Source organism: Rhizobium hidalgonense, from assembly GCF_002914525.1.
Classification (GTDB): Bacteria; Pseudomonadota; Alphaproteobacteria; order Rhizobiales; family Rhizobiaceae; genus Rhizobium; species Rhizobium hidalgonense.
The window spans coordinates 57,313-113,733 of sequence record NZ_LODW01000050.1 but is presented as its reverse complement, the minus strand read 5'-3'; the positions used below and the strand labels follow the sequence as shown (position 1 = coordinate 113,733).

Annotated in this window: 55 protein-coding genes and 4 pseudogenes (2 of these 59 cut by a window edge); 40 read left to right on the top strand and 19 right to left on the bottom strand. The window is 59.1% G+C overall.

Features of this window, described 5'->3' with window-relative positions; translation table 11 throughout:
• Positions 1-50: the 5' portion of a hypothetical protein gene (locus ATY29_RS13405; protein WP_097536609.1), read on the bottom strand. Its footprint begins 223 nt before the window's first position; the window shows 50 of its 273 coding nt (coding positions 1-50); it begins with the start codon at positions 48-50; its stop codon lies beyond the left edge, outside the window.
• Between the two features lie 102 nt (positions 51-152).
• Entirely contained in the window at positions 153-524 is a 372-nt protein-coding gene (locus ATY29_RS13400) for a hypothetical protein (RefSeq protein WP_097536608.1), read from the bottom strand.
• Positions 525-780: 256 nt separating this feature from the next.
• On the opposite strand from ATY29_RS13400, the gene ATY29_RS13395 reads away from it, so the two are divergent.
• Both ATY29_RS13395 and ATY29_RS13390 read left to right on the top strand, forming a co-directional pair.
• Positions 781-1,056: a hypothetical protein gene (locus ATY29_RS13395; protein WP_097536636.1), complete on the top strand. Its 276-nt coding sequence runs from the start codon at positions 781-783 to the stop codon at positions 1,054-1,056.
• A 2-nt stretch (positions 1,057-1,058) separates the two neighbouring features.
• Complete coding sequence (locus tag ATY29_RS13390) at positions 1,059-1,367, top strand: hypothetical protein (RefSeq protein ID WP_244597400.1); 309 nt, start codon at positions 1,059-1,061, stop codon at positions 1,365-1,367.
• Positions 1,368-1,415: 48 nt separating this feature from the next.
• On the opposite strand, the pseudogene ATY29_RS13385 reads toward ATY29_RS13390, so the two are convergent.
• A pseudogene (locus tag ATY29_RS13385) lies at positions 1,416-2,800 on the bottom strand (sensor histidine kinase).
• 486 nt (positions 2,801-3,286) lie between these two features.
• A complete protein-coding gene (locus ATY29_RS13375; protein ID WP_097536607.1) occupies positions 3,287-3,547 on the bottom strand; it encodes a hypothetical protein in 261 nt (86 codons plus the stop codon).
• A 201-nt stretch (positions 3,548-3,748) separates the two neighbouring features.
• On the opposite strand from ATY29_RS13375, the gene ATY29_RS13370 reads away from it, so the two are divergent.
• The 3 genes from ATY29_RS13370 (at position 3,749) to ATY29_RS13360 (ending at position 6,593) form a co-directional block, all read left to right on the top strand.
• A complete protein-coding gene (locus ATY29_RS13370) occupies positions 3,749-3,949 on the top strand; it encodes a hypothetical protein (protein ID WP_097536606.1) in 201 nt (66 codons plus the stop codon).
• Complete coding sequence (locus tag ATY29_RS13365) at positions 3,946-4,431, top strand: DUF2243 domain-containing protein (protein WP_097536605.1); 486 nt, start codon at positions 3,946-3,948, stop codon at positions 4,429-4,431. Before ATY29_RS13370 ends, ATY29_RS13365 begins: the two co-directional genes overlap by 4 nt.
• Before the next feature lie 263 nt (positions 4,432-4,694).
• The gene (locus ATY29_RS13360) at positions 4,695-6,593 is read left to right on the top strand and encodes an APC family permease (RefSeq protein ID WP_097536633.1); all 1,899 of its coding nucleotides are present in this window, start codon (positions 4,695-4,697) and stop codon (positions 6,591-6,593) included.
• 189 nt (positions 6,594-6,782) lie between these two features.
• Here the strand turns inward: ATY29_RS13360 and ATY29_RS36875 are convergent, their stop codons facing one another.
• The 3 genes from ATY29_RS36875 to ATY29_RS13345 form a co-directional block, all read right to left on the bottom strand.
• Positions 6,783-7,256 carry a hypothetical protein gene (locus tag ATY29_RS36875; RefSeq protein WP_165779430.1) on the bottom strand — a complete coding sequence of 158 codons (474 nt, stop codon included), beginning with the start codon at positions 7,254-7,256 and terminating at the stop codon, positions 6,783-6,785.
• Positions 7,257-7,351: 95 nt separating this feature from the next.
• Complete coding sequence (locus tag ATY29_RS13350) at positions 7,352-8,377, bottom strand: Gfo/Idh/MocA family protein (RefSeq protein WP_097536603.1); 1,026 nt, start codon at positions 8,375-8,377, stop codon at positions 7,352-7,354.
• Positions 8,377-9,363, bottom strand: coding sequence for an MDR/zinc-dependent alcohol dehydrogenase-like family protein (locus ATY29_RS13345; RefSeq protein WP_097536602.1), 987 nt, complete (start codon positions 9,361-9,363; stop codon positions 8,377-8,379). The genes ATY29_RS13350 and ATY29_RS13345 overlap by 1 nt, the downstream gene beginning before the upstream one ends.
• Before the next feature lie 178 nt (positions 9,364-9,541).
• On the opposite strand from ATY29_RS13345, the gene ATY29_RS13340 reads away from it, so the two are divergent.
• From ATY29_RS13340 to ATY29_RS13275, 14 genes are all read left to right on the top strand, one after another.
• Positions 9,542-10,645: an NAD-dependent epimerase/dehydratase family protein gene (locus ATY29_RS13340; protein ID WP_165779429.1), complete on the top strand. Its 1,104-nt coding sequence runs from the start codon at positions 9,542-9,544 to the stop codon at positions 10,643-10,645.
• Positions 10,642-12,681: an NAD-dependent epimerase/dehydratase family protein gene (locus tag ATY29_RS13335; RefSeq protein ID WP_097536601.1), complete on the top strand. Its 2,040-nt coding sequence runs from the start codon at positions 10,642-10,644 to the stop codon at positions 12,679-12,681. Before ATY29_RS13340 ends, ATY29_RS13335 begins: the two co-directional genes overlap by 4 nt.
• A complete protein-coding gene (locus tag ATY29_RS13330) occupies positions 12,678-13,787 on the top strand; it encodes a glycosyltransferase family 4 protein (protein ID WP_280176725.1) in 1,110 nt (369 codons plus the stop codon). Before ATY29_RS13335 ends, ATY29_RS13330 begins: the two co-directional genes overlap by 4 nt.
• A 2-nt stretch (positions 13,788-13,789) precedes the next feature.
• On the top strand, positions 13,790-14,920 hold the full coding sequence (locus ATY29_RS13325; protein WP_097536599.1) for a CgeB family protein: 1,131 nt from the start codon (positions 13,790-13,792) through the stop codon (positions 14,918-14,920).
• Positions 14,917-16,008: a CgeB family protein gene (locus tag ATY29_RS13320; RefSeq protein WP_097536598.1), complete on the top strand. Its 1,092-nt coding sequence runs from the start codon at positions 14,917-14,919 to the stop codon at positions 16,006-16,008. The genes ATY29_RS13325 and ATY29_RS13320 overlap by 4 nt, the downstream gene beginning before the upstream one ends.
• On the top strand, positions 16,005-17,105 hold the full coding sequence (locus ATY29_RS13315; protein WP_097536597.1) for a CgeB family protein: 1,101 nt from the start codon (positions 16,005-16,007) through the stop codon (positions 17,103-17,105). The genes ATY29_RS13320 and ATY29_RS13315 overlap by 4 nt, the downstream gene beginning before the upstream one ends.
• A gap of 11 nt (positions 17,106-17,116) precedes the next feature.
• On the top strand, positions 17,117-18,163 hold the full coding sequence (locus tag ATY29_RS13310) for a UDP-glucuronic acid decarboxylase family protein (protein ID WP_097536596.1): 1,047 nt from the start codon (positions 17,117-17,119) through the stop codon (positions 18,161-18,163).
• Between the two features lie 18 nt (positions 18,164-18,181).
• On the top strand, positions 18,182-18,916 hold the full coding sequence (locus ATY29_RS13305; RefSeq protein ID WP_097536631.1) for a TIGR04290 family methyltransferase: 735 nt from the start codon (positions 18,182-18,184) through the stop codon (positions 18,914-18,916).
• Positions 18,917-19,195: 279 nt separating this feature from the next.
• Positions 19,196-20,395 carry a helix-turn-helix domain-containing protein gene (locus ATY29_RS13300; RefSeq protein ID WP_097536595.1) on the top strand — a complete coding sequence of 400 codons (1,200 nt, stop codon included), beginning with the start codon at positions 19,196-19,198 and terminating at the stop codon, positions 20,393-20,395.
• Positions 20,396-20,454: 59 nt separating this feature from the next.
• The gene (locus ATY29_RS13295) at positions 20,455-20,856 is read left to right on the top strand and encodes a response regulator (protein WP_097536630.1); all 402 of its coding nucleotides are present in this window, start codon (positions 20,455-20,457) and stop codon (positions 20,854-20,856) included.
• A 32-nt stretch (positions 20,857-20,888) separates the two neighbouring features.
• Positions 20,889-21,278 (top strand): response regulator, encoded by a 390-nt coding sequence (locus tag ATY29_RS13290; RefSeq protein WP_244597399.1) that lies wholly within the window; start codon positions 20,889-20,891, stop codon positions 21,276-21,278.
• A 180-nt stretch (positions 21,279-21,458) separates the two neighbouring features.
• A complete protein-coding gene (locus ATY29_RS13285) occupies positions 21,459-22,481 on the top strand; it encodes a chemotaxis protein CheB (protein WP_097536593.1) in 1,023 nt (340 codons plus the stop codon).
• 64 nt (positions 22,482-22,545) lie between these two features.
• Positions 22,546-26,517 (top strand): CheR family methyltransferase, encoded by a 3,972-nt coding sequence (locus ATY29_RS13280; protein ID WP_097536629.1) that lies wholly within the window; start codon positions 22,546-22,548, stop codon positions 26,515-26,517.
• Positions 26,510-26,893: a response regulator gene (locus ATY29_RS13275; RefSeq protein WP_097536592.1), complete on the top strand. Its 384-nt coding sequence runs from the start codon at positions 26,510-26,512 to the stop codon at positions 26,891-26,893. The genes ATY29_RS13280 and ATY29_RS13275 overlap by 8 nt, the downstream gene beginning before the upstream one ends.
• A gap of 49 nt (positions 26,894-26,942) precedes the next feature.
• Here the strand turns inward: ATY29_RS13275 and ATY29_RS13270 are convergent, their stop codons facing one another.
• Complete coding sequence (locus tag ATY29_RS13270; RefSeq protein WP_097536591.1) at positions 26,943-27,176, bottom strand: hypothetical protein; 234 nt, start codon at positions 27,174-27,176, stop codon at positions 26,943-26,945.
• Positions 27,177-27,326: 150 nt separating this feature from the next.
• Between ATY29_RS13270 and ATY29_RS13265 the strand changes: the two genes are divergently transcribed.
• Positions 27,327-27,587 (top strand): DUF2934 domain-containing protein, encoded by a 261-nt coding sequence (locus ATY29_RS13265; protein WP_097536590.1) that lies wholly within the window; start codon positions 27,327-27,329, stop codon positions 27,585-27,587.
• A 64-nt stretch (positions 27,588-27,651) separates the two neighbouring features.
• Here the strand turns inward: ATY29_RS13265 and ATY29_RS13260 are convergent, their stop codons facing one another.
• Complete coding sequence (locus ATY29_RS13260; protein ID WP_097536589.1) at positions 27,652-28,239, bottom strand: ATP-dependent Clp protease proteolytic subunit; 588 nt, start codon at positions 28,237-28,239, stop codon at positions 27,652-27,654.
• A gap of 886 nt (positions 28,240-29,125) precedes the next feature.
• Between ATY29_RS13260 and ATY29_RS13250 the strand changes: the two genes are divergently transcribed.
• The 9 genes from ATY29_RS13250 to ATY29_RS13210 all read left to right on the top strand — a co-directional run bounded on the left by ATY29_RS13250 (position 29,126) and on the right by ATY29_RS13210 (position 38,968).
• Entirely contained in the window at positions 29,126-29,386 is a 261-nt protein-coding gene (locus tag ATY29_RS13250; protein WP_097536587.1) for a DUF982 domain-containing protein, read from the top strand.
• 445 nt (positions 29,387-29,831) lie between these two features.
• Positions 29,832-30,338, top strand: a complete 507-nt coding sequence (locus ATY29_RS13245; protein WP_097536586.1) for a YciE/YciF ferroxidase family protein — start codon at positions 29,832-29,834, stop codon at positions 30,336-30,338.
• Between the two features lie 378 nt (positions 30,339-30,716).
• Positions 30,717-33,116, top strand: coding sequence for an FdhF/YdeP family oxidoreductase (locus tag ATY29_RS13240; RefSeq protein WP_097536585.1), 2,400 nt, complete (start codon positions 30,717-30,719; stop codon positions 33,114-33,116).
• 243 nt (positions 33,117-33,359) lie between these two features.
• Positions 33,360-33,896, top strand: a complete 537-nt coding sequence (locus ATY29_RS13235) for a c-type cytochrome (RefSeq protein WP_097536584.1) — start codon at positions 33,360-33,362, stop codon at positions 33,894-33,896.
• A 17-nt stretch (positions 33,897-33,913) separates the two neighbouring features.
• Positions 33,914-34,885: a cytochrome c oxidase subunit II gene (gene coxB / locus ATY29_RS13230; RefSeq protein ID WP_097536628.1), complete on the top strand. Its 972-nt coding sequence runs from the start codon at positions 33,914-33,916 to the stop codon at positions 34,883-34,885.
• Complete coding sequence (gene ctaD / locus ATY29_RS13225) at positions 34,885-36,795, top strand: cytochrome c oxidase subunit I (protein ID WP_097536583.1); 1,911 nt, start codon at positions 34,885-34,887, stop codon at positions 36,793-36,795. The genes coxB and ctaD overlap by 1 nt, the downstream gene beginning before the upstream one ends.
• Positions 36,792-37,394, top strand: a complete 603-nt coding sequence (locus ATY29_RS13220; RefSeq protein WP_097536582.1) for a cytochrome c oxidase subunit 3 — start codon at positions 36,792-36,794, stop codon at positions 37,392-37,394. The genes ctaD and ATY29_RS13220 overlap by 4 nt, the downstream gene beginning before the upstream one ends.
• Before the next feature lie 292 nt (positions 37,395-37,686).
• Positions 37,687-38,568, top strand: a complete 882-nt coding sequence (locus tag ATY29_RS13215) for a cytochrome c oxidase assembly protein (RefSeq protein WP_097536581.1) — start codon at positions 37,687-37,689, stop codon at positions 38,566-38,568.
• 46 nt (positions 38,569-38,614) lie between these two features.
• Positions 38,615-38,968, top strand: coding sequence for a c-type cytochrome (locus ATY29_RS13210; protein ID WP_173883883.1), 354 nt, complete (start codon positions 38,615-38,617; stop codon positions 38,966-38,968).
• Positions 38,969-38,973: 5 nt separating this feature from the next.
• Here the strand turns inward: ATY29_RS13210 and ATY29_RS13205 are convergent, their stop codons facing one another.
• Positions 38,974-39,888 carry a c-type cytochrome gene (locus ATY29_RS13205; RefSeq protein WP_097536579.1) on the bottom strand — a complete coding sequence of 305 codons (915 nt, stop codon included), beginning with the start codon at positions 39,886-39,888 and terminating at the stop codon, positions 38,974-38,976.
• A 164-nt stretch (positions 39,889-40,052) separates the two neighbouring features.
• The gene (locus ATY29_RS13200) at positions 40,053-40,580 is read right to left on the bottom strand and encodes a DUF4142 domain-containing protein (RefSeq protein ID WP_097536578.1); all 528 of its coding nucleotides are present in this window, start codon (positions 40,578-40,580) and stop codon (positions 40,053-40,055) included.
• A 1,014-nt stretch (positions 40,581-41,594) separates the two neighbouring features.
• Between ATY29_RS13200 and ATY29_RS13195 the strand changes: the two genes are divergently transcribed.
• On the top strand, positions 41,595-41,876 hold the full coding sequence (locus tag ATY29_RS13195; protein ID WP_097536577.1) for a hypothetical protein: 282 nt from the start codon (positions 41,595-41,597) through the stop codon (positions 41,874-41,876).
• A 459-nt stretch (positions 41,877-42,335) separates the two neighbouring features.
• On the opposite strand, the gene ATY29_RS13190 is transcribed toward ATY29_RS13195, so the two are convergent.
• On the bottom strand, positions 42,336-42,926 hold the full coding sequence (locus ATY29_RS13190) for an SOS response-associated peptidase (protein WP_097536627.1): 591 nt from the start codon (positions 42,924-42,926) through the stop codon (positions 42,336-42,338).
• A 339-nt stretch (positions 42,927-43,265) separates the two neighbouring features.
• On the opposite strand from ATY29_RS13190, the pseudogene ATY29_RS13185 reads away from it, so the two are divergent.
• Positions 43,266-43,712 (top strand): annotated as a pseudogene (locus ATY29_RS13185) (SOS response-associated peptidase family protein).
• On the opposite strand, the gene dinB reads toward ATY29_RS13185, so the two are convergent.
• From dinB to ATY29_RS38340, 6 genes and pseudogenes are all read right to left on the bottom strand, one after another.
• A complete protein-coding gene (gene dinB, locus ATY29_RS13180; RefSeq protein ID WP_097536576.1) occupies positions 43,709-44,797 on the bottom strand; it encodes a DNA polymerase IV in 1,089 nt (362 codons plus the stop codon). The pseudogene ATY29_RS13185 and the gene dinB overlap by 4 nt on opposite strands.
• A gap of 140 nt (positions 44,798-44,937) precedes the next feature.
• Positions 44,938-45,216 (bottom strand): hypothetical protein, encoded by a 279-nt coding sequence (locus ATY29_RS13175; protein ID WP_097536575.1) that lies wholly within the window; start codon positions 45,214-45,216, stop codon positions 44,938-44,940.
• Positions 45,217-45,225: 9 nt separating this feature from the next.
• Positions 45,226-45,525, bottom strand: a complete 300-nt coding sequence (locus ATY29_RS13170) for a DUF982 domain-containing protein (protein WP_025418480.1) — start codon at positions 45,523-45,525, stop codon at positions 45,226-45,228.
• Between the two features lie 73 nt (positions 45,526-45,598).
• Positions 45,599-46,072: an Hsp20 family protein gene (locus ATY29_RS13165; RefSeq protein ID WP_097536574.1), complete on the bottom strand. Its 474-nt coding sequence runs from the start codon at positions 46,070-46,072 to the stop codon at positions 45,599-45,601.
• A 154-nt stretch (positions 46,073-46,226) separates the two neighbouring features.
• Positions 46,227-46,394, bottom strand: a pseudogene (locus ATY29_RS38520) (non-homologous end-joining DNA ligase); the annotation flags it as partial.
• A gap of 79 nt (positions 46,395-46,473) precedes the next feature.
• Positions 46,474-46,685 (bottom strand): annotated as a pseudogene (locus ATY29_RS38340) (XRE family transcriptional regulator).
• A gap of 400 nt (positions 46,686-47,085) precedes the next feature.
• Here ATY29_RS38340 and ATY29_RS13150 point away from each other — a divergent pair.
• The 3 genes from ATY29_RS13150 to ATY29_RS13140 all read left to right on the top strand — a co-directional run bounded on the left by ATY29_RS13150 (position 47,086) and on the right by ATY29_RS13140 (position 49,047).
• On the top strand, positions 47,086-47,922 hold the full coding sequence (locus ATY29_RS13150; RefSeq protein WP_097536572.1) for an alpha/beta fold hydrolase: 837 nt from the start codon (positions 47,086-47,088) through the stop codon (positions 47,920-47,922).
• 101 nt (positions 47,923-48,023) lie between these two features.
• Positions 48,024-48,227 (top strand): hypothetical protein, encoded by a 204-nt coding sequence (locus tag ATY29_RS13145; RefSeq protein WP_097536571.1) that lies wholly within the window; start codon positions 48,024-48,026, stop codon positions 48,225-48,227.
• A 91-nt stretch (positions 48,228-48,318) separates the two neighbouring features.
• Positions 48,319-49,047, top strand: a complete 729-nt coding sequence (locus ATY29_RS13140; RefSeq protein ID WP_097536626.1) for a gamma-glutamylcyclotransferase — start codon at positions 48,319-48,321, stop codon at positions 49,045-49,047.
• Between the two features lie 50 nt (positions 49,048-49,097).
• On the opposite strand, the gene ATY29_RS13135 is transcribed toward ATY29_RS13140, so the two are convergent.
• Entirely contained in the window at positions 49,098-49,997 is a 900-nt protein-coding gene (locus tag ATY29_RS13135; protein WP_097536570.1) for a LysR family transcriptional regulator, read from the bottom strand.
• Positions 49,998-50,111: 114 nt separating this feature from the next.
• On the opposite strand from ATY29_RS13135, the gene ATY29_RS13130 reads away from it, so the two are divergent.
• The 6 genes from ATY29_RS13130 to ATY29_RS13105 all read left to right on the top strand — a co-directional run.
• The gene (locus tag ATY29_RS13130) at positions 50,112-51,044 is read left to right on the top strand and encodes a VOC family protein (protein ID WP_097536569.1); all 933 of its coding nucleotides are present in this window, start codon (positions 50,112-50,114) and stop codon (positions 51,042-51,044) included.
• Between the two features lie 310 nt (positions 51,045-51,354).
• Entirely contained in the window at positions 51,355-52,044 is a 690-nt protein-coding gene (locus ATY29_RS13125) for a hydrolase (RefSeq protein ID WP_097536568.1), read from the top strand.
• Positions 52,045-52,108: 64 nt separating this feature from the next.
• Entirely contained in the window at positions 52,109-52,393 is a 285-nt protein-coding gene (locus ATY29_RS13120; protein WP_097536567.1) for a XapX domain-containing protein, read from the top strand.
• Positions 52,393-54,375 carry an amidohydrolase gene (locus ATY29_RS13115; protein ID WP_097536566.1) on the top strand — a complete coding sequence of 661 codons (1,983 nt, stop codon included), beginning with the start codon at positions 52,393-52,395 and terminating at the stop codon, positions 54,373-54,375. Before ATY29_RS13120 ends, ATY29_RS13115 begins: the two co-directional genes overlap by 1 nt.
• A gap of 161 nt (positions 54,376-54,536) precedes the next feature.
• Positions 54,537-54,980 (top strand): DoxX family protein, encoded by a 444-nt coding sequence (locus ATY29_RS13110; protein WP_097536565.1) that lies wholly within the window; start codon positions 54,537-54,539, stop codon positions 54,978-54,980.
• Positions 54,977-56,421, top strand: partial view of an MFS transporter gene (locus ATY29_RS13105; RefSeq protein ID WP_097536564.1) — the 5' portion only. The gene runs 154 nt beyond the window's last position; the window shows 1,445 of its 1,599 coding nt (coding positions 1-1,445); the start codon lies at positions 54,977-54,979; the stop codon falls past the right edge of the window. Before ATY29_RS13110 ends, ATY29_RS13105 begins: the two co-directional genes overlap by 4 nt.

Here is a 56,421-nt window from a genome sequence, read left to right as displayed (position 1 = left end):
AGGTCGGCTGAATCAAGTGCTTTCAGATGAATGGACTGAGCATCGAACATGGCTTCTCACCTGGTCCTGAGGCTTCAATCATGCCCTATGATATTGTGACTCATTGTCGGCAGACACAACTCCGCCACCGCAACTGTACGAAAGCGAACATCTCAATGGTAAAAGGGCCGCTCTTGGCCAAAAAGCGCAAAGACTATTGCATTGATATCGGCAGGGCGTCCGCTGAGGACAAAGCCGCCGGGGAGGCCTGCGGACCGCTGGTCACGCGCAAAGATAAAGGGGATCTTTCGTGCCTCCAGCCATTCGTTCATCCAGAGCATCGCGTCGTCGGAGATAGCGATATCGATGATCACCGCATCGACGATTAGCCCTTCACTCAAACGATCGATCGCATCTGCGGCGACGATCGGACCGGTGACTGATGCCTGGTTCGCAATCAAGGCGCCCCTGGCGTTGTCCGAAAGAAAGTCGGCCTCACCGATGATAAGGATCGTCTTACCAGCGAGCGGGCCAAGCGGTTTCATGCGGGCGCCTAATTCTGTTGGGGGTGATCATGCCTTCATGGCAATTGCTGGGCGATCGCGCCTATTCGCGGACCATCCCAAGCCCGCTCGCATGCGACTTCATTTCGCACCTTCCACCCGAACCTGATTGGGACCGATTTAGTTCCGCCCGCACCAAAATCATGGCGCCCTTGACCTATCCGTACGCTTTCGCACTGGTGATTGAAAACGAAAATTTTAAGATTAGGATCCGATCATGTACGCGGAGGGAATGGCAATGATCCACCATTCTGGAATCACAAAACCGGCGCTGCATCCTGAGGACGTGGCGATGTTGAAGGCTGTGCTAGAAGGATGGTGTAAGGAAAAATCATGTGAGATCGCCAGTCCGGCGGCAATGCACGTTGCCACAGAACTGGTATCCTGGTTCGAATGCGGCATCAGGGAGAAACACAGGCTGACTGGTCTGATGCGGCATATGCACCTGGATTTGAAAGGCATGATAATGTCACCGAATGCGGCGCTGCCCACTGACCCGCGGCACGGACGGTAACGGTGACCGTGACGATCGGTAGGAGTCGCAGCCTTCCTTCGATCGCCGCAGATTTGCGGGACCTTAGCTTCGCAGATCGACAGACTGTTCTACTCCAGATCGTCGACGAACTTCAGGAGATCTGCGAAGGCGCACGGAGCGGCGTTTTGTTGCACCCGGCCCTCGAATTTCTGCTCCGTACCGTCGGCTCTTCGATAGGGTCAATCGCCGGAGCCGACGACGAATGCTGGGAGGGCATAATAAGGGAACTCCTTCGGCTCCGTGCGACGATGCTGGGGCTTAAAACCGGCACGGCCCGTGCCCTCCATTAATCGGGCTCCCTCAACAGTGTGACTTGTGTCGTCCAACCGGACGCCCTGTCAGGAGTTTCGTGGCAGGCGGATCAGAAATCCCGTACCCGGCCGTTGATCCACGATTTGCAATTCGGCCTTCAGTTGCTGCACAAGCGCACGGACGATCCTCATTCCGAGGCTCCTCCCGTCGCTCTCATAGGGCCACAATTCCCCCGGGAGACCCTTTCCTCGATCGGAGATCTCAAGGCAGATCTCGTCGTCGCCGGTCCGTGCAGTGACGGTAACCGCTCCGGAGATATCCGGATAAGCGTGCTTGAAGGCGTTCGTCACCAGCTCGTTTACAAGCAGCGCAATTTGAATCGCGCGGTCGGCATCCATGACGCATGCATCTGCGTCAACTGATACCGTGTGGCGGGCGGTCGATTGCTGCAGGCGTTGGCAAAGGCTAGACAAGAAATCGGCAAGATTCACCGTTTCGATGTGCGGTTGCCGCCACAACTGATCGTGTATCTCGGCGATGGTCCCAACACGTGCTTCGGCATCACGAAGCGCCTGCCCGACCTCCGGCTGTTTGGCTGAGCGGGCCTGCATCGCCAGCATGGCCGCGACGAGCGCGAGACTGTTTTTGACCCGATGCTCATTTCGCGCAGGATGATTTGTTGATGCTCGTCAGCAAAATGACGCTCGGTATCATCCCGGAGAACTTTGAGATAACCGGCGCGGGGATGATGAGCTCGCAGCGGCATGGTCAACCCGCTGCCCCAAAATGTCGAGCCGTCTTTGCGTAAGTGGAAGCGCTCGTTTTCCGCGCGACCGCGCTCCAGCGCTCTCTCCATCTCGCGTTCCAACGCGCCCTCTCCTTCGACACGATCCTCGGGTACGAACAGGATTCGGGCGTCGCGACCGAGAATTTCGGCTTCCTCGTAGCCGAAGATCCGGCAGGCTCCGGTGTTCCAGCTGATGATGCGTCCATCGCGATCGAAAGCGAAAATTGCATAATCGATCGCACTTTGAAGTATGAGCTGGAGTCGTTCCTGACTGGCTCGCAGCGCTTCATCGTCATGAAGCGCTTCTGTTCGGTCGCGGACGATTTTCGTCAGGCCGTAGACTTCGCCGGCATCATCGCGAAGCGGCATCATCAGCCCCGATGCCCAAAACAGACTGCCACCTTTGCGGACATGCCACCGGTTGTCGTCGGCGCGCCCAGCAGTCAAGGCAAGCCTGATCTCCTTTAGCGCTGCCCCTGCGAGTTGATCCTCGAAAGAAAAGAGGATCCCACTGTTTTGACCGATCATTTCAGAGGCGGGATATCCGAACAGGTTTTCCGCACCAGCGCTCCACGTCACCACCGTGCCATCGGGGTCCATCGCGAAAATCGCGTAATCCTGGGCGCTCTCGACCATGTGCCGATAGATTTCCGTCTCTTTTCCCAGAACAGAGGACTGATCCATACCTGCGCGCTCCCCGAAACAGCTGCCCGTCCTATATTAGCACCTTCGAAAGCTCTCCGCCCCGTACGCTTGCGTACAGACAGCAGCCGGTGCGAAGCGCGGGTTCGGTCAGACAGGAAATCGCGATTGCATAGCCTGAGCAGAAATGTGGCTGGGACCGCAAGCCTGTCTTACGCACAATCCCGGTGCATAAGGCGGAGTTGCCACGCCTTGTAGGGCTTCAACATTTGCCCAGGGAAGCGCCTTTCGATGGCGCTTTCGACGAGGACAATTTTTACGAAATCCTCGTTGGCGGGCGAGCACGAAGCCAAAGTCGAACCCCGGATTTCGAGCTCGGCCATCAGTTCGAAAAGCTCATCATCGGACATCCCCTGGAGAGCCGCGGCAAACTTGCGTTCCGAAACGACTGCAGAATTCTTCAATTTCTACCTCCTGCCGGCGGCGGCACTGCGCCCTCTAAACCGGATGGGACCAGGCACTCGTTGGTTACTTCCCCGGCAGGTCCTTCTCGGTTGTTGGGGCAGCCGGCAGCCTGCTCTGCGATCCCTCCCTGTCCGATGCGCGGAGAGGTGCCGTCGGTGCGCTGGCGACATAAAGCCCCAAACCCAATGCTCCAATGGCGACGACGGAGGCACCGGCGATCGCCGCGATCGAGCGCCGACCATCCTGTTTGATCATTCCAAATGCGAGCGCAATTCCTAAAAGAGCTGCTCCGCCCGCTACTACAAAAAACCAGAGGTAATTCATCGTCGTGCTCCCGATACGGGGCACCCAACCTTGGCGGGGCATAAAGGTTCCCGGGGCCAGCTGGCGTGCGCAACGATCGGCCCCATGGACGATGCTCGGTCATGTGCGGTACCGGACAGAAACCAAAGCAATCCCAGCGCTGTTAGTGGTCAATCTGAGCAATTTCCGTGTCGGGAGTGCATCTGCGAAAGGAGCAGAACAGTGGACACAGCAACGCGATGGGCGCTTTTTCTCGGTGCGCTGGCTTTGGTGAGTTGGATGGCAGGCGGGCTGGCGGCCGTCCTGGCGAACATGCAGTTCAGCCAACATCGGCAAAGGGCGGCCGAATATCTGACACTCGGATTGAGTGCTGCCGGATTTATTTCGGTAGCCGCCATGGCTGTGATCCTGGTAGCCCAATGACGGCGGTCGGCAGGATGGCCATAGGTCGGAACTTCCCCCGAGCATCGGGCGTCCTGTTTGGCCTCGGCCTGGGCGGTTTCTTCGATGGCATCGTCTTTCACCAGCTTTTGCAGTGGCATCACATGTTCAGCTCGCTCTATCCGATCGACAGCATCGGGAACCTCGAGTTCAACACGTTCTGGGACGGCGTCTTCCACTCGGCCACATACCTGTTTTTCGTCGCCGGCCTTTTCGTTCTATGGCGCTCGCGGCGCCGGCCGCACTTTTCCTGGTCGACGAAGGATTTGATCGGCACAGGGCTCATAGGCTTCGGGCTGTTCAACCTCATTGAAGGACTTATCGATCACCAACTGCTGGGTATTCACCATGTGAACGAGAAAGTCGAACGGTCGGCATGGCTCTACTGGGACGGTGCTTTCTTGGTTTGGGGCGCTGTCATGCTCGCTGGCGGTTATATCATGGTCAGGAGAAAACATGCCTGATCGATGCCGCAAACTCCTCCATGGAATTGCGGATCGCCATTCCATGGCCTGCCTTCTGCCCCGGACTACTCTTGGCTACACAACCTGTTTGGGCTTCCGTGCTGTTCGGAGTGCAGCTGTCGGCCGACGATTTCCTGCCCATTCGCTGTTTCAGCTTCCCACCATGAGGCATACCCGCGGCGCCAACATCAACTCCAGATTTGGGAACCGGAACCACCGACGGAGGTTCGTCAGCGCTTTCGTTGTTCGATGAGGAAGAGAAGTTGGACGTCAGTAGGCTCCTGTTTGGTCGGCGCCTCGCCAATCGCGAGCACGAAGACAAGAAAATTGGCTGGGTGGAAGCGGTGCCCGCAATGGGTCTCGATGGCCTCGGCTCGTCATCCTATGGACCGGAAGCAGCGCTTACCATTCTCATTCCACTCGGCACGCTTGGCCTGTTCTATATCGGCCCGGTAATGGCCTGTATCGTCGCGCTGCTGGCGATCCTCTATTTTTCATACCGGCAGACCCTCGCTGCTTATCCGACAAACGGCGGTGCCTACGTCGTGGCGAAAGAGAACCTTGGAGAATATCCGAGCCTGCTTGCCGCCTCGGCTTTGATGATCGATTACGTCCTCAATGTCGCGGTTGGGGTTTCGGCGGGAGTTGGAGCCCTTGTTTCCGCAATACCGAGCCTTCATCCATACATCCTGCCACTCTGCCTCGGTATCGTCCTTGTCGTCATGCTGGCCAATCTGCGGGGCACCGGAGAGGCTGCCTGGCTGTTTGCGCTGCCGACCTACGTCTTCATCATCTGCTTCCTGGGCGCCATCGGCTATGGACTGGTTGAATTTGTCATTGGCGGCAATCCGGCTCCGGTCATTCCGCCGCCACCGCTTGGCCCTGTGGCTCAGGGAGCAACGGTTTGGCTGCTTATGCATGCGTTTGCCAGCGGCTGCACGGCCATGACAGGTGTGGAGGCAGTATCCAATGGGATGGGGTCGTTCAGGCAGCCGGTGATGCGCAACGCCTACATCACCCTCACCGTCATCGTCGTCATTCTCGGTGTGTTGCTCGGTGGTATCGCTGTTATCGTCACCGTCTTTGAGATCGGCGCGATGGATCAGGGGAAAGAAGGCTATCAGAGTGTGTTGTCCCAATTGATTGCTGCCGTCGCCGGCCATGGTGCCTTTTACTATATAGCGATGGCGAGCCTCCTCAGCGTCCTTTGCTTGTCCGCCAATACCAGCTTTGTCGGTTTTCCACGCCTTTGCCAAATGGTGGCCGCCGATGGCTATCTGCCGAAAGCCTTTGCTCAGCCAGGCCGTCGGCTGATGTTTACCGTCGGAATTCTATTTCTTTCTGGCTTTGCCGGGCTTCTCCTGATCGTTTTCGGAGGGATCACCGACAATCTCATTCCGCTGTTTGCGATCGGCGCCTTTTTGACCTTCACCATCTCTCAAGCAGGCATGACCTTGCATTGGCGCCGCCAGTCCAAGAGACACGCGGCTAAGCTGACAATGAACGCAATCGGGGCGATGTCCACAGGGGCGGCGCTCATCATCATTATGGTCGCGAAATTTGCAGAAGGAGCGTGGATCACCCTGATGACCGTTCCGGTGACGATCGTCATCCTCAAATCGATCAAGCATTACTACACTTCGCTCCAGCGCGAACTGCGGAAGCCGGGTCCGATCACTGTTGACGATATCCAGCCGCCAACCGTTCTCGTCATCATGGAAAATTGGAACAGATTGAGTGAACGCGCGATCAAGTTTGCCCTGACGATCTCGCCGGACGTGGTTGCTGTCCATTTCATTCGTCTGGGCGGACCGGGCCGAGACGAACGCGAAAAAGCGCTTCGCGAGGAATGGCGGGTCGAGGTGGAGGAGCCGATTGCCGCACGTGGACTGAAGCCTCCGAGGCTTATGCTCATCCCAGCTCAATTTCGGCAATTGCATGAGCCGATGCTGCGGCTGATCGAAAAGCTTGACGCCGACAGCCCGGAGAGGCGGGTGGCGGTTCTCATTCCTGAAACGGTGAAAGACAAGTGGTGGCAAATGCTGCTGCATATGAACCGGGCAGGGCGGCTGAGGGCAAAACTGGTAAGGCTTGGTGGGCCTCGTCTGACGGTGGCGACGATTCCTTGGAGGCTATATCGGGAAGAGCAGTCGGCACCATAAGCGATAGCGGCAGATATCGCCCCGGCCTCGGGATTGAAGTCATAGCTGCCGACAAGCTCAAGGGGCTTCGCGTGATCACATTCACTGATCGAGGCGGGCTTGGCGCCAAGTCCGGAACATTTGCTACTGGCGATTGTTTGATCACCCGGCGCGGGTCGCGCTTTCGAGAAGACCGTTCCGAGAGGCAGTTTAGAGGATGTCATGGACAAACGAGCAAAAATACCGCCCGGCACAAACTCGCCGCCTGAAGATGAGGAAAGAGCGGGAAGCGGCGCCGCCATCCGCGACGACAGTCACCGCGTGGCGGAGCCAAGCGACGCTGGAACCACTGGCAAAAAAGCCCGGCCAGCAGGCAATGGACAAAACGAGCTCAAAGATGAGCTTACTCAGCAGATCGATCTTCCGCAGAGGGGTGCCCCTTGACGGAGGTGAGGACAGGCGGGCCGTCCAGCTCGGGAACGGGCCATGACAATTCAAAAATGGCGCATCCCGGCGAACCGGACGAAAAAGCACCCATGCCGGCAACGGAGCAGATCCGATGAGGAAGAGGGATAAAGATCCGATCCAGCGACAATCGTCATCATCTTCAGGAAAGCGCACCAGGCTCAATGCCGGCCGGATCGCGCTGGTCCTGATCTGTACCGTGGGTGTCGTCGCATTCATTCTTTATGCGACAATTGTCATTTATGGACTCATCAAAGGGACCTAGCGTTCCAATTCGACCGGCCCGCGACACGATCATCCGCCGCTTATGAGTTTCATCGGCTTGCGCGGTATATCTCATCAATTGCCGCCGCGACCGCGACGAACTGTTCACACCCGGCATTGAAGCGCTGGCCTTGAGCGAGTTTTCTTGCCCAATCCACCGCGGCCCGTCCACCCCATTCGTCCGGCGGCAGGGCCAGGGTCTCACGGGATGTGCCAGCAAGCCTTGTGGCGGTAAAATCATAGAAGGACCCGTCGACATTTCTGAAGGAGGCGCCTCCTTCAGTTCCAAAGAAGTCAGCGCCGATCACGGCGTCACAGCCAGCCTGAAGTCGCCAGGAACATGTCAGGCGCAGGACTTCGCCACCGGCCAGCGTAAGCGTCGCCGTCGCGAAATCCTCGACCTCAGCGTTTTCGCCAAGTCTTTTCCCACCTGCCCGCAACTCGCTGGACGCCGTGGCGACGGGTGGAAAGTCGAGGCACCATAAGGCCAGATCAATGAGATGGACGCCGAGGTCGATGACGCATCCACCGCCGGATGAAGTCTTGTCGTAGAACCATGGTTTGTCAGGACCATAGGCGTTATGGAAGGTCAGGTCCGCGGCAAATATTTCCCCAAGGGTGTTCGAGCGCACAAGCTGACGGATCTGTTGCATGGCCTGGGAATGGCGGTAGGAAAAATCGACCCCGAGCAACCTGTCCGCCGCCTTGGAGGCGTCGACAACGGCCCTTACTTCGGATGCGGTTCGGCCAAGCGGCTTTTGGCAGAAGACGGCCACCCCGGCTTCTAACGCTTGGATGGACTGCGCGGCATGGCTGGCGCTCGGTGTCGCGATCACGATGCCATCGAGCTCATCGTGGAGCAAATCGTCGAGACCCGCGGCGATCCTCGCATCGGGAGCGAGCGCCTGAGCCTCCTGCACCATCTCCGCCGACGGATCGGCAACGGCAGTGGCCCGCGCCAGGCCGCTGTCGAGGATGGCTTTCATCCGATGCCGGCCGATCCATCCCACGCCGAGAAAGCCGAGCCTCAACTGCTTGACGGCAGTGGTCTGCTGTAGCGAAATCAACTTGTTCATCAATATTGCACCAGAGCCTTGAGGAAACCGTCGGGACGATCCCGCGTGGTATTCAAGGCTTCGTCCAGCCCTTCCAGTGGGTAGATGTGCGTATAGAGGGGCTCCGGATCGATCCGCCCCTGACCTATGGCTTCTATGGCGTCGCGAATGCCCTTGATATAGATGCACGGGTCACGCTCATGGGCATTGATGACATCGAGCCCGCGCCAGTTCCAAAGCTGCATGTTGACTTGGCGGGGGCCATCCTGGTGATAGCCGGCGACGATCAACCGCCCCCGTTCTTTCGTCAGCTCGCCCGCAAGGTCGAGCGGCCATTGTTTGCCGACTGCCTCGATGACGCAGTCGCAGAATTTTCCTTCGGTCAATTCTCTGACGCTCTCGATGATGCGCCAATGATCGTCCATGGCGATGGTCTCGGCCGCCCCCATCTTTCTTGCAACTTCGAGGGAATAGGCCCGACGGGAGATGGCAATGACGCGCGCGCCCGCTGTTGCCGCGAGCCGGGTGAGGAGGGCGCCGAGAAAGCCGATGCCGATGACGGCGATGGTCTGGCCGCGTTCGATATTGCTGCGGCCGAAGATATTCATGGCGCATCCGAGCGGTTCGCCCGGAAACGGCTTGCCATCCAATTCTTCAGGCAGCACCGCGACCATCGAGGCATCGGCGATGTCGTGCGTGGCGTAGGCGTGATAGGAAAGAGCCGCAACCCGGTCCCCAAACTCAAGACCCGCAACGCCGCTGCCCACAGCGTCGATGACGCCCCAGCCCTCGTGGCCCAATCCACCGGGTTCGGTGGGGAAGGTCATCCAATCGGGCCCGGCCCAGGGGGTGAGGTTCGAGGCGCAGACACCGCAGCCTTCCAGTTTCACCCTGACCTGGCCGGGACCAGGGGTCGGCAAAGGCCTCGTGTCGATCAATACGCGCCCGGGGCCAGCTATGATGACGGCCCTCATCAGTTCGGCTGTGGATGTTGCCGCAGTGTCCATCAGATGTCCTCCAGTGTGGCATCCTCGAACTGCGGGCCCTTCCAAGAGTTCCGGCGGAAGTCAAAGAAGTCATAGATGATGAAGTCAATAAAGATGTCATTGATGAAGGAACTTTTCCATCCACGCTCGGTTCGGCCGCCGTCTCCGAAATAATTTGTTCAACCGAGCGGATGCAATAATGACAATTTTGATAACAGGCGGGTGCGGCTTCATCGGCCGCCACGTCGCTGAAGAGCTTCTGAAAAACGGCTACGATGTGCGCATTCTCGATGCGATGATCGACCAGGTGCATGCCGATGCCGAGGTCAGCGTGCCGGAAGGGGCACAAGTCGTCCGGGGCGACGTCAGAAACAAGGATGGCGTCCGCGCAGCCCTGAGGGATGTGGCGGGCGTCATTCATCTTGCAGCTGAGGTTGGTGTCGGCCAATCGATGTATGAAATTGCCCGCTATGTCGGCGCCAACGATCTCGGAACGGCTGTTCTGCTAGAAGCCATGATCAGCCTGCCCGTGGAAAAGATCGTCGTCGCTTCTTCGATGAGCGTCTATGGGGAAGGACTTTATTCGACGGCGAGCGGCCAGCGGCTCGGATATATTCGGCGGCGGGCGGATCACATCAAAGGCGGCCATTGGGATCCGCTTGGGCCCGACGATCAGCCAATGACACCGGTCGCCACCGACGAGGAGAAACCGGTCGATCTCGCTTCAATCTACGCTTTGACGAAATACGCCCAGGAGAAGCAGGTCCTGATCTTCGGCGAAGCCTATGGCCTCGATGCCGTTGCCCTTCGTCTTTTCAACGTCTTCGGCGCCGGGCAGGCGCTTTCCAATCCCTATACCGGCGTGCTTGCAAATTTCGGCTCCCGCCTCGCCAATGGCCAGCCGCCGATGATCTTCGAGGATGGCAGGCAACGGCGCGATTTCGTCCATGTGCGGGATGTGGCTGTTGCCTTTCGTCTGGCTCTGGAAAAGCCGGCAGCCTCCGGCCACGTGATCAATATCGGCAGCGGCCAGGCCTACTCGATTGCCGATGTCGCGATGCTTCTCGCTGACGCCATGGGCACACCCGAGATCGGCCCTGAGATCATGCACAAGGCCCGCTCGGGAGACATTCGGAATTGTTTTGCCGATATCTCCAAGGCGCGGGAACTGCTCGGCTTCGAACCGAAATATCGCTTGGAAAATGCCCTCGCTCCATTCGCTGAATGGGTCCGTCAGACAGGGGCAGTCGATCGCGGCGCCGAGATGAAGCGACAACTGGAAGAGCGGGGACTGGTTTCATGAGGAACGCCGGTTCCAGACAAGTCCGCCGACAGGAGAGGCCGTTCGGTTTCGTCGAGTGGTTCCGTCCCGGAGAGCATCAACGCACGGAGGCTGTGCTTCCCGACATTTTGGCAAGTGGCGCAAGCTATCTGCGCACGCATTTATCCTGGGCCGAATATCTCGCGCCCGGCGGGGAGGAATGGTTCGACTGGCTGATCCCTCGCGTCGGCAAAGAAATCGATCTCCTTCCGTGTATACATTATACGCCGCCTTCACTGTCGCGGACGGGAAAATCCTCCGGTCCGCCGGTCGACCTCAAATCATACGCCGATTTCGTCGACCACATCCTCACGCGCTACGGTCGCTATTTCCGATATATCGAGCTCTGGAACGAACCGAACAACCTGCTCGACTGGGACTGGCGCCACGACAGTGATTTCCTGCTCTTCTGCGAGATGGTGGGCGGTGCGGCTTACTGGGCAAAGCAGCGAGGTTATAAGCCGGTGCTCGGCGGCCCATGCCCCTTCGATCCCTACTGGCTCAATCTGATGGGCGCGCGCGGTGTGCTCGGTGTCGTCGATGCTGTCGGTTTCCATGGCTTTCCCGGAACCTGGGACAGCGAGGAAGCCACCTGGGGCGGCTGGGACATGCATCTTGGCGAGATGCGAGGGATTATCGCCCGCTATAATCCAGATGCCGAGATATGGATTACCGAAGCCGGCTACTCGACCTGGCGCAGCGACGAGATCGAACAGGCGCGACGCTTCATCAAAGCGCTCAATGTGCCAGCCGACCGCATGTACTGGTATTCCTGGTGCGATGTGCCGCCGGATGTGCCGGTTCAGGAAGGCCTGTGGTTCGATCCGCGGCACTATCACCTTGGAGCAGTGACCCACGACAACAAGCCGAAGCTTCTGGCCCGCCTTCTGATGGAGGGAGGCGTCAACCGGCTGCAGGACGTTGCTGCCCTCGCTGCCCCGCATATCGCCTCGGATGCCGCCCCTGTGGTCGTGACCGGCGGCAGCGGCTTCGTCGGATCCAACCTTGCCGACAGTCTGCTGAACGACGGCGAGGACGTCATTATCCTAGACAATCTCGGACGGTCGGGAGTCGATCAGAACCTCTCATGGCTGATCGAGCGGCATGGCGCGCGGGTGCATCCGGTCCTTGCTGACGTTCGCGACCTGATGGGGATCGAAGCCGCCTTCAAGGATGCCAAGGCTGTCTTCCATTATGCCGCCCAGACGGCGGTGACCACAAGCATTGCCGATCCGCTTGGCGATTTTGAGACCAATGCGCGCGGCACCCTCAACGTGCTGGAAGCGGTGCGCAAGGCGGGCAGACAGGCGCCGGTCATCTTCGCAAGCACCAATAAGGTCTATGGCGCGCTCGACGATCTCGGGATGATCGAACTCGATGATCGTTTCATCCCTGAAGACGAGTTCCTGCGGGCGCAAGGCATCGCCGAGGATCGACCACTCGATTTCTGCACGCCTTATGGCTGCTCGAAAGGTGTCGCAGACCAATATGTCCTGGATTACGCCAAGTCCTACGGCATTCCTGCTGCCGTTTTGAGGATGAGCTGCATTTACGGTCCGCGCCAGTTTGGCACCGAGGACCAGGGCTGGGTGGCGCATTTCCTGATCCGGGCTCTCGGCGGCGAAGCGATTTCCGTCTACGGCAGCGGCAAGCAGGTGCGGGATATCCTGCATGTGGACGATGCCGTCGCTGCCTACCGTTTATTGCTTTCCAATATCGACAGGCTCTCCGGACAGGCCTTCAACCTTGGCGGCGGACCGCACAATGCCGTCAGTGTGCTTTCGGTGCTCGGAGAGATCGAGAATCTCGCCGGACGTCCGGTCGAAACGAGCTTCGGTCCGTGGCGGGCCGGCGACCAGTTCTATTTCGTCGCCAATACCGGAAAACTTCAAGGCGAAACCGGCTGGACTGCCGGCATCGGGTGGAGGAAGGGGCTGCGGCATCTCGCCGAATGGCTGATCGCCAATCGTTTCGGCGGCCAGCAGCGTCGTAGCGAGAAGCGGAAGGCATCGGCATGACCGGACGGGGACGAAGCAACCGACGTCGCGTGGTGATGACGGTCGACGCGGTAGGCGGTGTCTGGCGTTACGCCATGGATTTGGCGTCGGCCTTGAAGCCAAGCGGCATCGAGGTCGTCTTCGCGGGCCTTGGTCCGGTCCCGGCCGAGGAGAAGATCGCGGAGGCGAACCGGCTTGGCACGCTCGTCTGGCTGGACGCGCCGCTCGATTGGATGGAGCAGGACGAGAAGGCGGTTGCAGGGGTACCACGCCTGATCGCCGATCTCGCCCGTCGTGAAGCGGCCGATCTTCTGCATCTCAATCTGCCGTCGCAGGCCGCAGGCATTGAAACGGACCTGCCGGTGATCGTGGTTTGCCACTCGTGTGTCGTGACCTGGTTTGCGGCCGTGCGCAGCAGCGATGTGCCGCGGGATTGGCAATGGCAATACCGGCTGAACAGCGCAGGTTTTGCACGTGCGGACAGCGTGATCGCGCCAAGCGGCAGCCATGCCGCAGCGATGGAATTGGCCTATGGGCCGATCCCGAACCTCAATATCGTTTATAATTCGAGCGCGCTCGATCCGTCCAACCAGCCCAAATTGGATATCGTCCTTGCGGCGGGGCGCTGGTGGGACGAGGGGAAAAACGGCGCCGCGCTGGATACGGCGGCAAAGGTAACGCGCTGTCCGGTGGTTGCGGCTGGTGCAAACTATGGCCCCAAAGGCCAATATTTGCAGTTTCGCCATGCCGACCATCGCGGTGAGTTGTCGCATGAGCGAATGATGGCCCTGGCGCGGCAGGCGGCCATCGTAGCTTCACCATCCATCTACGAGCCCTTCGGTCTGGCGGCTCTCGAAGCGGCGAGGGCGGGCGCGGCGTTGGTGCTTTCGGATATCCCGACCTATCGGGAGATCTGGGAAGATGCCGCTCTGTTTGCCGATCCGCATCAGCCGAAAGCTTTCGCCGATGCCTTCAACCGCCTTGCCGGTGACCCGCAACAGCGCATTGCGCTCGGGCTGAAGGCGCAAGAGCGATCGGCTCGATTCAGCCGGCAAGCCCAGGCGGCGGCAATGTGCAGGATCTATTCCGGCACGCCTGGCCACGTCTCTTCAACAGCAGCGGAGTAATCATGAAATTCGTTTTTTATACCCATTCGCTGATTTCCGACTGGAACCATGGCAACGCACATTTTCTCAGGGGGGTCATGCGCGACCTTCAGCGCCGAGGTCATGAGGCGCTCGCATTGGAACCGCAAGATGCCTGGAGCCGTGCCAACCTTGTGAGGGAGGAGGGATCGGCGGCGATCGAGAGGTTTCACCAGACCTTTCCGCAGCATAGGTCGCAAATCTACGGCAAGGACTTCGATCACAACGCGGCGCTTGCCGATGCTGATGTCGTGATCGTTCACGAGTGGACGCAACCGGATCTGGTTGCGCGTCTCGGCCGTATCAGGCGCGATGGCGCCACATTCACGCTGCTCTTTCACGACACGCATCATCGGGCGGTCTCGGCTGAGGGCGACATCGCGGGACTGGCCCTCGACGATTACGACGGGGTGCTGGCATTCGGCGAGACGTTGCGGGAACGTTATCTTCGCGCCGGCTGGGGAAAGTCGGTGTTTACATGGCATGAAGCAGCCGACGACGCTCTGTTTCGACCGATACCGGACGCGGAAAGAACCGGAGATCTCATATGGATCGGCAATTGGGGCGACGATGAAAGGTCCGCCGAACTTCTCGAGTTTCTCGTCCGACCGGTGAAATCGCTCGGTCTGAACACGACGGTGCGCGGCGTCCGCTATCCCGGTCATGCCCTTGACGCCCTGAGCGAGGCCGGTATCGTCTACGGCGGATGGATCGCCAATGCGGATGTTCCTGTCGCCTTCGCCCTACACAATGTCACGGTGCACATTCCGCGACGACCTTACGTCGAGCGTCTGCCGGGCATTCCAACAATCCGCGTCTTTGAGGCGCTCGCCTGCGGAATACCCTTGATTTCAGCGCCCTGGGACGACGCCGAGAACCTCTTCACGCCAGCCCAGGACTATCTTCTCGCTGGTGATGGCGAGGAGATGAAGCGAAATCTGCGTGACGTGCTCTTGGACCCCGGTAGGGCTGCAAGTCTGGCAGCATCCGGCCTTAAGACGATCAAGGCGCGCCATACCTGCCGGCACCGCGTCGACGAGCTTTTCACGGTCCTCACACGGTGCGGCACGAGCCGGGTGACCATGTGCATTCACTCCCAGGAGGCTGCCGAATGAAGATCGCTTTTTATGGTTCGAGCCTCCTCTCCGCCTATTGGAATGGTGCGGCCACCTATTATCGGGGACTGCTGCGGGCGCTGGCGGAGAAGGGGCATGATATCACCTTCTACGAGCCTGATGTCTACGACCGGCAGAAGAACCGCGACATCGATCCGCCGGACTGGTGTCGGGTCGTTGTCTACGAGGGCACGATCGAGGCATTGAAGGCTGTCTGCAGAAAGGCGGCCGATGCCGATATCGTCGTCAAGGCAAGCGGCGTCGGTTTTGAGGACGACCTGCTGCTCGAACAGCTGCTTGGCAACGCCCGGCCGCGGGCCTTGAAGATCTTCTGGGATGTCGACGCACCTGCCACTCTCGCCGAGCTTCGGGACAATCCCGATCATCCGCTGCGCCGAGCGCTTCCCCGGATAGGCCTGGTACTCACCTACGGTGGCGGCGACCCGGTTGTTAGCGCATACCGCTCCTTCGGAGCGGCGGATTGCGTGCCGGTTTACAATGCCTTGGACCCGCAAACGCATCATCCGGTACCGCTCGACAGCCGTTTCTCCGCCGATCTCGCTTTCCTCGGCAATCGTCTGCCGGATCGGGAGGCGCGCGTCGAGCATTTCTTCCTGGAGCCCGCCTCACATCTGCCGGACCGGACGTTTCTGCTGGGAGGCTCGGGCTGGCAGGACAAGCTGATATCGCCAAATATCCGTTATATCGGCCATGTGCCGACCCGGGATCACAACGCCTTCAACGTAACCCCGATGGCAGTTCTCAACATATCGCGCGCCAGCATGGCGGAGAACGGGTTTTCGCCCGCAACGCGGGTCTTCGAAGCCGCCGGCGCCGGTGCCTGTCTCATCACTGACCATTGGGAAGGCATCGAACACTTCCTTGCGCCCGGCAAAGAAGTCCTGGTCGCCCGCGATGGACAGGATGTGGCTGACCTGATCGCAGATCTGTCTCGCCACTCCGCGCGTGAGATTGGGGAGAGGGCGCGCCAGCGCGTGCTGACAGAACACACTTATACCAATCGTGCCGAAGCGGTGGATAGACTTTTCCGCGCTCGCCTTGGGGCGCAGATGGAGGCAGCCGAATGACGCGATCGCTCGACATCGTCTTCCTCGGACTTTCGCTTTCCTCGTCCTGGGGAAACGGCCACGCCACAACCTACCGGGCCCTGATCCAAGGCCTGCGGCAGGATGGCCACCGGGTTCTGTTCCTCGAGCGGGACGTGCCCTGGTATGCCAGCCAACGTGATCTCGCTTCGCCCGATTTCTGTGAACTCGGTTATTATTCTGACATCGACGCCGTGCTGCAACTCCATCGAGACAGGCTGCGCCTGGCCGACGCAGTGATCGTCGGATCCTATGTTCCGGATGGTGTGGCCCTTGTCGACAAACTTAGCACGCTCGAGCCAAAAACTCTGTGCTTCTACGATATCGACACGCCCGTCACGCTGGCAAAACTGGACCGCGGTGATGAGGAATATCTGGCGCTGAGGCAGGTTCCGCGCTTCGACGCCTATCTCTCCTTTTCCGGAGGGGAGGTGCTGGCGCTGCTGGAGCGGAGATATGGCGCAAGGAAAGCGGCCGCCCTCTATTGCTCCGTCGACGAGCTCCGCTATGCCAACACCGGCGAGCCTCATTCCTGGGACCTCGGCTATCTCGGAACATACAGCCCCGACCGGCAGCCGACATTGGAGCGGCTTCTTCTGGGGCCTGCCCGTCAACTGCCCTCCATGCGCTTTGTTGTAGCCGGACCGCAATATCCCGCCGAGATCGACTGGCCGGCGAATATCGAGCGTATCGAGCACCTGGCACCTGCTGATCATGCAAGCTTCTACAGCCGGCAACGGTTTACCTTGAATGTGACACGCCGCGACATGATCGCCGCCGGCTGGTCACCGAGCGTGCGCCTGTTCGAAGCCGCGGCCTGCGGAACGCCTGTCATAAGCGATTTTTGGCGAGGGCTCGATGAATTGTTCCCGAACGGCGAGGCAGCGATCATTGCACAAGGACCAGCCGATGTCATGGCGGTGTTGACCGGACTTGACGACACCAGCCGAACCGCCATCGCGACGGCTGCAAGACGACGGGTGTTGGGGGGGCACACCGGCGCCGCGCGCGCCGGCGAACTCGCCCGGATCATTTCGGAACTGCCGGCAAGCCGAGCTTATGAGCGTATTTCAGCCTGAGGAGAGTACCGATGCTGCAAGTCAATCGTCGCGGAAAAGGCAAGACTGTTCTGGTGGCAGGGGGAGCCGGCTTTGTCGGTTCGCATCTCTGCGATGCGCTCCTCGCCCGTGGGGATTCCGTCATTTGCGTCGACAGTTATATCACCGGCTCGCCCGACAATGTGCGGCCCTTAACGAACCATCCGAGTTTCCGGCTGATGAAACACGACATTTGTCAGGTCCTGGAAATTGAGGAGCCGCTAGACCAGGTCTATAACCTGGCCTGCGCGGCGTCGCCGCCGCAATATCAGGCGGATCCTGTCCACACCATGATGACCTGTGTCGCCGGCACGGGCAATCTGCTTGCGCTTGCTGAACGGCATGGGGCGTCTTTCCTCCAGGCCTCGACGAGTGAGGTTTACGGCGATCCGGCCGAACATCCCCAGCAGGAGGACTATCGCGGCAATGTCAGCTGCACGGGACCGCGCGCCTGCTATGACGAAGGAAAGCGTGCGGCCGAAGCGCTCTGCTTCGACATGCTGCGTGCCGGCCGGGTCGATGCCCGGGTTCCCCGTATTTTCAACACTTATGGACCGCGCATGCAGGCAAATGACGGCCGCATCGTCTCCAACCTGATCGTGCAGGCCCTGTCGGGAAAACCACTCACCATCTATGGAAGCGGAATGCAGACGCGGTCGTTCTGCTTTGTCAGTGATCTGGTCGGTGGTCTAATGGCTCTGATGGACGTAAGACCCAACCCCGGTATGCCGGTCAATCTTGGCAATCCCGGGGAGTTCACCATCAGCGAGCTTGCCTCAATGATCCGCTCGATGATACCGGTCCGGACCGGGATCGTTTACAAGCCGCTGCCGAAGGATGATCCGCAGCGCCGCCGTCCGGATATCTCCCGCGCGACGGAACTTCTCGATTGGCAGCCGACCGTGCCGCTCGCCGAAGGGCTCGGCTATACCGTCGAATGGTTTACCAACAGTCTCGGAGGCATTGCACGCCAGCAGTCAACAGCGCCTCACCGCCCTCGGCGGGAAGTTGAGTCGCAGGCCGCCACCGCGCAGAGCTGAGGAAAATCGATGCAAGCGATGATGAACCTGGCACTGAAACGCCGCGTGACCGAACTCGGTCCCTGGTTCCAGAACATCCGGCTCGGAGAAGTCGAGACCGCGCCGGACCATTTTCTCGGCGACTATCCCACTTTCAAATGGGAGGGCTTCAAACATGTCGTGCCGGAAAATCTGGGCGGGCGCAGCGTGCTCGATATCGGTTGCAATGCGGGCTTTTATGCGCTGGAGATGAAGCGCCGCAATGCCGGGCGGGTGCTTGGAATCGATACCGATCCACGCTATCTCGAGCAGGCCCGCTTCGCCGCCGCTCATTGCGGCCTCGAGGTCGAATTCAGGCAGATGTCGGTTTATGAGGTGCCGACGCTCGGTGAAACCTTCGATCTGGTGCTCTTCATGGGCGTGCTTTACCATTTGCGCCATCCTTTGCTGGCGCTCGATCTGCTCTACGAACATGCAGTCGGCGACCTGATGTTGTTCCAATGCCTGCAGCGCGGCGACGAGCGGACCAATCTGGTGGAGGACGATTATGATTTTTCGGAATGGGCGGTGTTTGACAAACCGGACTTTCCGAAATTGTTTTTCGTCGAGAACCGATATGCCGCCGACCCGACCAACTGGTTTATTCCGAATAAGGCGGCGGTCGAGGCGATGTTGCGAAGCTCCGGCTTTGCTGTGGAGGCCAATCCGGAGCGGGAGGTCTATCTTTGCCGCCGAGACAGTCGGCCCTACATGGTAGAGCCGCCGCCACTATGAAATGCCCGCTGATGCTCAATGCTATCTTGTCCGGCTTCTTTCGATCGCGCTCGCTTCTGATTGCTGACTAGGCCGCCCCAGTCTTTCGCTCCTTTGGCTCGCGCTAAGGCCAGACTAGCCGAGCATCTGCGGCGCAGGCGGCTTCAAAGCCAGGGTGGCAACCGAAGTTCCACGTCATCACGTGCATCGCCGCTCTCGCGATTGCAAATGGTGTGGAACAGGTCGGTACCGCGAGCGTTTCCACCTCAAACAGACAAAATGTCAGGAGGAAAAGCCGGAATGAACGCGGCTTTTGACAGGCACACGCCGCAGGTTGTCCTGGTGATTGAGGACGACTACGCACTAGCGAGCGATCTCCGCTCGGATCTGACCGACATAGGTTTGAAGGTTGTCGGGCCGGCGCCGAATGTCGAAAAAGCGCTGAAATATATTGAAGATTTCCCTCAAATCGACGTTGCTATCCTGGATATCAACCTGGGTGGATCGATGGTGTTTCCTGTCGCCGACGAGCTATCGAGGCGCAATGTCCCCTTCTTCTTTGCTACCGGCTACAGCCGAGAGGTTGTTCCTCCGCGTTTTGCCGATCGTATCTTCGTTGAAAAGCCATTGGACAAGGCCGCAATCTATCATGCGCTCTTGGAGTGCCAAAGTCCGACTGAGCAGGCGACGATGCTCCAAACGAACCTTGTTCTTTCCGCCCTTCCTCCTCGTGAAAACGAGCTCATCCAGCCGCATCTGAAACCGGTTCGGCTGGCCCAGGGCGATGTTCTTGAACACCAGTTTGGAGAAATAACAGCCCTTTCTTTCATCGAAACAGGAATTGTTTCGCTGGTTGCCCTGTCACTGGATGGCTCACAGGTAGAGGCCGGCCTGATCGGGCGTGAAGGCGCAACCGGAACCGGTTTATTAGAGGGGGATTGGCGCACCTCTTACAATATGATGGTTCAGATCGAGGGAACTGCTCGGCGCATCGAGGTCGACAGTTTTCTCCGTCTCACAAAAAAGGCACCGCGGCTGCGCTCGCTTTTAACATCGTTTTCGAGGTCGCTCGGGATTCAGATCAGCTATACCGCCCTGGCCAACGGCCGTTATTCGATAGAGCAGAGGCTGGCTCGCTGGCTGCTTATGCTGAATGATCGGGCCGACGATCAAGCCCTGAATCTTACCCACGAATACATGGCTTTCATGCTGGGCGTCCGACGCCCGGGAGTGACAGGCGCGCTTCACGTTCTCGAAGGCGAGAGGCTCATCAGGTCTATTCGAGGAAAGGTAATTGTCGTCGATCGCGACGGCCTTATTCGAAAGGCACACGGCTCTTACGGCATCCCGGAAACGGAATATGAGCGCTTGATGGGTTTTCCATTGAAGAGCACTGGGAGCGTTGCAAGAAATACCGTCACTTCGGGGTCTATTTCGGCAGGATCCCAATCCCAAGGATTGAGTGGGATGCCGAAAGAAGCCTTGAGCCCGCCGCGTTAATCCATGCCGTGCCGCAACTTTTGCCGTTACCGATCGTTCTGGAGGTGAAGGAGCAAGCCATGCAGAAGTTGAACCTTTCAGGACGCTTCTACCTTGTCGTCGAGGATGAGTATCTTGCGGCATCCATCATCGTAACAGCCTTGGAGGACGAAGGCGCCGCAGTCGCGGGACCGGTATCGAGTGTTACGGGTGCATTGAAGCTCGTGAGCGAGCGCGCGGACGAACTCGATGCGGGAATTCTGGATATCGACCTCCGCGGCGTGATGGTCTACCCGGTGGCGGAGAAGCTTGCGGAACAACGCATTCCCTTCGTTTTTGTCACTGGCTACGAGTGCGATTGTCTTCCAGAGCCCTTTAGGACTATGCCCTGCCTCAACAAGCCATGCGATGAACAAGAGCTACTGGGCTTGCTTGCGAACTTGCCATCAAGGCAGCGGCCCGCAAACCGTTCCGCGACGTAATGCCAAGAACTCCCGCGGTGGAAAGGCTCCCGGTGGAAAAAAAGATTGAACTTTTCTCGGGCAAGCGCATCCTGATCGTTGAAGACGAATACTTTCTGGCCGATGAGACGCGCCGGAAACTAGAGGACTTGGGCGCAATCGTAGTGGGTCCCACGGCAAACGTTCGCCACGCGCTCGACCTTATCAACCAAGAACCCATCGATGCTGCGATCCTGGATATCTGCCTTGGTGACGAACTGGTGTTCGCCGTTGCTGATGAACTAGAGGCTCGAGACATCAACTTCGTCTTTGCAACCGGCTATGATCTCTCCGACATCCCGGTAAGATACCGAGGCTTTGCGCTTTGTGAAAAACCGACCGAACTCGAAATGATCGCCGTCGCACTGTTTGGGCCGCTCAGGAACCTGCATCGGCTCAATTGATCCTTCGGCAGCTGCCTTTCAAGCTGCTGATGCAGCAGTGTCTGTTGCCGCGGATCCCGTCGCAGTAGTGCAACGTCGGCAGCTATCGGACACTATCGATGACATTGGCATGCCTTCGCCGCGGCGGGGAACCATTATGGCTCACCGACGGTTGAGCCTGATCATGAAAGGTTAAGCCAAATGCCTTCCACCGCGTTTAAAGATATCATTGCCGTCGGCGGCTCGGCTGGGAGCGTCGCTGTGCTGCGGACGCTCGTCGCTGACCTGCCCGGCGACCTGCCGGCAAGCGTCTTCGTCAGCACCCACATTCCTTCGAATGCTCCCGGTTTTCTTCCCGAGATTCTTGCTTCAAAATGCAGGCTCCCGGTGACGCAGGCGATCGACGGGCAGCCGATCGAGCGGGGGCATATCTATGTCGCTGCGCCGGACCGCCACCTGCTGCTCATGGGCGAAGCGATCAAGTTTGGAGCCGGCACGCGGGAAAATATGGTCCGGCCGGCGATCGATCCGATGTTTCGCTCGGCAGCGCTGTCATTCGGGCCACGCGTGGTGGGGTTGGTGCTGACCGGGATGTTGAATGACGGAGCGGCAGGGTTGCATGCAATTAAATCGAACGGTGGGACAACCGTGGTGCAGCATCCGCTCGATGCAGAGGCAGATCAGATGCCGCTGGCGGCGCTCAATGCGGTGGAGGTCGATCACGTGGCCGCCGCGGCTGATCTCGGCAGGCTCGTCACGGAGATTGCTGGAAGCGACGCAGGGCCTGATCTTCATTTGCCAACTGATGATCTGCTGCTGGAAGTCGAAATTGCGACCGGGAAACGACTAGGCACCGCTGACCTTCGGAAAATCGCCACCCCAACAGCCATAACCTGCCCTGATTGTCACGGTGTGCTCTCCGAGGTGCGCGGCTCACGACCGCTTCGGTTTCGGTGCCAGATCGGCCACGCATATACTGCCGATGCAGTTGCGGCGTACGCCGATGAGTTCGACGACGCTATCAGGATTGCGATGCGGGTGATGGAGGAGCGGCTGACGTTGGTGGAACGGATGGCGCGAGACGCGCGTGATACCGGCCGCGCCGCAGTCGCTGAACTCTACGAGGCGCGTGCTAGTGAATATCGGCGGTATTCTGCCACTCTGCGCGAGGCTGCCTTGACATCTCTGCGCCTCGGTGGCGCTTCGCGTTTCCAGGATAGCTGATAAAGTTGTATCCTTCTGCCTCGCCAAAGGGTTAGAGTCGGCGTGACAGAGACATGGATCGATGATGGCCTACGACGAACAGCAAAGCATGGAAGAACAGGCAGACGCCCCGGAACTGCATCAGGCGGAACAGCCGGTCGTCGTCGTCGGCATAGCCGTGTGCGCCCAGTCGCTTCACTCGCTCGAGCAGGTATTCTCGGCGATCGGTGCAGATGTCGGCGCATCCTACCTCGTGGCGGTACGCCAGGAGGGGCTCGATACTGCGACCGTCTTGAAGATGTTGGCGCGACAAGAGCGACTGGCAGCAACCGTCGCGGTCGATGGAGAACGCATTCTCCAGAACCACATCTATATCTGTGGCTCCGACGACATGATGACGCTGGAAAATGGCCACATCCGGGTCCGGCCGGCCTCGGAGCCTGTCGGCCACCGCGGCACGGTCGACACGATGTTGATCTCGCTGGCAGAACATGCCCAGGAGCGCGCCATCGCTGTGGTCCTGAGAGGGCTCGAGAATGATGGTACAGCCGGAGTGGCGGCAACCAAGAAGTTTGGCGGCCTTTCGATTGTTGAGGCAGACGAAGGCCAGGCTGGATCTCGGGGGGAAGGGGGAGGGCCATTGGCAATCGCCGACCTTCGCTTGGCCGCACAAGACATTGCAACGCACATAGCGATTTACGCCGGTAATGTTGTCGAGGAAGAAGACGCCGGGTTAAATGATGAACCGCCGAGCGCCATCGAAGCGCAGCTTACCCAGATTGCCACCATTCTCCGCAATGTCACCAGCCATGATTTTCACGGATACAAGCGGGGGACCTTCACGCGGCGTGTTCAGCGACGCATGCAGGTGCTGCAGGTCGGAAACATCGACGCTTATATCGAGCGGCTGCGCGCCAGCCGTGACGAAGTCCAGAACCTCTTTCAGGACCTGCTCATTGGCGTAACGCAATTCTTCAGGGATCCTGTCGAATTCGAGGCGCTGGAGCGTGAGATTCCAAGGCTGTTTGAGGGCAAGGAGCCGGGAGACCAGTTGCGTGTCTGGGTGTTGGGTTGCGCAACCGGCGAAGAAGCCTACTCGATCGCAATGCTGCTGCGCGAGCACATGGCGACCATGGATTATCCCCCGGACGTGCAGATCTTCGCGACGGATCTCGACGCGCGCGCCCTAGGAATTGCACGCGGCGGTCGGTACCCCGCTGCTATAACCGCCCAGGTGCAGCCCGAACGGCTGGCTCGCTGGTTTGTGCGCGAGGGCGACACCTATTGCGTCGTCAAGGAATTGCGAGAGATGTGCATCTTCTCGCCGCACAACATCGTCAAGGACGCGCCGTTCTCACGAATCGATATCCTTTCTTGCAGAAACCTGCTGATCTATCTCGACAGCGAACTGCAAAACAGGGTCATCCCGATCTTCCACTTTGCCCTCAGGCCAAGCGGTATCCTTTTTTTGGGTTCTTCGGAGAACGTCACTCGTCACGCCAAGCTTTTTGCACCGGTTGATCGCAGAAACCGTTTGTTTCGACGACTGGAAACGGCAACCCGCATCATCCCGGACTTTCCGCTCAGTCCGCGCCCACGCAGCCCCGACCATGGACTTTCGGCACCAGCGCCCATGCTCCAGACCGGCCGGCTCTCGGCGACGATCAGCCGCCAGGCCGAGGTCGTCGCTGAGCGCTTTGCACCGGCCTACGTGGTCGTCGATTCACACTATGACGTATTGCATTTCTCCGGCCGCACGGGCCGTTATCTCGAACCGACGTCGGGAACGGCAACGCTCAACCTCTTGAGCCTTGCCCATCGCGACCTAAGGCTCGACATGCGGTCAGCCTTGCAGCGTGCCACGTCGGAAGCAGTCAAGGTCGAAGTTCCAAGAGTTCTGCTGCGCCAGGACGATCGCACCTACGCCGTCAATATTATCGTTGAACCCCTCGGCAGTGGTGACGTCACCTCGCTCATCGTGCTGTTTCAAGACGCAGGCCAGGTGGCCGAGGGAACGGCGCCTGACGGAGGGCGGCTGACAAGCGAAGAGCATGTCCAGCGTCTTGAGACAGATCTCCGCGTGACCCGCGACCGGCTCCAGGCGACCATAGAGGAGCTGGAATCGACAAATGAGGAGCTCAAATCGTCCAACGAAGAGTATCAATCGATCAACGAAGAGTTGCAATCGGCCAATGAGGAAATGGAAACGTCGAAGGAGGAGCTGCAGTCGGTCAATGAGGAACTGCAGACCGTCAACGGCGAACTTGCCCATCGCGTTACCGAACTCGACCGGACAAATTCGGACCTGAAGAACCTGCTCGAGGCGACACAGATCGCCACCGTTTTCCTCGATAACGATCTGCGGGTCAGGAGCTTCACGCCGGCGGCAACCGAGATATTCCATCTGCTCGATACGGACGTCGGCCGTCCCCTGGACCACGTCGTCTCGCGCGTTGTCTATCCCGAGCTGCTGGATGACGTTCGTCTCGTTCTCAGAACGTTGGTGCCAGTCGATCGAAAAGTTAGCGACCCCACCAACAACCGCCATTACGCGGCTCGCGCGCTGCCTTACCGCAGTGTTGACAACTATATTAGCGGGTCTGTCGTCACCTTTACCGATCTGACCGCCACCTATGACGCGGAGGTAGCGCTTCGCCGTAGCGAGGAGCGCCTGCAGCGCGTTCTGGAGACAGATGCGGTGGGGGTTATTTTCCTCAATGAGGACGGCGTCATATTTGACGCCAACGAAGTCTTCCTGAAGATGTCCGGCTACAGTCGCTCGCAGATGGAGCGCGGCGAACTGCATTGGCGTCGGCTGACCCCTGAGGAGCATCACGCCGAGAGCGAGGCGCAGATGGAAGCTCTGAAAGAGACTGGCAAGATTGGGCCCTATGAGAAAGAATACTTCCTCGCCGACGGGACGCGTCGCTGGATGTTGTTTGCCGGCCGCGATCTCGGCGACGGTACGATCGCCCAGTTCTGCATCGACATCTCGGCACGAAAACAGGCACAGGCCGCCTTGCGGCAGGGGGAGGAACAGTTCCGCCTGTTCGGCGAAGCCTCTTCCGACGTGTTGTGGATTCGCGACGCCGAAACGCTGCAATGGGTCTATCTGACGCCGGCTTTTGAAACCATTTATGGTGTCGAACGCGAGCAGGCGATGACAGGCAATAATTTCCGCAGCTGGGCCGAACTGATCATTCCCGAAGACCGCGAGCAGGCGCTCTCGGAAATCCGCAGGGTGCGGGACGGCGAGCGCGTAGAATTCGAGTACCGCATCAGACGCGCCTCGGATCACGCGATCCGCTGGTTGCGAAACGCCGATTTCCCATTGTTTGGCGAGGAGGGAAATGTCAAGCAGATCGGCGGTATCGGACGCGATATCACCGACGAAAAAGCCTCTGCTGACCGTATGAAAGTGCTCGTCGCCGAGCTTCAGCACCGAACGCGCAACCTGATGGCCGTGGTGCGATCGATAGCCGACAAGACCATGCGTACCAGCAGCGATCTGGCTGAGTTCCACGAGAGGTTCCGCGATCGCTTGGATGTACTAGCGCGGGTGCAGGGCCTGTTATCACGACTGCAGGAGGGCGACCGGATCACCTTCGACCAGCTCATCCGCTCGGAACTGTCCGTGCATGGAATGCTGGACGACGATACCAGCCGGATCACATTGCAAGGCCCGGAAGGTGTCAGGCTTCGTTCCACCACCGTGCAGACGATGGCCCTGGCGATGCACGAACTCGGTACGAACGCGGCCAAGTACGGCGCTCTTAGCCAGCCTCAGGCGCACCTGAGCATCATTTGGCGTGTCGAACAACCAGGCCAAGACGGCAAGCCGTGGCTGCATGTCGACTGGCGGGAGAGCAAGGTAAAGATGCCGCCCGCAGATTCCGGACCGCAAGGCGGTGGCCAAGGTCGAGAGCTGATCGAGCGCGCTCTGCCCTACCAGCTAGACGCAAAGACATCCTACGTTCTTGGCGAGGACGGGATCCATTGTACGATCGCGATTCCTGTCTCCCTCAGCAATCTGGCCGAGGATGGAGCATATGGCTGAAGGGATACTGCGCGGATGGCGCGTGCTCGTGGTAGAGGACGAGTTCATGCTGGCGGAAGACCTCTGCCAGGAATTGGCTGAGGCAGGGGCCGTCGTGATCGGGCCGGCGCAGTCCCTGGAGCGGGCGATGGAACTGCTGGCGGTGCCTGATGGCCTCGACGCCGCGGTCTTGGACGTCAACCTGCAGGGCAAGCAGGTTTTCCCGGTTGCCGATGCGCTTCTGGAACGTCAAGTTCCTTTCGTCTTTACGACCGGCTATGACGCCTCTGTGTTACCGGCCAGGTTCGTGTCGATGCGCTGCTGCGCCAAACCGCTCGATATGCCGCGGCTGATGGAAACTCTACGAAGCGCCATTACAATCTCACCACGCCCATAGCCTTGTGTAGAAGCGAATCGAGGCCCTGCGGCGCGCGGAACTGCCTTTGTTAGAATGCTCCCCTGGGCAGCGCGAGCAACTCTGCCTTCAGCCTGTCAAAATGGGCTAGATGCATGACCTGAGTCTCTTCGAAATTCACGAGAAGCCTTATCGCTTGCGTCGGGTCCACGCCTCGGTCGGTTAGCTCAGCCACAATTTCGCGCTGCCGGGCGATGTGCTGACCACCCAAAAGGACATGCTCTCGCGCCTGCTGCAAATGTCTCTCCACCATTCCTCGGTCCATGTCGACCTCCTGGTCTTTCGGCGATGATCATGCGCTCGTTGTTTGGGAACGGTGGCGCTGTCGCGCAGCAACTAAGAAAAGAATACTCCTTATTTTGGAACAAGTCGCACTCGATCAAGTTCGAGCGCGTTGTCACTGGAGGAGGATGCCATGGATACTGAACGGATCAGGCGCCGCGCGCAGGAGATATGGGAAGCCGAAGGCAAGCCGGAAGGCGAGCACGAGCGACATTGGCTGCAAGCCGAGCGCGAACAAAAAGGAGATGGCGAGGTTCCACAGACGTCGTCTTCTGCTCATCACAGCGCAACCACTATTCCAGACGGTGGAGGAACGAGCTCGACGGTAATCACTGAGCGGGATCGCGAGCCTGGAAGCTTCAAACCAGGCAACTTTGCCTCTGAAAACAAGTAGTTGCCCATTTGGCGATGGTCGGCGCGCCGGCCAAGCGGTGCCTGCGCGCCTGAGGGTTCCTTGGTCATAAGAGTATACTGCCAATGAGGCCGTAGCTCAGAGCTTCTTGCGCGCTCATGTAGCAATTCGTGCGGGCGCGTTGGAAGAGTTCATCATAGGACATTTTGCATCCCCTCAACAGTTCCTCAAAACCCTCCTTTTCAAGCCGCTGAGCTGTTTCCAGCATGGCGAGCTTTTCCTGGACCATTTGGATGCATGCCGTCACCGGACCTGACAGTTCAAAGCTCCCGCTTATTCTCCTTTCGTGGATCAGGAGAAAGGTGTCCGCCGTCAGGTATCGGTTGGGTGTGTCGAAAGCGGCCAGGATCGTGACGCCTGCGGAATAGACGTAAGATTTCCCCACGCAGTAGGCTGGCCTTTCGGAATGCCGCGAGAACAGCTTGACCTCAAGCGCGATCCTGCGAGCGGCATCGGCATCGCCTCCAACGGTGGTCAGTTCGAGGACCAAGTCCTGATCACCCGAGCGGACCGCGGCAACCTGGTCCAGAAAACTGGTGATCGTCTTCTCTTCGATGGGCCCGTTTATCAAGACATTCGGCTCAAAGAGGAGGCGATTAGGATCGTCCTTCTGCGCGTCTTCCGCATCCGTCATCACGCAATCCTTCCAGATTTGCCAAATGCCTCCAACCACGCTACGCCCGAAGGGTTCCTGCCGGACACAAGACAGGTGGGACGTCAGATGCAGCAAAAGCTGAAACAGCAGATGGCCTCTCTACAGCAGTAACAGCCGATGGCCTTCTTCCCAATCCTGCATTCGACCACCTAGACAGGCTTCTTGGGCGCGCCTTGCGAGTCCGAAACTGACGGAAGAGAGCTCGTTTCTTCCCGGAACGACGACTCCTCCAGCCGATCTCAGCTGATGGAGATCGCCGACCGGACGTTCTGCTTCGCCAACGTGGGCTGCGGAAATGCTGCAGCAGGCATCTGCTGAGTTCGTACGCGCCAGTCCGCGCCGCTCGGGCTCGGCGTCAACAGAACACGAATGCCCACCAACCGTGCGCTGACGCCGCTGCGTTCAAAACGAGCGCACCGGCCGCTGCCCAGCGGGTCGGGTGAATGAAGACCAATGCCGCCGATAGCAGCGCTAATGCCGAAATCGCACCATTCATGTTTTCACTCCCTGGTGAGGCGCTAACCGCCCGAGGAATGTCGAGTTCCTATCGCCGGTGGATTGTCTCCGACCGTACCGTCCCCCGCGGAAGGGAACTTCCGATGGAGAGCACGGTTGGCCTGCAGAATAACGGAGGTTTTGATGGACGGATCGCACTGGGCGATTCTCCTCGGCACACTAGCTCTCGCATCATGGATGCTAGCTGGTCTAATCGCCGTGCTTGGAACCCGCCAGGAGACCCGGAGCGATGGAGCGAGCCGCGGAAGCGAGTTTTTTTCGCTCGCGCTGGCCGGCGCAGGCGCCGTCTTAGCGGTCATCATGGCCGCCAGCATAGTGCTTTCGTGACACAAAAGAACGGAGAACCGGCATGGACAAAGTCATCGACGTCGACTTTCGCGTGATATGGCAGGCACCGGTATTCATAAGGACCGGTACGTGTGTTCGTGAGCGGATCGACGGGCCAGATGCAGCTCTTCAAGCGTTGGCGAACCGCTGGCCGGCATCCGGCACCGAGTTCTACGCGGAAGCACAGGTGAAATGCCTGCACGCGCTTGCGCGGCACGGCAGCGTCGAGGCGGCACGGAGCCGATTCGTAAATGCGGCCGTCGCGGCCGGGATCATTGCCTGAGGCATTTCAAACGTGCGCCGCGGTAGCACCCGCCGCGCTCGCGAGCCCGTTTTGATGTCGGCGGACTGGCCTCGTTAAAGACACCTTTGAGGAACAGGCAGCGGCGAGGGGCACGTCACCATAGGTTATCATGGGCAGTGACTAAGGTAGTGTCGCCCATCATGGAACGGCGGCTTGATAAAACACCGCCGCCTTGGGGAATGGTTTTTCCCCTTCCTGACGCCGAAAGCAAAGTCCACGGGAACAACTATCGTCGCACGTGGTTACCCCCCTGCGGATCAGCCCGGGCCTCGCTCGGACTGAGGCAGTAACGCTGATCGGCCTCTGTTCCTTGGCCGGAATGAGACGGCGCTCCGGAGACAGACGGAGCGCCGGCACCTTCGTGAGGGGACAGCCAAAACCACGCGATGTTTGCGTCCACGCAAGCCCATAAGGAGGATTATCCATGGCAACTACCACGACCAAGACACTAGATGACCTTTTCCTTGACACGCTCAAGGATATCTATTTTGCCGAAAAACAGATCCTGAAGGCGCTGCCAAAATTGGCTCGTGCCGCCCAATCGGAAGAAGGTAAGGCGGGATTCCTGCAGCATCGCGACGAAACTCAGGGGCAGATCGAACGCCTGGAGCAGGTATTCGAGATTCTCGGCAAGCCCGCACGAGGCAAGACCTGCGAAGCAATTCAAGGCATCATCGCCGAAGGTGAAGAGATTACGGAAGAATTCAAGGGCTCGCCCGCACTGGATGCCGGTCTCATCTCTTCGGCCCAAGCCGTCGAACACTACGAGATTGCCCGTTACGGCACTCTCATCGCTTGGGCAAACCAGCTCAGTCTCAAGGATGCCGTTCCGCTGCTCCAGGCAAACCTCGCCGAAGAAGTAGCCACCGACAAGAAACTGACCCAGCTTGCGCAGGCGTCCGCAAACCCAAAGGGAAAAAGGGCCGCCTAGTCGACGGTTTATGATGAAAGGCCGCCCTCGTCGGCGGCCTTTCGCCTGATGTGCCTTGCGCAGGCGAGTGACTGCGTTAAGTCGCGGGGTCGCAGGCTGCCCGCACGCCCGACAAGCCTGTTATCCAAAAACTTCACGATGTTTTACGTCGGCCTCGTCACCGGAATAAGCGGCTTCCATACCGGCTCGGTAGCGAGGGGTTGCTACCGGCGCGCCGAATATTCCCGAGCCACGCCATAAGTTGCAAGAACCTCCTTCATCGATGCCGTTCGGTGCATCCCAGGCGAAGCTCCGGGTCGGAAGATCAATGGATGTCTCTTTGAAACGGCTTGGAACAAAAGCCAACGTCTCAGGTTCAAGGAAGCGGAGGGTCTAGAAATGTCTGCAAATCCGAAATCTCCGCCAAAAATCAAGCGCTACTCGGGACCAGCCGGAGGTTGGGGCTCGGCCAAATCGGTTGCCGCAATCCTCAGGCGCGAACATAAAGCCCTGGCTGGCGCGGGAGTTCTCTCACAGCAAAATAAGCCGGAGGGCTTCATGTGCGTGAGCTGCGCCTGGGCCAAGCCTGCAAAGACGCATCCGCTTGAATTCTGCGAAAATGGCGCGAAGGCAACTGCCTGGGAAGTTACAAGCCGGAGAGCCGATAGGCCCTTCTTTGCCAACCACAGCCTAAAGGATTTGGAGAAGTGGCGGGATCACGACTTGGAAGAGCAGGGTCGGTTGACGCATCCGATGCGATGGGATCCGACCACCGACAGGTATGTCCCGGTTTCCTGGCAAGCTGCGTTTGACGAGATTGGCAGAGAACTTCGGTCGCTCAAGCCGCAGGAAGTTGATTTTTATACTTCGGGGCGCGCTTCGCTCGAGACCAGCTACATGTATCAGCTATTCGCGCGCATGTATGGCAGCAACAATCTGCCGGACAGTTCAAACATGTGTCACGAAAGTTCCTCAGTCGCACTGCCTGAAAGTATCGGAGCATCTGTCGGCACGGCAGTTCTTTCGGATTTCGAGAATACCGACTGCATTTTCTATATCGGACAGAACGTCGGTACGTCTTCTCCGCGTCTCCTTCACGACCTTCAAGATGCCGTCGACCGTGGGGTTAGGATCGTCACTTTCAATATGCTCCGCGAGCGGGGGCTTGAGCGTTTTGTCAATCCTCAAAAGCCGTCTCAAATGCTCACTGGATCGGAGACCCTGATCTCGTCTCAGTACTATCAGGTTCGAAACGGCGGCGACATCGCGGCTTTATTCGGAATTTGCAAGGCGCTGATCGAGGCGGATGACGCTTTGAAGGCGACTGGCCATTCAAGGGTTGCCGGAAACGACGGCCGCCCCGCCGACCCTTCGAACGCTGCGATGGTCGCCTTTGCGGCATCCATGGCATCGGCCGACAAGAAGCATGTGCTCGATCACGACTTCATCAAAGACCATACGGCAGGCTTTGAGACCTTCGCCGCCGCGGCGCGCCAGCACGCGTGGCCGGAGCTTGAACGGATTTCTGGCCTGACGCGTGAGCAGATGGTGCAAGCAGCGGAAATCTATGCCAATTCGAATGCCGTCCTGATGGTTTATGGGATGGGTCTGACCCAACATTTGATGGGCGTGCAGACTGTGCATATGGTGGTCAACCTTGCCCTGCTTCGCGGTAACATCGGAAAGCCGGGCGCAAACATTTGCGCCGTTAGAGGACACTCGAACGTGCAGGGGCAGCGAACAGTGGGGATCACAGAGAAACCGGGTCTGGCACCGCTCGACAAGTTGTCCGAACTTTACGGTTTTGAACCGCCGCGCTGGACGGGGCGTTCCACGGTCGAGACGTGCAAGGCGATCATGAACGGAGAAGCACGTGCGTTTGTCAGCCTCGGCGGGAATTTTCTCAAAGCCGTGCCGGAAACCGGTGCAATGGAGGTCGCATGGCGAAAGCTACGCTTGACCGTCCACATCGCCACCAAACTCAATCGCAGCCACGTTATCCATGGCGAGATCGCATATCTATTGCCGTGCCTCGGGCGGATCGAGATCGATCAACAGGCGACTGGGCCGCAGGCGGTTTCGATGGAAAGTTCGATCGCCCACTTCCACGGCTCCAGGGGCAAGGTCAAGCCGGCCAGCGACGAATTGCTCTCCGAGCCGGCAATCGTGGCTGGCATTGCTAAGGCCACCTTAGTTGAGGGCAAGGTGCCATGGGACGAGTGGGTCGGCAATTATGACAGGATCCGAGAGGCTATCGAGGCCACCTATCCGGAAACGTTCAAGGACTTCAACAAACGGATGTTTCAGCCCGGGGGATTTCCCCGGCCGCTGCCGGCACGCGAGCGGAAATGGGCCACTTCGAATGGCAAGGCCAATTTCATCACGCCAGAAAGGCTGTTTCCAGAGCTTCCCACTGCGGCCAGGTCCGATGTCCTTCATCTCGCGACGCTGCGCTCGAACGATCAGTTCAATACGACGATCTACGGCTACGGTGACCGATTTCGCGGCGTCGAGGGTACGCGAAAGGTGGTGTTCATGAACGCCGGCGATATCGCGGCTCTTAACCTCGAAAACGGAACGTCGGTCGATCTGACGACGGCTGTTGATGAAGCGACCGTTCGAAAAGTCACCGCGCTGCGGGTCGTGGAATACGATATTCCCAGGGGCTCCTGTGCGGCGTACTATCCCGAAACGAACCCGCTATTTCCACTGGATCACCATGACGCCAAGTCCAAGACGCCTTCATACAAACTATTGCCGGTTGTGGTGACACGATCGGCCGAAAAACCTTGCGACTGACCGCTGATGGGATTGACAATGTTGTTCGATGGTTCTGCAGGAGCATCGGATCGTTTCAAGAGGCTGGCTGCATGGACAGCCTGCCTGACATTGACGGCTTTGTTCGTCTGGAAGGCGACGTCATCTGGATCGGCCGGCCGGCTGGCGCCGACTTCCGCCCACAAGTCCCTTGCTCAAGAATCAAAGGAGGCACCGTACAAATACAGGGTCCTGGCTTGGGGCTCTCTGCTAGTGGGAGGGGTCATGGTATTGGCGCTGCTTGGCTGGATCGACCAACCGCGAAAATTCAGGGTCGATCCGGCAATCACCGCGGAACTCGATCAAATCCGACTGATGCCCAATGGCATCGGCGGAGCGCCGCCGGAGATCGATTTCGCTCTGGGTCAACCTTATGAAAACGACTCATACAATCTGAGCCAAGGCAAACGTCTCTACACCTGGTTCGGCTGCTCATCCTGTCACGGTGACGGGCGCGGCGCGGCCGGTCCTTCTTTTCTCGATGGATGGTGGCTCTATGGACCCGAGATGGTTTCAATCGTTGCTTCCATTCGGGATGGAAGACCGCATGGCATGCCGGCATTTCAAAACCGCATGACCATAGAACAGATCTGGCAGCTCGCAGGCTACGTGCAAACGATCGGTGCTTACAGGGCCAAGGTATCAGCGCCGAGCCGCAATGATGCAAAACACACGCGCCCTTCCGAAAACCGCGCGCCGGCGGCAATCATTTTCGACGAAGGACCGGTTGGTGTTGATCCTGAGCAGGGACCGAACCCGTGATCGCAAGGCTCATTTTAATGGGGTTGTTTGCGGTTTGCCTGTCCGGATGCAACGGCACCCAGTCGGCGCTCGACGTGCACGGCGCCTCAGCAATCCACCTGAAACACTTGATGCTCTTGGTGATATGGGTTTGCGCACTCGTATGGCTCACCGTGATGGTGGTGCTCGCATATGCGCTGTTGCGCAAACGTCGCGTCGCGGCCGAGGTGAACGCGGGTGCCGACAATCGAGCGACCGTCATCGTTTCTGCCGCCGTCGGAGCAACAGCTCTAATCATTGCAGGGCTTACCGTCGCAAGCTTTTACACCACCCGGCTGATCGATGGGGACGGTGACGCGGCAATGACGATTGCCGTCAAGGGCGAACAGTGGTGGTGGCGCGTCACCTATATGCGGGATGGCACACCCGACTTCGAGACGGCAAACGAGATTCATATTCCAGTCGGAAGGACGGTTTTGCTTCAGCTCGAAAGCGCGGATGTCGTCCACTCGTTCTGGGTGCCAAGTCTTGCCGGCAAGCAGGATCTCGTTCCAGGAAGAACGAATACGCTTGCCCTTCGCGCCGAGACGCCGGGCGTCTACCGCGGACAGTGCGCGGAGTTCTGCGGCATCCAGCATAGCCACATGGCGATGTCGGTCATCGCCGACGATGCGGTTTCCTTTGAGCGATGGTTGGCCGATCAAAGTGCGGAAAGTCTCAAACCTGCCGAGCCGGAGGCGACCGCCGGGCAAGCTGTGTTTCTGGGAAAACCCTGTGCCGCCTGTCATAGAGTGCGTGGAACTCCATCCGCTGGTACCACCGGTCCTGACCTTACTCATGTGGGAAGCCGGGACACGATCGGAGCCGGTCTCATGGAGCGAACCAGAGGCTCGTTGGCAGCCTGGATTGCCGATCCTCAGACGATCAAGCCCGGCAACAACATGCCGATGGTGCCGCTCACCAGCGACGAATTGCGTGCAGTCTCCGCATATATGGAAAGCTTGAAATAATGGCGGATGGTGCTCCCAGGAAAGACCTTCGCGATACCGCGCTCGACAGCGCCGAGCTCGACCGGCATCTGACGTCGATTTGGCACACTCGCGGCGGTCTATGGGCCGCGGTATCGACCGTCGACCACAAGATCATTGGCCGCCGCTATATTATCACTGCTTTCGTCTTCCTATTCATGGGCGGCGTGCTCTCGCTGCTCATGCGGCTTCAATTGTCGCAACCGGAGGCCCGGTTCATCGGGCCAGACCGCTACAATCAGATCTTCACCATGCACGGCACGAACATGATGTTCCTGTTTGCCGTTCCTGTCATGGAAGCGATGGCGGTCTATCTCGTGCCATTGATGGTCGGCACTCGCAATATTGCATTCCCCCGCCTCAATGCATTTTCCTACTGGATGTTTCTTGCAGGGGGAATCTTGCTGTGGGTCGCGTTTGCGATCGACACCGGTCCTGATGTTGGTTGGTTCGCCTATGTGCCGCTTGCAGGACCGCAATACGGCACCGGCAAGCGCGCTGATATCTGGGCCCAGATGATCACGTTCACCGAGATATCGGCGCTTTGTGTCGCCGTGGAGCTGGTGGTGACGATCTTCAAGCAGCGTGCGCCCGGCATGTCACTGGATCGCATTCCGCTTTTCGTATGGTCGATGCTGGTGACGTCGTTTCTGGTGATTTTGGCAATGCCGGCCATCATGATTGCCAGCTCTTCGCTTATCCTCGACCGGCTGGTCGGAACCCACTTCTTCAATCCGGCCGAGGGCGGTGATGTCTTGTTGTGGCAACACCTCTTCTGGTTCTTCGGCCATCCTGAGGTCTACATCATCTTCTTGCCGGCGGTCGGGATGGCATCGACCATCGTCGCGACATTCACCGGACGGCCGGTGTTCGGCTATCTGGCGATGGTGATGGCCTTGATTTCGACGGGCGTTCTGGCGTTCGGTCTTTGGGTGCATCACATGTTTGTCGCGGGCCTGCCCCGGTTGGGTGAGAGCTTTTTCACCGCGTCCAGCATGGCGATCGCTGTGCCTGCCGGTCTGCAGATCTTCTGCTGGCTGGCAACGCTTTGGATGGGTCGGCCCGTGTTCAAGACGCCCCTTTTGTTCGTCGTGGGGTTCATCATCACATTCGTCGTCGGCGGGATGACGGGGGTAATGGTAGCTTCCGTGCCATTCGATACGCAGGTTCACGATACTTACTTCGTCGTCGCTCATTTTCATTATGTGCTGATCGGTGGCGCCGTATTTCCGTTGCTTGGTGCCATCTATTACTGGTTTCCGAAAATCACTGGCCGAATGATGAGCGAAACGCTCGGACGGTGGGTATTCGCGTTGATCTTCGCAGGTTTTCACCTCACCTTTTTCCCGATGCATATTCTCGGGCTCGCAGGAATGCCGCGCCGCGTCTACACCTACCAGCCCGAGTTGCCCTGGAGTGGTCTGAATATGATGGTCAGCCTGAGCGCACTCGTTCTGGCGTCGGGCTTTCTGCTATTTGCCATCGACATATTTCGAAGCGCGAGAAACGGTCCTGCGGCCGGCTCCAATCCGTGGGGGGCGGCAACGCTCGAATGGGCGACTGCATCGCCGCCGCGTTGTTATAATTTCCGTCGAATGCCGGTTGTGTACTCGGGGGAGCCGCTTTGGACCGAGGATGAACTCCAGGTGGCTTCGGGCCTTCGCGTCGATCGGCGCGAGCTGCTTGTGACCGCTGTTGTCGCAGCGACCCCGCAAGCGCGGGAATCATCGGTCCCGCACTCCATCTGGCCGCTTTGGGCGGCGGTGGCGACGTCCATTGTCCTGATCTGGTCGATCTTTACGCCCTGGGCAGTCGTCTGGGGATCGATCCCTGTTGCCGTCGCCCTGACTGGCTGGTTCTGGCCAAAGGGCGCTCCGGAGGAAGAGTCATGAGAGAACGCGTCGTCCTCGATCTTTCGGACGTGACATCACACGCAAGCGGCAGTGCGAGCCCGACATGGTGGGGAACGCTCGCCTTCATGCTGATCGAAGGCACGGGTTTTGCGCTCGCAATCGTGATCTATCTTTATCTGATGAGCCTTGCGCCCAAATGGCCGATCGCCACCCCAGTCCCGTCACTGACGGCGGGCACGCTGATGACGATCGTGCTTGTCGCCAGCCTCGCTCCAAACATGCTGGTTACGGGCTGGGCGAAAAAGCAAGACTTACCTAAGGTTCGCTTCGGGTTGGTTGTCATGTCGCTGCTCGGGATCGTGCCGCTGATTATTCGCGTTTTCGAGTTTCCGGCTGTGCATGTGAGTTGGGATCGGAACGCTTATGGATCGATCGTCTGGCTGATGTTGGGTCTGCACACGACCCACATTCTGACGGACCTGATCGAAACGCTCGTGCTCACCTGCCTCATGTTCACACGCCACGCCGACAACGCACGCCGATACGGCGATGTTGCGGATAACGCAATGTATTGGAACTTCGTGGTTGCCACGTGGTTGCCTATATACGCCTGCATTTACTGGGTCCCGCGCCTATGACAACACTGCCCGCTCGATTTGCCGGCTTTGCCATCGCCCCCATGGCATGGGCCTTGACGACCCAACTCGGGCAGTTACTTCCCTACGCCGACTGTAGCGCTCGCACGAACTGGACGCTTGCGGTTTGCGCGGCAGCTGCCGGTGGCAGCACCGGAGGTGCCCTTTTTGCCGCCAATCGCTGGCGGAGTTGGAGCGATTCCCAAAGAAAATTCGGCCAGACCGCTCTAGCCATCACGGCAGTCTTTGTTTTCGCCCTGTTTTTGCAGGGGGCGGCTCCCCTGCTGCTCAGCCCATGCGCACGCTGATTGCCCTCGCCCTCACGATCACCACTGCGGGCACGGCCTTTGCGCACGGCGCGGAAGCGCATCCGGCCTCGTACAGCTGGACCTTCGATCCGTGGGTCGTTATCCCTCTGTGCACGCTGGCCGCGATGTTTGCGATAGGCGCTTGCAGATTACTGTGCCGCGTTTCTCCGGGGAGGCCGAAGCCGCTGCTCCGTATCGTTTGTTATTTCGCCGGTTTGTTAACTCTGACTGTCGCTCTGGTCTCACCGATCCATTGGCTGGGGGAGCACCTCTTCACCTTTCATATGGTCGAGCACGAGATCGTCATGGCCATAGCGGCTCCTCTTCTCGTGCTTTCTCGACCCGCTGCAATGTGTGTGTGGTCGTTGCCAAGGTTCGCCCGGCGCTGGACAGCGCAGGCATTCAATGCTTCTCCGGTCCGTGGGCTTTGGAGCCGGTTTAGCGGCGGGGTCACCGCCACGGTCGTACATGCGGTTGCAATATGGACTTGGCATGTGCCGATGCTGCTCGACGTATCGGTGACGAATATCGCGATGCACAGGCTCCAGCACCTCTCCTTCTTCATCACCGCGCTTATATTTTGGTGGGCGGTCATATGGCGTAGCGAACGAGGCGCTGCTTCGTGGCACCTGTTCGTTACGATGATGCACACCAGCATACTCGGAGCTTTGATCGCTCTCTCCCCCCGGGTCCTTTATGTCGCGCAGACAGCCAGTGCACCCGAATGGGGATTGACGCCGTTGGAGGATCAGCAGATGGCCGGAATGTTGATGTGGATCCCCGCTGGCACGGTCTATGCGGGTGCGGCGATCTTCCTGATGTCAATGTGGATCAGGGATTCGGGAAGGGGAGGTGCCAAACTTGTCTAAGACCTCACACCTTACAGCGGTTGGCGCAATCGCCCTGCTCGTCTCGATGGCGACCGGATTTTTAACGACGCAATATCTCAGTAGCCGCAGCATCCGGTACCAAAGTGCAATTTCGATGACTGGCGGGGATCCTGAGCGATCGCCCATGATATTTCGCCGATACGGTTGCACGGGCTGCCATACCATTCCCGGAGTGCCGGGTGCAGATGGACTGGTCGGGCCTGCGTTGTCCGGTCTATCGGGGCGAGTCTATATTGCCGGCGTGCTGCCGAATACGGCGGACAATCTCGAGCGCTGGATTGTTTCACCCCAAGAGTTTTCGCCACGTACTGCGATGCCGGCGACCGGGATAAATTCCACGGAGGCCAAAGATCTTGCCGCCTATCTTTACACGAATTGAGATCGCTAAGGGTGCGGCGTGGGCCTTGGCGCGAGCGACTTGATATAGCGGGCTATCGCTTTTCGGTCGCTTTCGGGAAGGCTCTTGGTGTTGATGACGACATCGGCCATGGACGATCCCACGCGCCCATGTGTGGGCGTATTACCGGTCGTCAGCATCTCCTCGATATCCGCCTCCGACCAGCGGCCAATTCCAGCGGGAGTAATATTTGGGATGTACCCGGTCCCCTTTTGGTCGGGACCCCCGGCAAATCGTGTATGTGACTTTATTGCACCGAACAGATTTCGGTTGGAATGGCATTCGGCGCAGTGGGAAAGCGTTTCGACGAGATACCCACCCCGATCGTGAACGGCATCACCCGTGAGGTTTGCCTTCGACGACCCTTCTCGGAAGAATAGAGCCTTCCAAAAGCCGATCGAGCGGCGGACTGCGAAGAGGATTTTTGGATGGTGCGGTGGCGCGCGCCCGGTCACCGCAGGAAGCGTCTTGAGGTATGCGTAGAGATCCTTGATGTCTGCGACAGTCATACCGGTGTAGCTTGTATACGGGAAGGCCGGATAATAGTGCTTGCTGTCTGGAGATACCCCGGCAACAAGTGCGTTCCCCAGATCCGAGACATCCCAGTTCCCGATCCCATCGGTTGGGTCCGACGAGATATTTGGCGGCCGAAATGTCCCAAATGGCGAAGCTAGCGCCAACCCACCACCCAGTCGAAGGCGATCAGGTTGTCCGGGCGTTGCATGGCACGAAGCACAGTCCCCGGCGGCAAAAATAACCTTGCCGCGCTCAGCATCTCCAACTCCCGCCAGCCGGGGGTCATTCGCGGAGAAAATTGGCGCGGGCGCCGTCATGACCCACGCGACCGCAGCCCCTAAAGAAGCAGTGCATAAGATCGCGGTTATCCAGAGAGCGATCCTCATGATGGTCCCGATTTCAGCTTAGCAGGCTTGCACGAATGAAAGTTTGAACCGATGTAAGTGCATCGTGGCTCCGATACAGGTGCCGCCAGACGGTGTCCTTCGAAATTGGATTTTTCGATTCCGACTGGCGGCCAACTGCCGAAAAGACCGAAGCGCCGTCTTACCTATTTGTTGAGCTCGTTCGCCATCTGGAGATGATGCTCCAGAGCAGGCCGCGTACTTGCAGCCCAAGCCTTCAGCTCGGGATTGTCCCCTTCGTCGCCATAGCGTTTGAACAGATCGACCGCGTCTTCATGGGCGGATTCTTGGTCTGAGTGATATTGCTTGTTGAAATCGTCCCCTTGCAGGCCGTTCAGCTTGTCGAGCATGCTTTGCTGGTCGGAGGTCATAGCGCTCGGAAGCGTGGCTTTGACCTTGCCGCCGGAAACCAGCGCCTTGAGCTCGTCGGTGGTTTTCTGGTGGTCGGTGACCATCTGCTGGGCGAACGCCTTGGTCGCATCGTCACCGCGCTCGACGGCAAGCTTGCTGGAGGCAATTTCAAACATATCGCTGGTGGCCGCTTCCTTGACGAAATCCTCGGTTTTTGGCGGGACGCCGATAAGGGAGTTGACGCCGGTTTTTTCGGCCGCCGACTGTGCGAAGGCGGGAACGGCAAGCGAGAGAGCGAGCGAGACGATAGCAAGGCGGTTCATCGAGATCTCCTGGGTTTGTCTACCGCTAACTTTTCGACCAGCTGAGAGTTCCCGTTGACAGCCCGAATTCTGCGTCTTGATGATGCTGATGTTGTTGCTCGCTCAAGGATGGCACATTTGATCTCCATCACGCCGTCGATACCTCCGGCCTTCGAGCGATGTAAGGCCTTTGGTCATCAGCAAAACGATCGAGAGGACGGGTGTAATGATGTGCAGGACACCTTCCAATCGCTTCTTTTTTTGTAGGGATGGCCAGACTCAGCATGTCCAGGCTGGAAGGAGCGCCAACCGGGCGCGGTAACACTCACTGCTGCGTTGGAGCCTAGCAAAATCTGCTCAAGGTGGGTTCGTGCGGCAGGAAATGATTGGTCAGGATGCTCTGCCGTTCGGGAACGATGCGATCTCGCGATCGCAAGTACGGTGTGCCGGGCGGAGTTTGTGAACACATCCATGCATTTCGGAAGTCAACCTCTGTGCGGCTCACTGCCGCAATACCGATAATCAGCCGTTCAAGGACGGTGACGCGACTGCCGAACGGTGATGCGGCATAGTAATACGATACTTCATCCAACGCGGTCAGGCGCGGATTGGCCCGCGCCTGTTCACCTGCTCGACAAGAGAGCCTCAAAGAGTCCGAGCGGTCTACTTAGTATTCTTGTGGCTCTGCTCGCCTGCCTTTACATGCTGCTCATGGCTGCCGCCCTGCTTGCCAGAGGAGCTTGAACTCTTTTCCGACGCGCTTTTGCTGCTGGCGCCCGACTTCGAGCCGCCTTTTGACTGTGATCCGCTTGTAGATGGCATGTTACACTCCTCCGTAAGAGATCGGGCTTGATCTCGAGTAGTCAACTTCCATCCTGTTAAACTGTTCCGCGTCCCAAATTCCTAAAGCGGCGCTCTCCTGATATCCTTGTACTTGACCGGAATTTGTGCGCGACCATAGCGAACAACGCGTTCATCAAAGGTTGAACGGGGAGATGTCATTGGCGAGAGCCTTTTCGACCTCGGCAGCGGCCAGTGGAAATCCCGGAACTCCGCAACCTGATCAAAGAAATCATCCCCAAGGCCGCGGTCGTCGGCTTCGAAGTGAAACACGATTTTCCAACGATAGGCCGGCGTACCGTTCTAATCGATACGCGACGTCTCATCCATCCCGATGACAATAGCCCCAACATTCTTGTCATTTTCGACGAAGTGACCGAGAAACAACGACATGATGCCGAGCAGGAGTTCATCATCGCCCAAGCCCGGCATCGCATGAAGAACTTGTTTGCCGTCGTCCGCGCGATTGCCATGTAGACGAACGCAAACACAGCCGATGTCGTTGAGTATCGGGACACCTTCCTGGCTCTGCTCGACGTCGCGCTCTACGCGCAGGAGTTCGCCGCCCTATAAGCAGGTGACCGATTTCGAAGAACTGCTTCGGGAGACAGTCGGCGAGCTCGGAGCCTCCAACGGACAGGTTGTCGAGCTGTGCTGCCAGAAAGTGCTATCGGTCAGCATGATCTTTCCACGAACTGGAGACCGATGCCGCCTAGTACGGTGCTCCGTCGGTTGCAGGAAGGTGGCAAGATCGATGTCGCCTGGGCGCTTGAACCTGGCTCTGGTGATCGAGCCTTTTTGAACTGTCCGTGGCAGGGATCGGGCGGCCCGCTCGTCCTTCCCTCCGGCCAGAGGGGATACGGAACGGACCCGAAGGAATGGCGGCTATAGCTCGACGGCTTTTGCGCTCCGCTCGTAGCTTCGCGCTGTTCCCGCTCAGCCAACCTGTTTCACAGAAAGGCTCCCCAAGGGGAGGGGCTTGATCAACGATTTGGCGGAAACCGTTGGATCGAGCCACGTCGCCCATGCGTCGCGCTCCAGGATGACAATCTGACGGTCGTGGTATGGCGCAATGTCCGGTCCCGGCTCCATCGTCAGCATGGTGAAGGCTTGGCCCACCTCCGGCGTGTCGCGCCAGATGCCGGCGATGCAGAAGATCGGCTCATCATTCTTGGTGAACAGCCATTTGTCCTTGCGCTTCTTTTTCGGGTCGGCGGGTTCGGTGAACTCGTAAAAACCGTCGGCGACGATAAGGCAGCGATTGGACGTGAACTCCCGGTCTTCCGATCGAAAATTATACACCGGCCGCTTGCTCGGCCCCGGCCAGCTCCAGCGCCGCTGCACGAGCTCGGCCTCATCCCCGGCTCCCTCGATCGTCCGGACGATAGGACCGAAATCGGTGATCTTGATGTCTTCGCGTGCCTCAAGGTTTGGTGCGCCTTCGCCGAATCGGATCTTGATCTTCAGGTCGGCGAAGTCGTGGACAACCGAGGCGACGTCCACCATCAGCCGATAGTCATTGCACATTGCATTTTCCTTCGACTGAGATTCCATCAGCTCCCAGCTGAGCCGCGTCAGATGCAATATGTGCCTGGATTGCACGCTCTCCAGCAGGACGAGCAGATCCTCGGCATCCTTGGTCGGCAGGCGGAGAGCGGCCAACCTTGTGATCAATGCGGTTTGGCGCGCGAGGATGGCGGCGCCACCTCGAACGTGTCGCATGACCATTTGAAGTTCGGTCTCGTTGGCGCGCATCCAAGGAGATTAGCAGCTTTTCACCCTCCGCACACGAATCATTAGATATGCTTGATGAAATAGTTCCTGATATGTTCCAGCTACTATGAAAGCGACTGTTTTTGATGGCCGATGCCCCCGCTCGATGACCGCCACATCATCGTCAGGCCGTGACGACGATGTGGCGATGGTGGAACTGCCTTGGGGGCTGCGCCGCGCGCAGTCAATATCGTCCGGTCGGACAGACGAACTATTCCGACCCATCGCAGTCTGGTGCGTGCTTCTGAGTTAAGCCACATGACTTCAGCTTTTCGCTTGCAAACGCCGACTGGTTCTATTTTGCGGGGGCTTTGGCGGCCCGCACTCGAGGGCCGGAAGCTTATGCCATCCTGACGATCGAGGCGAACGACGATATCGCGCCATACCTCGACCGGCAGCTGGCGGTTCTCAGCCGCGACCAGTCTCGGGCCTCGCTCGACGAAGTTTTTCCCGAAGACGAGATCCTGCGGCCGCTGCCGGCAAGGAGTTTCGGTCAAACGCCACTCGGGCCCGGGCGCCCCGCCGATGCTTCCGGTCTAGAGGGCTAACCGCAACTGCGGCTCCGCGACAGGTGTGCGCCGTTCCAGCGAGGACAGCGTCACGCCGAGCAGGCGGATGCCCTTGCGTGGCGGGAAGATCGGCGAAAGCAGAAGGCCAACTAGTTCTTCAACGTCGGCAATCGCCGGCAGAGGTGCAGCAATCGTCTTACTGCGGGTGATCTGCGTGAAGTCGGCATATTTGACTTTCAACGTCACCGTCTTGGCGCCGATTTCGTTGGCCTCGCAATAGGCCCATACCTTTTCGATCAGCGGCTGAAGCCCTTGGCGGGCCGGTTCATAAGCATGGAGATCCTGCGAGAAGGTATCTTCGGCGCCGACCGATTTGCGCACCCGGTTCGGCTTGACCTGGCGCTCGTCGATGCCGCGGGCAATGCCATGGAAATACGGTCCCGACTTCCCGAAATGTTCGACGAGGAATTCGAGCGTCTTCCCCTTGAGGTCGGCGCCGGTGTCGATGCCGAGCCGGTGCATCTTTTCCGCAGTAGCCGGTCCAACGCCATGGAATTTCTTGACGGGCAGGGCCTCGACGAAGACCGGCCCCTTCTTCGGCGTGATCACCACCTGGCCATTCGGCTTATTCAGGTCGCTGGCCATCTTGGCGAGGAACTTATTGTAGGAAATCCCGGCCGAGGCATTGAGGCCGGTCACCTGCTTGATCCTGGCCCGGATTTCCGTCGCGATGTCGGTGGCGATCTCCATGCCCTTGAGATTCTGCGTCACGTCGAGATAGGCTTCGTCGAGCGAAAGCGGCTCTATCATCGATGTGTATTCGGCGAAGATCTCGCGGATCTGCTGCGACACCAACTTGTAGACGTCGAAGCGCGGCGGCACAAAGATCAATTCAGGGCACTTTCGCTTCGCAGTTACCGATGGCATCGCCGAGTGGATGCTGAATACGCGCGCCTCGTAGCTCGCTGCTGCCACCACGCCGCGGGCGGCCGATCCGCCGACGGCAATCGGTTTGCCGCGCAATTCCGGATTATCGCGCTGCTCGACCGACGCATAAAACGCGTCCATGTCCACATGAACGATTTTTCGGACGGGGGTCGAGTTCATATCGTTCATGGCGGCTTCAGCGATGGCGATGGCATCGGCTATTCACGCGCCGAAACAAAAAGAGAACATAGCAGGCTTCAGCATGATTTCAACCGGCAATCAAACGGCTCGCCAAACCGGCGAAATGGGCCGCGTAGAAACGCGGTCCATCAGATTTCGTAGCGCCGGTCGAGTTCCTCGAGCGCAGAGCAAACGTCATCGATCGAAACCGGCTCGGGTGTTCCTGGAATATGGCGCAACGCCGGGCTCGAATCGAGCGCGTAAAAGTCCGACGCCCATGCCGCGAGGATTGCCCGCTTGTCATCGACGGAAATCGCAGGCGCATTGACCACATCGATTGGCCGCCGAAAATTCAGCCCTTGCGGCATGAGGACTGTCGGTCCCGTTGTGACAGCGCTGTTGATGATCTCCTGCACCACGGCAGTCATCGGTGCACCTCAACGCACGTGAGGGTCCCTGTCGCGCCGGAGACGGGAGAGTCCGATGGCGTCGACATCTGGTGCCAGCAGATCGTGTTTTTCAGCAAAAGCGGCGAACAAGCCACGCGCGGTTTCTGCTTCGATTTCACCCCGCAACGCAGCGCCGCATGCTTTGAGCGCTATGGAATGCGCGGTGTCTCTCTGCGCCGCCGGCCATTCGCTCAGATGTCGGTAGGCGTCCATCACCGAACGCACTTTCGCCGGAAAACCAAGGCCGACAAGAATGGATATAGGTTCTCTGAACATATCGGGCTTCATCGATCTCTCCTTCCTGAACCCGGATGTCGATGGGCGCCGTCGCAACGGCGCCCTTTTCAGTGGACGGTGTGGATTAAGCCGCTTTCTGCGCTTCGATCTGTGGCGTCGCTTCGGACCTCAGTGCCGCCGCGCTTTGAATGGAGATCTTCCGCGGCTTTAATGCCTCAGGAATCTCGCGAACCAGATCGATCGAGAGGAGACCGTTGCACAAATCGGCTCCGTCGACGCGGACATGATCGGCAAGCTCGAACCGGTGCTCGAACGGCCGGCCGGCAATGCCGCGGTGTAGGTAGCCGTCCGCAGGAGCTTCCTGCTTCTTGCCGGTCACTGTCAGCAGATTGGACTGATAGGTGATGTCGAGATCGTTCTCGGCAAACCCGGCGACCGCAATCGAGATCCGGTAACTGTCATCGCCGGTCTTGACAATGTCATAGGGCGGCCAATCGCTGATCGAGCGGGCGCGCTGGGCGTTCTCGAGAAGATTGAAGACCCGGTCGAAGCCGACGCTCGAGCGGAACAGCGGTGCGTAGTCGTAAGATGTTGCCATAGCCATATCCTCCTTGAAGCAACATGGGTACGGAAGCGCCGAAAGTCGGCGCTCCCAGCAAGGCCAGCCCTGTCGTCAGCGGCTGGCGGCAATCGATTTGGTTTCTGGAAATGTCGGTTTCAAGAGTGCCGTTGGAAAAAATTTCGACCTGGGTTCAGCGACCGCTGGCCCGCTCAATCCAGCTCAAAGACGGCAGTTGTCCTTGGACCTCGCGCGGCCCGTTTTAGGATGGATGACGGAGTTTGCCGTCGTCCGTCCATCCGCAAAACTCGATCTCGGCGATCAATGTCGGCTGCGCGAGCACCAGGTTCTCACCCTTCAGGTCATCGCCGCGCACGCGATTATTCCGCGCCAGCCCGATCGGACGTGTGTGGCCGTGTCGGTCGGGATGACCTTCGAAATCAGCCATCACGCGACGATCCCGTCGGTCGCTTCGGATGCGCGTACCTTAGGAGTTCCGCACTGGCGAGCGACTGACCGACCTCGTTACGGATCTCGGCGACTTGCGGTCCAGCAAGCCGAGTGCCTGTAGAACACCCGAGTAGATGCCGATGCTGACATTGGGGCCCCCGGCTTCGATCTTTTGAAGCGTTGAGCGTGAGGTAAAAGCCACGTTTCACAAGGTCCATAGGCCGGCGGCGACGCCCGGCGAACGTCGTGCATGTCTGCGCCCAGTTGGCACAGCGCGCCGCACAGCGGACCGAGGATTCATCTTCCGGACTGTTGTAGAATTCCTTGATCAAGTCATCTTTGCCGATGGATGATCGGGTTTGCTTGACAAGGCCGGTCCGGCCAGACCCCTCTCATTATTTCATACGAGGCAATAAAGTAGAAATCTTTCTCGCAATTGTGGAGGTGAGGATATGACGGCAATATTACCTCTGTCAGACGAATACACGTCGCCTGAACTTTTTCGATAACGAAATCACAGCCGCAGCAGGGGCCATGGCAATTTTAACCCCTCTCAGCTTCGCAACCAATGCTGCAACCAACCTAATCGAAGGAACCAAAACATGGCATATGTAACCACCAAAGACGGTGTTGAAATCTTCTACAAGGACTGGGGGGGCAAGGATGCCCAGCCGATCATGTTCCACCATGGATGGCCGCTATCGGCCGACGACTGGGACGCGCAGATGCTGTTTTTCCTGTCGAATGGTTTTCGCGTCGTCGCCCATGACCGCCGTGGCCATGGCCGATCCGCCCAGGTGGCCGATGGTCACGATATGGAACATTACGCAGCAGATGCCTTTGCCGTCGTCGAGGCGCTCGGCCTGAAGAATGTCGTCCATATCGGTCATTCCACCGGCGGCGGCGAGGTCGCCCGCTATGTGGCCAAGCATGGCGAACCTGGCGGACGTGTCGCCAAGGCCGTTCTCGTCTCGGCGGTGCCGCCGCTGATGCTCAAGACTGAGGCCAATCCCGAGGGCCTGCCGATGGAAGTGTTCGACGGTTTCCGCTCGGCGCTTGCCGCCAACCGCGCGCAGTTCTTCCGCGACGTTCCGGCCGGGCCCTTCTACGGTTTCAACCGAGAAGGCGCCAAGGTGCAGGAAGGCGTGATCCAGAATTGGTGGCGTCAGGGCATGATGGGCGGCTCCAAGGCCCATTACGACGGCATCAAGGCCTTCTCCGAGACCGACCAGACGGAGGACCTGAAGGCAATCACCGTTCCCACTCTCGTCTTGCATGGTGAAGACGACCAGATCGTCCCGATTGCGGACTCGGCGCTGAAGTCGGTGAAGCTGCTGAAGAACGGTTCGCTGAAGACCTACCCCGGCTTCTCCCACGGTATGTTGACCGTTAACGCCGACGTGCTGAACGCCGACCTGCTGGCCTTCGTCCAGGCCTGAACGGTCCGGTCGACGGGTGCGGCCTCCCGCGCACCCGTCGCCTCACGTACCAAAAGATCCACAGGCGCTCGGGGCACTGCCCTCTTCTTTAGGAAACCACCATGACCAACAACCCCAACGCCAAAACGGTCGCCAGTCGCGGCGTCGCCCGGCAACGCGCCTTCGGATACGGCGTTCGCAGCAGGTTCGACGGTTCGCAGGCAAATGTACGGCACGACATGCCGCAGTGCGCCAGCAACCTGATCGGGGGGTCGCGCTGGCCTTTGCTGAATAGATCGTCGAAATCTCATTTCGTGCGGTGTTAGGCGGGCCGGTTGATTGATCAGGCGACAGCTGCGCCAAGAACTGCCGGATGCTTGGTCCTTCGGAGCCTATCTCGTTGAAACGATTGCGACCATGCAAAAGACATTCACAGCCAAGACACAGATACCGGTTGCCATGCAACTGACCCCGGACCTCGTAGCCAAGACCTTCAAGCTTGTTGAGGACGATGGCCCAGAGCCGAACTGGACGCCGATCTCGCCTCAGCAACTCGATGAGCTCGTCAGCAGAGTCGAGCAGGAGGCCTGTGACGAGGAGATATGGGTGTTCGCTTATGGGTCCTTGATGTGGAACCCTGGCTTTGAAGTGGCCGCAAGTGACGATGCCGTTGCTTACGGGTGGCATCGTGCGTTCTCATTGAGGATAGAACGGCTCAGGGCAACCTCCGATGCGCCGGGTCTCATGCTAGCGCTTCGTCCAGGAGGGAGCTGTTCTGGCCTTGTCCTCAAGCTCCCCTGCAAGACGAAGGAGCAGGATCTACGTACGCTTCTGGCGCGCGAAATCCGTTATTCTGAGGTTTGCGACATGGTGCGATGGATTTCGGTCAAGACGCCGACGGGTACACGCCGCGCACTGACATTTTGGGCGAGCACGAAGCGATCGAGGCTCACGGAGAAGATACCACTCGACGACGCCGCAGTGTTGATCGCTCAGGCATGCGGACCGGCGGGATCGTGCGCGGAATACCTGCATCGGACGGTCTTGGATCTGGCGGACCGGAACATCTTCGATCGAAACCTGTGGCAGCTACAGCAAATGGTCGCCACAAGACTACGGGCACTTCCACCGGACGGTTCGACCTAAGAGAATGTGCACGTCTCCTGCAGATCTGTGATGATGCGCGGCGGTATACGTCAATCCAACATGACCATGTGGGCCGCGACCTGCTCTTCGAAGAACTTCGAGAATGAAGCGATGCGTGGTGGGAGCGCTTGGTACGGCGGGTAAAACAGCGTCAGCCACAGGTCCGGCGGCGCCCATCCCTTGAAGACGTGAACGAGACGACCGCTCCTGATGTGATGGGCGATGTTGAATCCTGGAAGAAGCGCGACACCTGCTCCGTCGGCGGCAATGTCCGCCAGTACCTCGCCACTGTTGGCGCTGAAGGCACGACCCGCCGAGATCGTGACAGTCGAGCCGCCGTCGGACAAAACCCAGTTCTCGCGCCGGCTCTCGCCACTGTAGGCGAGGCAGTCGTCCGGCTTCAATTCGTTCGGATGATGCATATCGGCGAAACGGCTCCCTGGGGCCGCGACGAGGATGCGTGGCACCACCCGGATTTTCCTCCAGATCGTGAATTTGTCGGAAGGCTGTGATGATATACGGATCGCCAGGTCATAGTCATCGTCGACGATGTTTACCAACCCATCGGACAGCGAGATCTCGAAGCTCATCTTAGGATACCGCTCCTTGAATCCTGATAGGATCGGCGGCAACACCGTCTTGCCGAACCATGTCGGCGCACTTATCCGCAGCCGGCCCTCGTCAGCCTTATGCGCGTTCATAACTTCGCGACGAGCTTCTTCGAGCGTCTTCACCGCTGGTTGGATCTGCGCGGCGAAGATCGCGCCGTCAGTCGTCAGCGAGACCTGCCTCGTTGTGCGCACGAAGAGCTGCACGCCAAGTTCCGCCTCGAGCGCTGCAATCGCGCGTGTGACGGCCGCGGGCGTCATGTCCAACTCACGGGCGACCTGGGCGAAATTTCGTTTCTCGGCTGCGAGCAGGAAGGTTCTGAGGGCTTTGTAATCGTTCATGTCATTGTTTCAAGATTTGCAATTCAATCGAGAGGAATATTGCAATACCGGATGGCGATCAACGGGCGTAGTTTTGAGATTAACAATTTCAACGCCGACTGAAAGGCATCATCCATGATCAAGGACATCAAGGGACTCCACCACGTGACTTCGATGGCATCGGACGCGCGGCAGAACAATCGCTTCTTCACCGATACTCTCGGCCTGCGCCGCGTAAAGCAAACGGTCAACTTCGATGACCCCAGCATCTATCACCTCTACTACGGTGACGAGACAGGCTCGGCCGGGACCGTGATGACCTATTTTCCGTTCCCGAACATGATGCTCGGCCGCCCGGGTGTCGGCGAAGTGGGGGAGACCCAGTTTTCCGTGCCGAAGGGTTCGCTGAAGTTCTGGCAGCATCGGTTCGCGACCCAGGGCGTGGACGGGCTAGAAAGGGACACCGTTTTCGGCGCCGACCGTCTTCGCTTCATGGGGCCGGACGGCGACACGCTTGCGCTGATAGAGGCGGGCGACGACACGCGCGCTCCATGGCTGGCGGATGGAATCCCCGATGATGCGGCAATCCGCGGTTTCGCCGGCGCAAGATTCAGTCTGCACGACACCGCTGCAACCGAGGAACTGCTCGGCTTCATGGGCTACCAGCGCGCCGAGAAAGAGGGCGACGTGACCCGCTTCATTATCCCCGGCGGCAATGGCGCGGACACGATCGATCTGGCTGCGTTGCCGAAGACGCCTGTCGCGCGCCAGGGCGCAGGTTCGGTTCACCACATCGCCTTTGCCGTCGAAGACCGCCAGACGCAGTTGGAAGTGCGCAGAGCGCTCATCGACACAGGCTATCAGGTCACGCCCGTCATCGACCGCGATTACTTCTGGGCCATCTACTTCCGTACCCCCGGCGGCGTGCTGTTCGAGGTCGCCACGAACGAGCCTGGCTTCAACCGGGACGAGGACACGGCGCATCTCGGCGAGGCTCTCAAACTCCCGAGCAGATACGAGGACTACCGCGATGAGATCCAGGCCAACCTTGTGTCGCTGACGCCATGAGCAGCAATCCCCATACAAAGCCGCGATAATGGCGCCGCGTTCCGAAAGGGGGCGCGGCGCTTGCCATTTCAGCCGCGCAGGTAATTGTTGCAAATATCGCAATTCAATAGAAATTCTTATTGCAATTCCGTGCCCGTCGGCCGCGGGTTAAGTGTGTTTTCAGCAGCCAAGACAACGAGTGAGCGGCTCCGAGACGGATCCAGCAACTTCAAGGATTGCAGAACGAGCGTCGCACGGGCGTCCGATCAAATGCTGCTGCCCATTTATAACGCCGCAATAGGCGGTCCAAACAACCGAAGAGGAAGTGACCATGTCCAAGCTTCAAGTCCTGACCCCGGCAAACAGCCAGCTCATCTTCATCGACCAGCAGCCGCAGATGGCGTTCGGGGTCCAGTCGATCGATCGTCAGACGCTGAAGAACAATGTCGTCGGCCTCGCCAAGGCCGCCAAGATCTTCAACATCCCGACGACGATCACCACAGTCGAGACGCAATCCTTCTCGGGTAACACGTATCCGGAACTGCTTGCCATTTTCCCGGAGAATGACCTCCTCGAACGCACCTCGATGAACTCCTGGGATGACCAGAACGTTCGCGACGCGCTGGCGAAGAACGCCGCCGAGGGCCGCAAGAAGATCGTCGTCTCCGGTCTGTGGACCGAAGTCTGCAACACGACGTTCGCGCTCTCGGCGCTCCATGATGTTCCGGAATACGAGATCTACATGGTTGCCGATGCTTCCGGCGGCACGTCCTCGGACGCACACAAATACGCGATGGATCGCATGGTGCAGGCAGGCGTAATTCCGGTTACCTGGCAGCAGGTCCTGCTCGAGTGGCAGCGCGACTGGGCTCGCAAGGAGACCTACAATGCGGTCACGACCCTCGTAAAGGAACATTCGGGCGCTTACGGTATGGGGATCGACTATGCCTACACCATGGTTCATGGCGCAGAAGAACGCGTCAAGCATGGCAAGGTCATCGGCCCGAACCCCGCAAAGTAGGGGCCTGATTAGACCGCTCCGATAACCCGTCGGAGCGGTTCTGTCCTCAATCGGAGAACATCCCATGAAACTCTATCTCCTGTCGCTTGGCGCTGGCCTGCTCGTCGGTATCGTCTACAACCTGCTCAACGTCCGATCACCAGCGCCACCTGTCATTGCTCTGGTCGGCCTTCTCGGAATTCTTGTCGGTGAACAAATCATTCCATTCGCAAAGACGCTTTGGAGAAGCGAGCCGGCGGCCATCTCATGGCTTCATCAGATCAAGCCGCACATGTTCGGTCACCTGCCCAAGGGCGGCGATCGCATCATTGCTCATCAGGCAAAGGCGACTGTAGAGGAGCGGGGCTGATGACGACGCGCCGATCCTTTCTCGGAGGTGCATCGAGCTTGGCCTTCTCGAACCTCTTCTCACCAGCGAAAGCTGCCGATCCCAACCAGACCGGAGTAGACACCATGCATCCCGACCTGATCCTCCACAATGGCCGCGTGACGACCCTTGACCGGACCAATCCGAATGCGACGGCAGTCGCCATCAAGGACGGGCTGTTCCTCGAAGTCGGATCCGACAGCGAGATCATGGCGCTGGCCGGTTCCGGCACTAAGATCATCGACCTCAAGGGCAAACGCGTTCTGCCCGGCCTGATCGACAACCATACTCATGTCGTTCGTGGTGGCCTGAACTACAACATGGAACTGCGCTGGGACGGCGTGCGCTCGCTCGCCGACGCGATGGACATGCTGAAGCGCCAGGTGGCGATCACCCCCGCGCCGCAGTGGGTTCGCGTCGTGGGTGGGTTCACCGAACACCAGTTCGCCGAAAAGCGCCTGCCAACCCTCGCGGAGATCAACGCTGTCGCGCCCGACACGCCGGTGTTCCTTCTGCACCTCTATGACCGAGCGCTGCTCAATGGAGCAGCTCTCTGCGCTGTCGGCTACACCCGAGACACGCCGAACCCACCCGGCGGCGAGATTACCCGGGATGCCAACGGTAACCCGACTGGTATGCTGCTGGCCAAGCCGAATGCAGGTATTCTCTATTCGACACTTGCGAAAGGCCCGAAGCTTCCGTTGGACTACCAGGTCAACTCGACCCGCCATTTCATGCGCGAGTTGAATCGCCTGGGCGTGACAGGCGTGATTGACGCAGGTGGCGGTTTCCAGAACTATCCTGACGACTATGAGGTCATTCAGAAGCTGTCCGACGACAACCAGATGACGGTTCGTCTCGCCTACAATCTCTTCACCCAGAAACCCAAGGAAGAGAAGCAGGACTTCCTGAACTGGACCCAGTCGGTCAAATACAAGCAGGGCAACGACTACTTCCGCCATAACGGTGCCGGCGAGATGCTTGTCTTCTCGGCCGCCGACTTCGAGGATTTCCGCCAGCCCCGTCCGGAAATGGCCCCGGAAATGGAAGGTGAGTTGGAGGAGGTCGTCCGCGTGCTGGCGGAAAATCGCTGGCCCTGGCGCCTGCATGCCACTTATGACGAGACGATCTCCCGCGCCCTCGACGTGTTCGAGAAGGTCAACCAGGAGATTCCACTCGCGGGTTTGAACTGGTTCTTCGACCATGCCGAAACCATCTCGGATCGCTCGATCGACCGTATCGCCGCGCTCGGCGGTGGCATCGCTACACAGCACCGCATGGCATATCAGGGCGAATACTTCGTTGAGCGCTACGGGCACGGCGTTGCGGAAGCGACACCGCCAATCAGGAAGATGCTCGACAAGGGCGTGAACGTCTCGGCCGGAACCGATGCCACCCGCGTCGCCTCCTATAATCCATGGGTCTCGCTGTCGTGGATGGTGACTGGCAAGACGCTCGGCGGAATGCAGCTCTATCCGCGCGCCAATTGCCTCGACCGTGAGACGGCGCTCAGGATGTGGACCGAGAAAGTGACCTGGTTCTCCAACGAGGAAGGCAAGAAAGGCCGCATCGAGAAGGGTCAGTTCGCCGATCTCGTGGTGCCGGACAAGGATTTCTTCTCCTGCGCCGAGGGCGAGATCTCCTTCCTCGTTTCGGAACTGACAATGGTCGGCGGCAAGATCGTTTACGGTGCAGGTGAATTCAAGGCACTCGACGAGAACGACGTCCCGCCCGCGATGCCGGACTGGTCGCCTGCCCGCAAGTTCGGCGGTTACGCGGCTTGGGGTGAACCGGAAGGGGCAGGCGCTCGTTCGCTGCGGCGCACCGCGATCTCTACATGCGGATGTGCGAGCAATTGCGGCGTGCACGGCCACGACCATGCCGGCGCCTGGACATCGAAGCTCCCGATAGCCGACCTCAAGGGCTTCTTCGGCGCTCTCGGCTGCTCCTGCTGGGCAGTCTAACGAACATTCAGCTCGGGCGTTCCGCCGGCGCCCGAGCGTCCTCCATAATTGCCTATTGTGCAATTAAATCGAAACGATTGCTGCAATTGTTGGTAACGCGGTAACCAGCCAATATCGCTTCATCGAACGCAGCCGCTCGCGGCGAACATAAAGGAGCCGATATGACCTACCAATCCCAACTACCCAACACAATCCGGAGCGGCACGGCACGCGTCATCGGATCGCCTGCCGCGCGCACGGCGTCGCTACTGGCTCTTTGCGCAGCCTACATACAGGGTCCGCTCAGCAAGATCGTCGACTTCAATGGCGCACTGGCTGAAATGGATCATTTTGGTCTGCACCCGGCCCCGCTCTTCGCGGTCGCGGTCATCGCAGTCGAGCTAACGGCGTCCGCTATGGTGGTCTCGGGCTTCCTGCGGTGGGCGGGCGCGCTCGCGCTTTCATGCTTCACCCTCCTTGCAACCTTCATCGCCCTGCGCTTCTGGGAGATGGCACCTGGGATGGAACGTATGATGGCCACCAATGCGTTCTTTGAGCACCTCGGCCTCGCAGGCGCCTTCGTCTTCGTTGCAGCATTCGACCTGACAAAGGGAGCAGGCAAATGAGCGCCCCAAAATCATCCGCGGGAACCTTCGCGCCCCTCGCACAGCCCGTTTTCGCTGTCCTCTGGATCGCCACTGTTCTGGGCAACACCGGAAGCTTCATGCGCGATGTCGCAAGCTCCTGGTTGATGACGGACCTGTCCGCGTCGCCGGCGGCAGTCGCCATGGTCCAGGCTGCCGGAACCCTGCCGATCTTCCTGCTAGCCATTCCCGCAGGCGTTCTCACCGACATCCTCGATCGCCGCAAGTTCCTGATTGCCGTCCAGGTGTTGCTCGCCTCTGTCAGCATCGCGCTGATGGTTCTCTCTCAGACAGGCCTGCTTTCCGTCAGCTCGCTGATCGGTCTAACCTTCCTCGGCGGGATCGGCGCTGCTCTGATGGGGCCGACCTGGCAGGCGATCGTGCCGGAACTGGTGAAGCGCGAAGACGTGAAGAGCGCGGTGGCGTTGAACTCGCTTGGCATCAATATCGCCCGCTCAATCGGGCCTGCTACCGGCGGCCTGCTTCTTGCAGCCTTTGGAGCCGGGATCACCTATGGCGCGGACGTCGCCAGCTACATCGTCGTGATCGCAGCTCTTGTCTGGTGGCCACGGGCCAAGAACTCCAACGATGCGCTTCAGGAGAACTTCGTCGGTGCGTTCCGAGCCGGACTCCGCTACACCCGCTCGAGCCAGCCACTGCATGTCGTGCTAATGCGGGCGGCGATCTTCTTTGCCTTCGCCAGCGTGGTCTGGGCTCTTCTTCCGCTCGTTGCCCGACAACTGCTCGGCGGTGGTGCGAGCTTCTACGGCATCCTGCTTGGCGCGGTCGGTGCTGGTGCGATCGGCGGAGCCTTCATTATGCCGAGACTGCGCGGACGCTTTAGCTCGGACCACCTGCTTCTCGGCTCCGCGCTTGTCACAGCAGCCGTCATGGGTCTGCTTGCTCTCGCTCCACCGAGGTGGGTTGCGATCATCGTCCTTCTTTTCCTCGGGGGAGCGTGGATCACGGCGCTGACGACGCTCAACGGCACAGCTCAGGCTGTTCTTCCGAACTGGGTGCGTGGTCGTGGTCTTGCCGTCTATCTGACCGTCTTTAACGGTGCGATGACTGCGGGAAGCCTTGGCTGGGGTGCAGTCGGCGAAGCTGTCGGCATCCAGTCCACCTTGCTCATTGGCGCGGCCGGTCTGGTTGTCGCCGGGTTCGTCATGCACCGCGTGAAGCTTCCCACAGGCGACGCCGACCTGGTGCCGTCCAACCACTGGCCGGAACCGCTTGTTGCCGCGCCGATCGCCCATGACCGCGGCCCGGTTCTAATCCTGATCGAGTACAAGGTCGAGAAGCAGCACCGGACAGCTTTCCTGCACGCGATCGATCACCTTTCCAGGGAGCGCCGGCGTGATGGTGCCTACGGATGGGGTATCACCGAGGACTCGGCCGAACCCGAGAAGATCGTCGAATGGTT

Coding starts and splice junctions, on each gene's coding strand:
- ATY29_RS13205 (WP_097536579.1), bottom strand. CDS start 39,888: ATGAGGATCGCTCTCTGGATAACCGCGATCTTATGCACTGCTTCTTTA.
- ATY29_RS13200 (WP_097536578.1), bottom strand. CDS start 40,580: ATGAACCGCCTTGCTATCGTCTCGCTCGCTCTCTCGCTTGCCGTTCCC.
- ATY29_RS13320 (WP_097536598.1), top strand. CDS start 14,917: ATGAAGATCGCTTTTTATGGTTCGAGCCTCCTCTCCGCCTATTGGAAT.
- ATY29_RS13215 (WP_097536581.1), top strand. CDS start 37,687: ATGCGCACGCTGATTGCCCTCGCCCTCACGATCACCACTGCGGGCACG.
- ATY29_RS13280 (WP_097536629.1), top strand. CDS start 22,546: ATGGCCTACGACGAACAGCAAAGCATGGAAGAACAGGCAGACGCCCCG.
- ATY29_RS13365 (WP_097536605.1), top strand. CDS start 3,946: ATGACGGCGGTCGGCAGGATGGCCATAGGTCGGAACTTCCCCCGAGCA.
- ATY29_RS13260 (WP_097536589.1), bottom strand. CDS start 28,239: ATGACGGATGCGGAAGACGCGCAGAAGGACGATCCTAATCGCCTCCTC.
- ATY29_RS13190 (WP_097536627.1), bottom strand. CDS start 42,926: ATGTGCAATGACTATCGGCTGATGGTGGACGTCGCCTCGGTTGTCCAC.
- ATY29_RS13250 (WP_097536587.1), top strand. CDS start 29,126: ATGGACAAAGTCATCGACGTCGACTTTCGCGTGATATGGCAGGCACCG.
- ATY29_RS13310 (WP_097536596.1), top strand. CDS start 17,117: ATGCTGCAAGTCAATCGTCGCGGAAAAGGCAAGACTGTTCTGGTGGCA.
- ATY29_RS13145 (WP_097536571.1), top strand. CDS start 48,024: ATGACCAACAACCCCAACGCCAAAACGGTCGCCAGTCGCGGCGTCGCC.
- ATY29_RS13140 (WP_097536626.1), top strand. CDS start 48,319: ATGCAAAAGACATTCACAGCCAAGACACAGATACCGGTTGCCATGCAA.
- ATY29_RS13240 (WP_097536585.1), top strand. CDS start 30,717: ATGTCTGCAAATCCGAAATCTCCGCCAAAAATCAAGCGCTACTCGGGA.
- ATY29_RS13220 (WP_097536582.1), top strand. CDS start 36,792: ATGAGAGAACGCGTCGTCCTCGATCTTTCGGACGTGACATCACACGCA.
- ATY29_RS13165 (WP_097536574.1), bottom strand. CDS start 46,072: ATGGCAACATCTTACGACTACGCACCGCTGTTCCGCTCGAGCGTCGGC.
- ATY29_RS36875 (WP_165779430.1), bottom strand. CDS start 7,256: ATGAATGCGACGACACCCACGGTACAGATCAGGACCAGCGCGATCCGG.
- ATY29_RS13305 (WP_097536631.1), top strand. CDS start 18,182: ATGATGAACCTGGCACTGAAACGCCGCGTGACCGAACTCGGTCCCTGG.
- ATY29_RS13395 (WP_097536636.1), top strand. CDS start 781: ATGATCCACCATTCTGGAATCACAAAACCGGCGCTGCATCCTGAGGAC.
- ATY29_RS13110 (WP_097536565.1), top strand. CDS start 54,537: ATGACCTACCAATCCCAACTACCCAACACAATCCGGAGCGGCACGGCA.
- coxB (WP_097536628.1), top strand. CDS start 33,914: ATGGGGTTGTTTGCGGTTTGCCTGTCCGGATGCAACGGCACCCAGTCG.
- ATY29_RS13115 (WP_097536566.1), top strand. CDS start 52,393: ATGACGACGCGCCGATCCTTTCTCGGAGGTGCATCGAGCTTGGCCTTC.
- ATY29_RS13300 (WP_097536595.1), top strand. CDS start 19,196: ATGAACGCGGCTTTTGACAGGCACACGCCGCAGGTTGTCCTGGTGATT.
- ATY29_RS13130 (WP_097536569.1), top strand. CDS start 50,112: ATGATCAAGGACATCAAGGGACTCCACCACGTGACTTCGATGGCATCG.
- ATY29_RS13315 (WP_097536597.1), top strand. CDS start 16,005: ATGACGCGATCGCTCGACATCGTCTTCCTCGGACTTTCGCTTTCCTCG.
- ATY29_RS13345 (WP_097536602.1), bottom strand. CDS start 9,363: ATGGACACTGCGGCAACATCCACAGCCGAACTGATGAGGGCCGTCATC.
- ATY29_RS13350 (WP_097536603.1), bottom strand. CDS start 8,377: ATGAACAAGTTGATTTCGCTACAGCAGACCACTGCCGTCAAGCAGTTG.
- ATY29_RS13170 (WP_025418480.1), bottom strand. CDS start 45,525: ATGAAGCCCGATATGTTCAGAGAACCTATATCCATTCTTGTCGGCCTT.
- ATY29_RS13295 (WP_097536630.1), top strand. CDS start 20,455: ATGCAGAAGTTGAACCTTTCAGGACGCTTCTACCTTGTCGTCGAGGAT.
- ATY29_RS13285 (WP_097536593.1), top strand. CDS start 21,459: ATGCCTTCCACCGCGTTTAAAGATATCATTGCCGTCGGCGGCTCGGCT.
- ATY29_RS13120 (WP_097536567.1), top strand. CDS start 52,109: ATGAAACTCTATCTCCTGTCGCTTGGCGCTGGCCTGCTCGTCGGTATC.
- ctaD (WP_097536583.1), top strand. CDS start 34,885: ATGGCGGATGGTGCTCCCAGGAAAGACCTTCGCGATACCGCGCTCGAC.
- ATY29_RS13210 (WP_173883883.1), top strand. CDS start 38,615: ATGGCGACCGGATTTTTAACGACGCAATATCTCAGTAGCCGCAGCATC.
- ATY29_RS13325 (WP_097536599.1), top strand. CDS start 13,790: ATGAAATTCGTTTTTTATACCCATTCGCTGATTTCCGACTGGAACCAT.
- ATY29_RS13275 (WP_097536592.1), top strand. CDS start 26,510: ATGGCTGAAGGGATACTGCGCGGATGGCGCGTGCTCGTGGTAGAGGAC.
- ATY29_RS13375 (WP_097536607.1), bottom strand. CDS start 3,547: ATGAATTACCTCTGGTTTTTTGTAGTAGCGGGCGGAGCAGCTCTTTTA.
- ATY29_RS13270 (WP_097536591.1), bottom strand. CDS start 27,176: ATGGACCGAGGAATGGTGGAGAGACATTTGCAGCAGGCGCGAGAGCAT.
- ATY29_RS13330 (WP_280176725.1), top strand. CDS start 12,678: ATGACCGGACGGGGACGAAGCAACCGACGTCGCGTGGTGATGACGGTC.
- ATY29_RS13125 (WP_097536568.1), top strand. CDS start 51,355: ATGTCCAAGCTTCAAGTCCTGACCCCGGCAAACAGCCAGCTCATCTTC.
- ATY29_RS13340 (WP_165779429.1), top strand. CDS start 9,542: ATGACAATTTTGATAACAGGCGGGTGCGGCTTCATCGGCCGCCACGTC.
- ATY29_RS13400 (WP_097536608.1), bottom strand. CDS start 524: ATGAAACCGCTTGGCCCGCTCGCTGGTAAGACGATCCTTATCATCGGT.
- ATY29_RS13135 (WP_097536570.1), bottom strand. CDS start 49,997: ATGAACGATTACAAAGCCCTCAGAACCTTCCTGCTCGCAGCCGAGAAA.
- dinB (WP_097536576.1), bottom strand. CDS start 44,797: ATGAACGATATGAACTCGACCCCCGTCCGAAAAATCGTTCATGTGGAC.
- ATY29_RS13265 (WP_097536590.1), top strand. CDS start 27,327: ATGGATACTGAACGGATCAGGCGCCGCGCGCAGGAGATATGGGAAGCC.
- ATY29_RS13245 (WP_097536586.1), top strand. CDS start 29,832: ATGGCAACTACCACGACCAAGACACTAGATGACCTTTTCCTTGACACG.
- ATY29_RS13235 (WP_097536584.1), top strand. CDS start 33,360: ATGGTATTGGCGCTGCTTGGCTGGATCGACCAACCGCGAAAATTCAGG.
- ATY29_RS13150 (WP_097536572.1), top strand. CDS start 47,086: ATGGCATATGTAACCACCAAAGACGGTGTTGAAATCTTCTACAAGGAC.
- ATY29_RS13175 (WP_097536575.1), bottom strand. CDS start 45,216: ATGACTGCCGTGGTGCAGGAGATCATCAACAGCGCTGTCACAACGGGA.
- ATY29_RS13335 (WP_097536601.1), top strand. CDS start 10,642: ATGAGGAACGCCGGTTCCAGACAAGTCCGCCGACAGGAGAGGCCGTTC.